This is a genomic window from Lysinibacillus sp. FSL K6-4013 (assembly GCF_038630435.1).
GTDB lineage: Bacteria > Bacillota > Bacilli > Bacillales_A > Planococcaceae > Lysinibacillus > Lysinibacillus boronitolerans.
On record NZ_CP152031.1, the window covers coordinates 4,610,223 to 4,667,893 of the forward strand.

The following is a 57,671-nucleotide window of genomic DNA, read 5'->3' on the forward strand; positions in this document are numbered from 1 at the left end:
CAAGGAATAATAGAAAACACACCGTTCTGTTCATATAAATAATAGTTATGTTTCATATTCCCTTGATAACTATCTAAATTCACAAGTGCTGTGTTGACGGCAAAATAACGTAACATTTCATCCACATCGATATACTTTTCTATGTCTCCCCCATTATTAATTGCGTCTAGCATTTCAACTAATTTGGATTGATTAATATTACCTTCATTTGTTTTTAATCCGATACCTGTATAGTCTTCGATATCGTCGCTTATATATTTTAAATCGCTGCCTGTCCCATCTGGCTTAAATAAAAAACCATCATTAGAGCCGTAATTATTAGCCAGGAATGTCTCATCCACAGCTTCTACCCCTAAGAACAAACCCCGCTCCTCACCATTCACTGTGACATACATATAGGAGTGTGCTGGTGTTGGTAAACCCATTTGCTCCATCAGTTCATAGGAGATATACTCTCTCATTAATGTAGAGTCACTATAATTATTGTTTAAATTTAATTTTTTTAAGCCATACAAGCTTTTTGTATCATCATAATAATCAAAATCGATTTTTAAGCTATAGCGATCTGAGTCACTATTGACAACCGATCGTAATGATAGATTGCCCTTTGTACGAATAGCAACATTCTCAACTTTCTTGCCGTTTACTGTAATATCTGCTTGTTTTAATTCTTCAGCAGAAGCATTTTCGAGCATGTCAGTCCAATCTTCCTCAGCAATTTCAATATCAACTGTTGTTACTTTATTGCTATTAAATACTATATTCTCATAGGAGAACTCAGAATTTTTCGTTTCAATGCCTACATTTGGAAGTACAGCATATATCACGACAAAGAGAAGGAGTAAAATCACCATGCATAGATAGACAATTCGTGTTTTAATCATAGCCGTCACCTCTCATCGTAGTTCTATTTGTTAATGAGGTCATTACGCTGTGAAATTCCCATCATAGCTCAGCATAATGGCTGATTTTACACCAGCTACCTTTGTTAGTTCATCCATCAATTTTGCATCATTTTGTTTTACACGAATTTCATAAGTTGTTTCGATTTCATTCTGTTGCATAATGGATTTCGATTTGAGAGCGAATTTTTTTGTTTGCGCAGCAATAATTCGCTCAATTTCAGCATTAGCCAATTCCTCTTCAAACTTTACAATTAGTAAATACGGATTTTCTACCGTTATTTTATTAACGAATATTAGCAATACAAGTCCGATTAATATAGCACCAATAATCACTAATGGAATAAAGCCAGCACCACATAAAATACCTGAAACAATTGCCCAGAAAATATAGACTAAATCCATGGGATCCTTAATAGGTGTACGGAAACGTACAATAGATAAAGCACCAACCATACCAAGTGACAGCAGAACATTTGAACTGATTCCCATAATCACTAGTGCTGTTGCCATTGTCATTATAAGTAGTGAGATATTGAAGGAATGTGAGTAAATGACTCCATTAAAGGTCTTCTTATAAACAGCATAAATGAAAAGCCCAATAAAAAACGCTACTACTAAACCAATAATTGAATCGATTAATGAAAATGAGGTTGTTTTTTCTAAAAAGTTGGATTTAAAAATATCACTAAATTTAATTGTATCCATTGTTCATTCTCCTTTATTATTAGCCGTACATACGACTAAGTTGATATTTTGAATAGGCCTCAGCACGAGTATCCACTGACTGTAGTAAATATTTGATGATGTCTGGTAGATATTCATCGTACTTTACCTCTAAAATTACAAGATTCGGCTCCAGCACATCGACCATAGGCAAGTTTTTATTAAACATATCCGTGTTGCGTAGACTCGATTGCACCTTACTATCAAATGTCACACGCACATTGCCAAACGGATAGATATAGGCTTCTCTCTCGTAATCAACTACCGTAGTAGGTCGCAACTGGTTGTAATTCATCTCATGATATAAATCTCGAATTAGCGCTCGGTCATCATTCTCCATCCAGGCTATCTCGCCAATACGTAGTTTTTCATACTCAGCTTGAGATATTGAACATTTTGTTTTAAAGGTCACATTGTTACGCTTACTCTTCCGCTCAAGATTAATAACATTATTAGACTTGCCGTATATGCGTACTCGATATTTATCTCGATTAATAAAGCCTTCTTTTTTCTCATTTAACACTTTATTGGCAAAATTATCGAAGTACGTACTACGAATTAAATATTTACCGTCTAAGCCAGCATGATGATCACGCTGCATAACATGCTGAAGCTTGGCTTTTAATAATGCATAATCTGGATAAGAGATCGCTTGCTTTATTTCTTGGCGACCATTTGGATTAAATGAAGTAACTATTGGCATTTCATCACTCTCCCTACTTGTATTAGTGTCAGACTGACTAACCTTTAATGCTGCTCGTCCCTTTGTTCATTTCCCGTCTACATCGTTTACTATAAAGGGCTTTTGTGTCAGGCAGATGTCAGCTTTACAAATTCTTCAACTCTCTTTTACAAAACAAAGCAGATTTCTGGGAGACGGATTAAACCAACACTAAGAAGGCTACTACGCTCTTATAGCGTAGTAGCCTTTTGCAATACTAATTCAAAATGTGTTCCAGAGGGATTGCTTTCAATTAATCGCAAATCGCCCCCAACAGATTGGGCCATCATTTTACTAAGTGGTAATCCTAAACCCAAGCCGCGAACAGTATATTTTTTATTTTCCCCTCTATAAAAGCGCTCAAAAATAAATGACTGATCCTCTAGAGGGATTCCATGTCCTGTGTCCTTCACCATCACTGACAGAGCCTCGCCATGATCTATCAACCTCAAGGTTATTGTTCCTTTGTCCATCGCCTGTTTAGCATTGGTTAATAGGTTTGTAATGATCTGTTGGATACGAACAATATCTATCTGTACAAGCACAGGTTTTTCCAACAAATGTAAATGAACTTTTACATGTTCATCTTCCTGCATGACCTCCCACTGTGCCACCGCCTCTCGCAGTAGCTGATTAACATCTACTGACTCTATCTGCACAGGAATAGCATCGACAGCAAAATGGTTAAAGGCAAGTAAGTCACCAACCATTGTTTTCATTTTTGTCGTTTCGACCATAGCCATTTCAATGAATTCCATAGCATCCTGTCCCGTTACAACACCATCTCTTACAGCCTGTAATAAACCACTTATAGAGGTGACAGGTGTTTTCAATTCATGGGTGACACCTGCTAGTAATTCTGTTCGAGTTTTCTCCAGCTGTTCTAATTTATTTGCCATATTTTTAAAGGAGGAAACAAGCTCATAAATTTCCTTTTCCTTACTATATTGAGGCAAATCAATTGCATAATTGCCTTCCTGTACATGCTTGGCAGCCTCAGCTACTTGTTTAATGGGATGGGCCAAACGCTTTGACAGAAAGTAAATAGCGATCCAGCCTAATAATGCTAATGCTCCAATTAATATGGCAAGCTGTCCATATGCTTGGTTAACTCTTGTTAAATTCTCCTTCTTCTCCATCACCAGGGCCCAGCCCAATAACTCATGATTATTTTCTATCTTTCTTTTCACTACATATTCAGGTTCAAGTCCATCCTTTATTTCCTTAGTACCTTCTTTTCCATCTAACAAGCCAGCTACATTTTTAGCACTACCAGGTGGTACAGGACGGTTGCTAGTCAGTATATTTCCCTCTGTATCTACAACATACAAAATCGGATCGATCTCTTTCATATTAAAACGCTGACGATCCCCTATGAAACCTGGAATACCATTTATAGGTCCATTATTAGGATTTGTTGTATCCGTTAAACGATAGACCGTTTCGTCTGCTAAAAACTCCATTAATTCTAATCGATTTTCAAATGTTGTATGTCGAATCCACGCTGCTGAGATTAAAGATATAATAGCTAAGCCTATAAAAAGTGTCAGTAAATATCGGCTCGTCCAATATTGAAGTAAGGATATTCGCTTATTTTTTTTGAACACTTAGCTGATACCCCAATCCACGTAGTGTCTTTATTTCTCCTTCCGCTTCATCCCATTCTTTTAAAGCCTTCCTAAGCCTCTTTATAGCTAAATCTACAGCACGATCACTACCCTCATACTCCCATCCCCAAACTTGATCTATAAGCTGATCCCGGGTAAATGTTTGATTAGGGTGGTCAGCTAAAAACATGAGCACTGATAAATCTCTTGGCGTTAATACAATCTCTTCTCCACCCAAAAGCACTTTATGCGCTTTACAATCAATCACTAGAGACCCATACTGCTTACTAGTAGCTGAATCAGAACTACCTACAGCACGTCTTAAAACAGCCCTCACTCTTGCAACAACTTCATCTGCGATAAAAGGCTTGGCAATATAATCATCTGCCCCATGATCAAACCCCTCTAGACGGTAATTAACCTCACCTAATGCTGTTAACATGATAACTGGGCAAGTACTTCGTTCTCTTATTTCTTTTAAAATGGACCAACCATTTTTTTCTGGTAACATAATATCTAGCAACACTAGATCTGGCTTTGTTTCACGAAACATGACCAAGGCTTGACCACCATTAAAACATTGTGTCACACTATAACCCACTTTTTGTAAATACACCTTTAAAACCTGGCTTATTGGATATTCGTCCTCTATTACTAGAATGTTTGCCAAAGTCAATCACCTCGCTACTAGTTCACTCTTATATTCATTATAGCACTGGATTATGTCAGTTAAATGTCAGCCTATCCATTACCCATAAACTACTAGCACAGATTATATAGAGGACATCTATTGACAATGTCTTCCTCAGCCACTTATCATTGAGTGCGAATGATAATCAATGATAATTCATTCAAAAACCTAGTAAATGAAATTAAGGGGGGTAAAAGCATGATTATTGTAACTAATCGTATTCAAGTAAAACCCGGTTTTGCTGCGAGAATGGCACCAAATTTTACAAAGCCAGGTCCTCTGCAACAGTTTGAAGGCTTTCATAAAGTAGAGGTATTAATTTCAACTGATGATCCTACTTATGATGAAATGAGTGTTAATATGTATTGGGAATCTAAGGAGCATTTCCAAGCATGGCGTAATAGCGATGCATTTGCTGCAGCCCATCAACGCCCAAATTCGGGCTCTGAGGGAGAAAAGGCTGACAGTCCAATTATCGGCAGCAAAATAGTGGTGGCGGAATTAGCTTCTTCTATTGAAGCCTTAAATTAATAAACGACGATTAAATTACTTATACATTATCTTCTGATTCTATCTAAAAAGCCCTGCATGGTTGAACGATCATGCAGGGTCTTTTTTCTTGGTATAAGAAACATTGATTAAATCAATATAAAAGAATGACTAGTATATAGCCCAGCACGGATAGACAGACCGAGCCAATTAAACCTGCAATAAATGCCTTTACACCTAGCTCCTTAAATGTTTTCATTTCAACATTTAGCCCTAGACCAGCCATTGCCATCGCAATTAAGATATAAGCAGTATCTACTAATGCTTGCGATACATTCGCCGGTATAATCCCTAAAGAGTTGATAGCACTCATCGCTAAAAATCCTAAAATAAACCACGGTATGATGGATAAAGAAAAGGCTTTTTTCTCTTCACTTTTGTCCATTCTTCGATAGAAAATACCAATAACAATTGCTACAGGTACGAGTAGGGCCACTCGTGTTAATTTCACGATGACGGCTATATCAATTGCTTCATTTCCACCAGCAGATGCAGCTGCAATTACATGCGCAATTTCATGTAATGTCCCCCCTGCGAAAATCCCATACGCAGTAGGTGTTAAATCGATGATGGAATAAAGTACCGTATAAATAAGTGTGAAAATAGTCCCCAATAACGCAACAATCGCTGCCCCTACCGCCGTTTCCTTTTCATTTGCTTTAATTTGAGGTGCAATTGCCACTACTGCAGCAGCTCCGCAAATGGCAGTCCCGCAAGCCGTTAATATCCCTAGCTTTTGATCGACTTTAAATATTTTTGTTAGGCCGTACACAACAATTAAGGCAAATAGCAGATTAATGACTGCAATTAAAAAAACGTTAGCACCCGCATGATAAATATCTGCCAAATTTAAGCGCATACCCAATAAAATAATACCAAAGCGTAATAGCTTCTTGCTGGAAAATGAAATACCTACTTGCCAAGAATCTTGTACTTTAAATGTTGCTCGCCAGGTCATCCCTAATATAATGGCAATAACCAACTGTCCCAATATTGAAAGGAAAGGAAATGTGGCAATATATTTCGCTACTAAAGCAATAAGAAGCGTTAACAATATCCCCTTCAAGAAATTTGGATTAAGAGTAGATTTTAATTTAAGCTGTCTATTAACCATGATGTTCACTTCTTTCTCCCTTGTTGATTATTACTTTAATAAAGAGTGCACTATTAGTAAAATACATATATATAATTATTATTATTAATATTTCTAATAATAGGGGTGAAAATATGCAATTGGATGCTTTAAAAACATTTATCACACTGGTTGAGGTCAATAATTTTACAAAGACCTCTGAAATACTTCATATTTCACAACCAAGTGTTAGCTTACACATTAAGAATCTAGAGCAAGAATTACAAACAACCTTATTTATTCGTTCCCCAAAATCGGTGCAAATTACACCAACTGGTGAAATTCTTTATAAACGAGCAAAGCAAATCATGGCGATAGCTGAAGCTGCAAAAGAAGATATCGCTGCCTATCATCAAGAGGTACAAGGTACGCTAGTCATTGGGGCAAGCTTTACAATTGGCGAATATATATTACCTCCAATTATTGCAAGCTTACAGCAACAATTCCCACAACTTGAACTTCAAATTATTATTGGCAATACAAAAGAAATCATTCAATATACAAAATTACTGCAAGTCGATATAGGTCTAATTGAAGGACAGGCTCATGATAATGAACTAGTCATTAAGCCATTTATGCAAGATGAGTTATTTATTGTTAGCGACAGTAAACATCCTCTTACAAAGCAACAACCTCTGACTGCTGATAAACTCCAGCAGCAAAGCTGGGTTGCGCGTGAAGAAGGCTCTGGAACACGTTATTATCTGGATCATTTATTCAGAGCAAATGGTTTACAGATTCATTCGCTTTTGACTATTAGCAGTAATCAGGGCGTGAAGGAGAGTGTAATGCAGGGACTTGGTCTTTCTTTATTGTCTGCCTGTGTGATAGAACGTGAATTAAAAAATGGAGATATGACTATTCTGCGCCTTGAAGGACAGCACTTTATGCGAACATTTTCTTATCTTTGCTCACCTACCATGAAAAATAAGCGCAATGTCGACATACTGATTGATATCTTAATAAAAAAAGCATAGCGATTCTTTTCTCTAAACTGTACCCTTTGTAAAGGACATTTTAAAAAAAGCTAGGTAACTTGTTGAAGCTGCTGTCTGTATTTTGCAGGCGGCAGCTTTTTCAAATGCCATTGCCCTCGATAATGGTTGTAATACATCATATAACTCTTAATTTCTCGTTTGACTTCTTCTAATGTTTCACATTTCTCGATAGTTGTTTCATCTTTAAAATGTCCAAAAAATGATTCTTGTGGCGCATTGTCCCAACAGTTTCCACGGCGAGACATGGATTGTCCTAACCCCATTTTCTTCACAAGTTTTTGGAATTGTGGATTGGTATAATGGAATCCTTGATCCGAATGAATAAAGGCATCTTCCGTTAAATGACGGTGTTTCTTCAATTGATGAAGCGTATTGAGGGCAATATCAATACTTAATGAAGACGACACTTCATACGCTAAAATTTCATTCGTTTCAGCGTCTTTAATCGTTGATAAATAAGCGCGTTTACTGCTTCCATACGTTAAATAGGTGATATCTGTCAGTAACACTTTTCCGGCCATACCCTGTTTAAAGTTGCGTTGTAATTCATTTGGGCACGTACGATGTTCTTTCGTTGCTTTTGCCATACGTCGAGTTGGATTCGCTTTTCGAATCGGGCAGATAATCTGATATTTTTTCATCACACGGCGAATACGTTTCAGATTGTACGTAATTCCATATTGATTTTCTAACGTCATTTTAATTTGACGTGCTCCTTTTTTTCGCCCTCTGAAATGATACGCTTTTAAAATGATTTCCTTTACCACTTCATCTGCTTGTTCTTGCTCCACACGCTTCTGAGCTGATTTTTCTAAAAAATAATTGTAATAGCCAGACCGAGATATACCCATCACATCACATAAATAGCTGACTAAACGCTTTAATTTATACTTTTTCATCGTGTGATGGATGAGTTCAAATTTTAGTGTCGTAGCGATTTTTATTTCTTCTTCAACATCTGCCTTTCGAGTAGATCGAGCTTTTTTAACAATTCATTCTCTGCTTCAAGTAACCGATTTTTCGCCTCTAAACGCTTCAATTTTTCTTCTAATGTCAATTCGCGTTCGGAAGGTCTACCTGAATTTGTTTTACGTGTATCTTGTAAACCTCCGACACCTGCTTTACGATAAGAAGCTCGCCAGCGTTTGCCTGAAGATTCGATTCGTTTTATACCGATTAATTCAACATCTAAACCCGCATTTTCAAAAATTTCTCTTGGGAATTTACCTTTTTCATTTTCCGCAATAAAATGACGTTTAAATTCGTCAGTATATGTGATCGCTTTCTCGCTAACTGCTTGCACATTTGGATTACATTTTAGTTGTTCTTGTTCCATTTTCGTAAAATATCTTTTGGTCATTTCACTCTACCCCAACATCTTTTTTCTCATTATAAACAAAAGTACCCTATAGGATAGACTTTTTTCAAAGTGTCTATCTTATAGGGTACAGTTTACTCGTCGCTAAGCTCTTTTTATGGTTCTTCTCGTATTAAAATGTTTACTTTCAATGATTTCAACAAATTTCATTGCTGCTCTAGAAAGAGGTACTGACTTCAAATAACACATACCAATACTTCTCGTAGGAATACTTTCCCTTAAAGTTAATTCATAAAGAAGTCCACGTTGAAGATAGTCCTTTGAAAATTCCTTTGTTACACATGCAATGCCAAGGTTACTACGCGCAAATTCGAGTACTAAATCATGTGAGCCTAGCTCAAACTCTGGCTCTATGTGAACGCCTCTTGCAAAAAGATAATCTTCCACATACTTCCTTGAATTCGATTTTTTCTCTAGAAAGATAAGTGGAAATTTTAAAAGGTCCTCATAGTTTAAACTTTTAGATGAAAGTGTTTTATATTTTTCCCCACAGACAAAAATATCCTGAATATCTGTACATACCGTTAACTGTAATGTTGAATCTTCAATTGGAAAATTACAAAACCCTATATCTACTTCACCCGATTTAATAAAATTACAAATTTCAGAGGTTGTGCCATTTAGCATTTGCAATTTAATATTCGGATACATTGTATGGAATGCTTCTAAATAAGGCATTAAAAAGAAGCGTGAGATCGTATCACCTACACCTATTTTTAATTGCCCTGTTGTTAAATTTTTGAATTCAAGTAACTTTTTTTCACCAGCATCTAAAAGCCCTAAAGCAGAATTAGTATATTCAAAAAGTAGGCTACCCTCTGTTGTTAATGTCACACCTTTAGGAGTTCGATTAAAAAGACGTGTGCCAAGTTCATTTTCTAATTGCATCATTGCCTGACTTACAGCTGGCTGTGTCATATATAAATCTTTTGCCGCACTAGAAAAGCTATTATTTTTTGCTACAACACTAAAAACACGATATAAATCTAATTTCCCTATCATATAAGCACCTCTTATAGCTATTATATGAACTATTAATTTTACTTATATCATTAACGAGCCTTATAGTAAAATCATATGGTTTTTATATCACTTTACGCTAGATAGAATGAGGAGAGATTAAATTGGAACGTGTAATCGGTACAGTTGTAAGAGGTCTTCGTGGTCCTATTATTAATGAAGGCGATAATATTGAACAAATTGTTGTAGATACAGTGTTAAATGCTGCACAAATTGAAGGATATGCAATCGAGGATCGTGATATTGTGACAGTAACTGAATCTGTTGTGGCACGTGCTCAAGGTAACTATGCAACAATTGATGATATCGCTGTAGATGTGGCAGCAAAATTTGGTGACGATACAGTGGGTGTGATTTTCCCAATTTTAAGTCGAAATCGCTTCGCAAACTGTTTACGTGGTATTGCTAAGGGTGTTAAAAAGGTTGTTTTAATGCTAAGCTACCCATCTGATGAGGTTGGCAATCATCTTGTAGATATTGACGAGCTAGATGTAAAAGGCATTAACCCTTGGACAGATACCTTAAATGAGGTTGAATTTCGTGAGCACTTTGGCTATAAAAAGCATACCTTTACAGGTGTAGATTATATTGAATACTATAAAGAGCTCATTGAAGCAGAGGGCGCTACATGTGAGGTTATCTTCTCGAATAACCCTAAAACTATTTTAGATTATACCAAGAGTGTGTTAACATGTGATATTCATACACGCTTCCGCACAAAACGTATTTTAACGGCGAACGGTGCTGAAAAAGTTTATAGCCTTGATAATATTTTAGCTGAATCTATTAATGGCTCTGGCTTCAACGCTGAGTACGGTTTACTTGGCTCCAATAAAGCAACGGAGGATAGTATCAAGCTATTCCCACATACATGTCAGCCAATCGTTGATGGTATCCAAGCAAAAGTTAAAGAAGCTACTGGAAAAACTATCGAAGTTATGATTTATGGTGATGGCGCATTTAAAGATCCTGTCGGAAAAATTTGGGAGCTTGCGGACCCAGTGGTCTCCCCAGCTTTTACAGCAGGATTAAATGGGACACCTAATGAGGTTAAATTAAAATACCTAGCGGATAACGATTTTGCAGACCTGCGAGGAGAAGAACTAAAAGCAGCCATTTCTGATTATATCCAGAATAAAGATGAGGATTTAACAGGTCAAATGGCTGCCCAAGGGACAACACCTCGTCGCCTAACAGACCTTATCGGCTCCCTATCTGACCTAACATCAGGCTCAGGCGATAAAGGAACACCAATGATTTATATTCAAGGCTATTTTGATAACTATACAAAATAATAAAAAAGTGGATTTGGCAAATGCATTATTGTCCAAATCCGCTTTTTATAGTGCTTTAAAATAATTAAAACCGAGGCATTTTCACGTGTGAAGTACCATTCATAAGGAAACAAGATGGCATGTAATCGCAGTTATGTACAAGTAGGATTTTAAAAAATTAGGCTACTTAGCGCCCCTAAAATTTAGAGGGCAAGCAACCTAATATGTTTCTTAAAAGAATATAAACCAATTAATTAGGAAAGTGTTTTGTTAGCATAGGGCAATAATATTTGTATGAAACTCTCAAAAACTCAATCAGACTAGTTATTATTCCACACTACTAACTTCATCTCTGTCATTTCCTGAATCGTGTATTTAATGCCTTCTCGTGCATTTCCACTTTGCTTAACTCCTCCATAAGGCATCTGATCTACCCTATAGGTTGGAATATCATTTACTATAACTCCACCTACTTTTAGTGCAGAAATAGCTTTAAAAGCCTCTTTAATATTCTCTGTGAAAATGCCTGCTTGTAAACCATATTTAGAATTATTAATTGCTTCTATTCCCTCATCAACAGAATTTATTGAGGAAATTGTCACTACTGGACCAAATATTTCTTCACACGATAATTTTGCATCCACTGGCACATTACTTAATATTGTCGGTTTTAAAATACCATTCATTACTTCCCCACCCGTTAACAATGTTGCTCCACGTGATAAGGCTTCATCAATCCACGTCAATATTCTCTCATTCTCTTTTTGATGGATCAAAGAGGAAATATCTGTATGAGCTTCTAAAGGGTCTCCTAAATTAAGTTTTTCTGTAGCTTTTTTAAATAATTCAATAAACTCTTCCATCAATTCCTGCATAACATAAATTCTTTGTAAGGATATACATACTTGTCCCTGATTTGAAAAAGCCCCCACTACACATGGCTCTATAATTTTTTGTAAGGTAACATTCTTATCAATGATTAATCCCGCATTTGAACCTAATTCTAAAGCAACTTTTTTCAACCCTGCTTTATTACGTATACCTATTCCAACTTCAGGGCTTCCTGTAAAAGTGACCATGTCAATTTCATCGTGTTGAACTAGGTAATCTCCAATTAATCCGCCTTTTCCGGTTATTACATTAAATGCACCTTTAGGTAAATCCGTTTGATCTAATAACTCTGCAATAAAATAAGCAGAAAGAGGCGTTTGAGATGCTGGCTTTAAAACTATAGTATTTCCACTAGCAATGGCTGGACCGATTTTATGTGCTACTAAATTAAATGGAAAGTTAAATGGTGTAATCGCTGCAATAGCACCTAAAGGTTCTCTCTGCGTGTAAGCCACTCTCCCTTTACCGTTTTTAGCGGCATCCATTTGAATGGTTTCTCCCGAAATTCTTTTAGCCTCTTCTGCAGAAAATCTATAAGTTTCAACCGTTCTATCAATTTCTGCTAATGAATATTTTAAAGGTTTTGCAGACTCGAGAGAGATTATTTGAGCTGCTTCCAATCTTCTTTGTTCTAGTATATTCGCTAAGTCTGTTAAAATTTTCGATTTTTCGAGACTTGTTAAGTTTGCCATTTCTTTTTTTGCTTGACTAGCGCTTTGAATAGCTTCCTCTACTGTATCAATATCCGCAACAGGAATTTGTGCTATTGCTTCATTTGTAAAAGGCGAGTACAAGATTGTGTAAGTAGTCGATTCCTTCCATTGCCCATTAATATAGAGTTTTTTCAACATATTATTCTACCTCCCTAATACTCCACCATCGACAGGGATTATTGTGCCTGTTACATAATCCGATAATTCAGATGATAGGAATAACACTACTTTCGCAACATCTTCCGCAGTCCCCCATCTTTGGGCAGGAATTCTTGCCACTACTTGAGGTGCTCGAACAGGATCATTCATTAAATCATTATTCATTTGTGTTTGCATATAGCCTGGTGCCACCGCATTTACTTGTATACCATATTGAGCCCATTCATTTGAAAGCGATTTTGTTAATTGAGTAATAGCACCTTTACTTGTGGAATAGGCAGCCGCATTAAAACCACCAAAATTAGATAAAATAGAACCAAAGTTAATTATTTTCCCGCCACCATTATCTTTCATAAGATTAGCAGCTAATTGAGACAGAGCAAAAACAGAAACAACATTAAGTTGCAAAGTATTGTGCCAATTTTCATTTGTTAATTCGAATGCTGGACCACGTTTAATAATGCCCGCTGAGTTAATTAAGACATCAATTTTGTCATCTAATAATTCAATCGCTTGATTAAATCCAGTAATTAACTCTTGTTCTGCCAATAAATTAGCTTTTACATATAGTAGATCCTTTGCCGTATCTGAATAAGCTAGTTCGTCTACAATATCAATGATGACAATTTTCGCACCATATTTTAATAGTAATTCAGCAGTGGCTCTTCCAATTCCTTGCGCACCACCAGTAATAATAATTCTTTTATTAGATACATCAACCATAATTTACTGCTCCCTTCTCTATTTTATCCGTGTAATGTTTTACCAATAGCCTGATTAGCAACCTCAAAAAATGTTTCTGATAAAGTTGGATGCGGCTGTATCATCGTTGCTAACTCATCAATTGTCCCCTCTAAATGCATATAGCTTGTCATTTGACCAAGCATTTCTGTTACATTTTGTCCGACAAGCACGGCTCCTAAAATTTCTCCATACTGTGTATCAACAAATAATTTTGTAAAACCAATTCTATCTCCGTTCGTTAAAGCTTTACCATTTACGCTATGTGAACTATATTGGACTGAATATTTAATATTCATATTCTGTAACATACTTTCCGAATGTCCTATACTCGCAATTTGTGGCATCGTGTATACACAACGTGGAACAAGATCGTATGATATTTTATTCTTTAATTCCAAGAGATTTGAAACGGCTGTTAACCCCTCAAAACTTGCAACATGGGCTAGTTGATAGTTTCCAATGACATCTCCAATAGCAAATATATTTTTGATCGACGTTTGTAAATAATCATCAACTTTTATAAACCCTTTATCCATAGCTAAATCCAAAAATTCTACAGCAGATAAATTAGCTTTTCTACCTGTACATATCAAAACCTTTTCACTCTTCAAAACTTTATTTTCGCCATTTTTTTTATCGAGATTTACTGCAATTTCCGTACCACTGTTAGAAACTTGCACAACACTATGCTCTAATAAAACATTTACATCTTTAGTTTGAAGGGTTTTCAAAAGCACGTGTGATGCCTCAGGATCTTCAGAGGGAATTAATCTATCGCTAAACTCTACAATATTTACATTTACTCCCAAACCAGAAAATATAGTAGCAATTTCAACGCCAATGACACCGCCACCAATAATCGTCAGTGTTTTAGGTAACTTCTCCATATCAAAAATGGTATCACTCGTTTCATAGCTGATTGTCTCTAATCCTTTAATAGGAGGAATAGCAGGACTGCTACCAGTTGCAATAATAATTTTTTCAGCGACAATCTCACTTTCTTCATTATTAATAGCAATTTTTTTAGTGTCTTTTATTTTTCCTATCCCTTTTACTACATCAATCTTTCCTTTATCTAAAAGATAACGAATCCCATTTCTTAATTCTGTGAGAATAGAATCTTTTTGCTGCTTCATTTTATCTAAAGAAATTGAATAACCAAACAGCTCAACCCCGAATGAGTCGGACTTTTTTATAGTTTCTATCACCTCAGCATATTTTAAAAATGTTTTTGAAGGGATACAGCCTCTGTTTAAACATGTTCCCCCTAAAAAATCTTGCTCAATTAATACCGTTTTCATTCCATCACTCGCAGCACGAATTGCTGCAATATAGCCACCTGGACCTCCGCCAATAATTGCAACGTCATAAGTTTTCATTCAACTCACCTCACAATAGAGCTTCTAACGGATGTTCAAGAATATATTTTAAATCCGTTAAAAAGGCTGCTGCTGGTGCTCCATCAATCACTCGATGGTCAAACGATAAACTAATGTTTTGTGTCGTTCCGATAGAAATTTCATCATCTATTACTACTGGCTTTTTAGTCATTCTACCAATCCCTAGTATTGCTGTATTAGGTTGATTAATAATCGGTGTAAAGCCATCTACCTCATACATTCCTAAATTACTAATAGTAAATGTACTACCTTGATAATAATCTGGTGATAGCTTTCCTTCTCTCGCGGATTTAGCTATTTTTTTCACTGTTTTCGTTAATTCTTTCACTGTAAGATTATTGACCTTATGAATTACAGGTACTACTAATCCATCATCTAGGGCAACAGCTAAACCGATAGAAATATCTTTATGAGCAAGAATTTCATCATTTACGATTGTTTGGTTTAATGTTGGATGCTTTATTAAAGCCTTCTCTGTTGCTTTAATAAACAATTCTGTATAGGAAATTCTCAGTGACAAATCTTGCTCAATTATTGGCAGTAATTGATTTCTTAAATTTATTAAAGGATCAACATTTACCTCAACATGCATCGTAACATGCGGTGCACTATAGAAGCTTTGTGAAATATTATCAGCGATAACTTTTCGCATACCCTCAAGTTTTTTGCCAATATATTCTTCAGCATAAGCAGGTGTTTCATCATGAATGAGATTTAACACATCTGCTTTTCTTATCTTTCCAGTCGTTGAATTTTCCAACTCTGACATATCTATTTTTTTTGCATCAATTATTTTTTGTGCCAAAGGTGTAACATTAAGCTGTTTAGCAAGTTGGGCTTCAACATCTTTTTTTACGATTAAACCATTTCTACCAGTACCATTCACCTTATTCAGATCAACAGCATTATCTTGTGCAAGCCTTCTTGCAGCAGGTGTTCTTTTAATTTTTTGATTTAACACAGCTTGTGGTTGATTTGTCGATTCATGAAGAGCTACCTGTTCATTTTTTGCCCCTAAGTGAGCGATAGGTGTAAATACAGGAATTTCCTCTCCCTCATTAATTAATTGAGAAAGAAGATACCCATCCGAATCAACCTCTATTTCTTGAACTATTTTCTCTGTTTGTACTTCTGCAATAGGGTCACCGTTTTCTACAAAATCACCCACATTAACTAGCCATTTGATTAAAGTGCCTTTTTCCATAGTAGCCCCAAGCTTAGGCATTTCAATTATTTTTGCCATTTAATTTTCACCTCAATAATTCATTAATTTACGACATTCTTCAACAATATTATTTACTTGAGGTACAGCCGCTTTTTCTAATGTAGGGTTATAAGGCATAGGCGTTTCAATTCCTCCCAGCCTTGAAATAGGTGCATCTAAATAGCCAAATGTATCATTCTCAACAATTTGAGAAACGATTTCTGCACCATATCCGCCTCTTTTTACAGCTTCATAGACAACTAATACTCGACTAGTTTTTTCTACAGATTTTAAAATGGTATCAATATCTAATGGTACAAGCGTACGTGGATCAATAATCTCAACGTCTATATGTTCTTTCTGTAATATTTCAGCAGCCTCTAAAGCGCGGTTTACCATAACACCAGTAGCAACAATTGTAATATCTTTCCCTGTTTTTTTAATATCTGCAACACCTAGAGGCACTTCGTATTCTTCCTCAGGAACACGGCATTTTGTTTGATATAATAATTTATGCTCATAAAATAAAACCGTATTATCGTCATTCAATGCCGCCCGCATTAACCCCTTCGCATCATAGGCATTCGATGGCTGTACAACTTTTAAACCTGGCACATGAGCCATCCATGCCTCTAAACTTTGAGAATGCTGTGCGGCAAATCCTGCTCCTGAACCACCCGGTAATCGAATAACAAGTGGTACCTTTCCTTTTCCACCAAACATATATCTTGTTTTAGCAGCTTGGTTCACAATATTATCCAAGGCAATCATAATGAAATCTGAAAATTGAATTTCCAAAATGGGCTTCATTCCTGTTAAAGCAGCTCCAACAGCCGCTCCACTAATAGCCGCTTCAGAAATAGGTGTATTTCTAACTCGTTCAGGACCAAAGATTTCAATCATTCCGTTTGTAACACCAAATGCACCGCCATATATTCCTATATCTTCGCCTAAAATAAAGACATCCTCGTCTTTATTCATCGCTTGAATCATAGCTTCACGAATTGCTTCAGAATAAGTTATTTCTCTCATTTCTTTTCCCCCTAAGCAAAAATATCCGTAGTTAAAGTTTCAATTCCCGGTTCTGGACTCTCTTCAGCAAATTGAATTGCCTGCTTTAACTCATCTTCTAATTTTTCTTCTAGTATTTTTAATTCAATATCCGTTAGTAAATTTTCAGCTATTAATTGTTCAACGAATAAAGCAATAGGATCACATTCTTTGCGCCACGTTTTTTCTTCCTCCCGTGTTCGATATTTCCGCGCATCACTTTTGGAATGCCCTCTCCAACGATAGGTTTGTGCTTCAATTAACGTAGGACCTTCTCCATTTTTTGCTTTTATTACCGCTTTAGTAGTTGTATCAATAATTTCCAGCACATTATTTCCATTAATCGTAATCCCCTCAAACCCATATGCAATCGCTCTCGTTGAAATATTGTCCACTTTGGCCATTTCCTTAATGGAAGAGCTCATAGCATATAGATTATTTTCACAGAAGAAAACAATAGGTAAATTCCAAACAGCCGCTAAATTCAGCGCTTCATGAAAAGCACCTTCATTCGTTGCACCATCGCCAAAGAAGCATAGTACAACATAGCCCAAATTTTTCATTTTAGATGTTAAAGCAGCCCCAACTCCTAAAGGTAATCCTGCTGCGACAATGCCATTTGCACCTAAATTGCCAACATTTAGATCTGCAATATGCATGGAGCCGCCTTTACCCTTGCAATAACCTGTTTCTTTACCTAAAAGCTCTGCTAACATGCCCTTCATTTCCATGCCTTTTGCTAAACTATGTCCATGTCCTCGATGATTACTTGTGATTTTGTCCATATCAGTGAGTGGAAAACACGCTCCAACAGCGGTAGCTTCTTGACCTATGCAAAGATGCATCGTACCATGTACCTTTCCTTGCTGGAATAATTGTTCTACCGTTTCCTCAAAGCGTCGAATTTCCATCATATCGTAGAGAATTTTATGTAATTCATCTTTTGATAGATTAAGATCCTGAATTAAATTCTTCATTAAGATTCCCTCCTTTTGGTTTCTACTAGTAATAAAGCAATTTTCATGCCAAAAACTCAGTATGCCAAAAGAAAATCTATAATAATCCTAAAAAAGACCCTGTTATCCAATAAAATAGATGAAATAACATGTTTTAGCAGACTTAAGACGTTATTTGATTTTTTTATAGGCCGCGTTTAACATGTAGTTGTAAAGCAGAATTATGAATTATCGCATTTTTCATGAAAATTTACATTTTCGGAGGGATAAATATGCTCAACTCGATAACGTCAAAGTTATATATTTTAGATGTAATTGAAATAAAAAATGATAATCGAATAGTCTTCCATAATAATTCACATGAATATGAATATTATTTAGAAATAATAAAAAACGAAATACAACAAGATACAGACTTTTTTTGTTTAATCGAGCCTGCTTTAGAAATCCAAATCATTAAAACGACAGAATCTATATTAATTTTTATAAAGAACAGAACAGAATATATGAATTTAATTAATGAAATTGGCACATCCAATGCTTTAAGACATGAATTAAATGAATTGATAAATGGTTCATTCGATGGCATTGTTATTGCAGACAATAAAGGAAAAATACTATTTCAAAATCCCTCATACAAAGAAATTACAGGACTTTCTCCTGAACAATGCATTGGCAGAAAATTGAGCGATTTAGAAAAAGAGGGCGTCATAGATGTTTCAGCTTCTTTAAAAGCATTAAAGGAAAAACGCGCACAAACTGTACTACAAAAAATTTCGACAGGAAAAACAGTGCTTGTTTCAGCAGCTCTTATAAAGGATAAAAATAATAATATTTCGAAGGTTATTAATAATGTTCGAGATCTAACTTATCTCAATCAATTAGAAAATGATATTAAAAATTTAGAATTGAAAAATAAAAAAATAAATGAGGAATTAAATTTATTAAAAGAACAATCAAATGTATTTCACTCTATTATCAGTACATCAACTATAATGAACAATCTTGTTAACAAAGCTTTGAAAGTCTCTTCTATTGATTCAACAGTATTATTACAAGGGTCTTCAGGTGTTGGGAAGGAGAAATTTGTTGAATTAATACACAATAATAGTTATAGAAAGGATACCCCTTTAATAAAAATTAATTGTGGTGCTATCCCTGCTGAATTATTAGAATCAGAATTATTTGGGTATGAAGCAGGTGCCTTCACTGGCGCTAGCTCTAAAGGAAAAAAAGGATTATTCGAATTAGCAAATAATGGTACAATTTTCTTGGATGAAATTGGGGAAATGCCTTTGCATCTACAAGTAAAATTATTGAGAGTAATTCAAGAGCGCGAAATGATGCGTTTAGGCGGAACAAAAGCAATAACTATAAATGTACGAATAATTGCTGCGACTAATCGGGATTTACAAATGATGGTCGATAATGGAGAATTTCGAGAGGATTTGTATTATAGATTAAATGTCATACCGATATCAATACCTGACCTGAAAGATCGTCCAGATGATATTATGCCACTCATCTTACATTTTACATCCATTCTTAATACTAAATATGGCCTAAATAAATCCTTTAAAACAGAAGCACTTACTATGCTCCAAAAATATAAATGGCCTGGAAATGTACGGGAGCTACAAAATATAGTAGAAAGATTATTACTATTATCAGAGGGTAGTCAGGTGACCTCAGACGATATTCTGCGAGAATTCCCCTTGATCCAATCTAGTCATAGAAATCAACATTTTAATAAATCTAATGAGGATTTAAATAAATCGTTAAAAGAAATAGTGTCAGACTTTGAAAAAGAGCTGATTATACAAAATTTAAAAAAATATCGAAGTATTAAAGAAGCAGCCGAACATTTAAGCTTAGATCAATCCACATTAGTAAGGAAAATTCAACGTTATAATATAAATAAAAAGGAAATTCATTAATTAAAAATAGAGAAACCCGAAATGTAACCATGAACTTCGGATTTCTCTATTTTATTCTCTTCACCTTTTAAATTTATTTTCTTCAATAAACTCATATTTCTTAGAAGATTTGATAGCATGTATATCACTGTAATTAACGTTTATTAATACTTTATTTTTATAACATTGCTTATTTCGATTTCTAGGTACTATATGCATAGCCATACTCCGTTTGAAAGATAGAGAAATTCTAAGAGGATATCCAACCACCATCGACGTAGATGGTTTGACCTGTTACATAATTTGACGCTGGGGAGGATAAAAATACAGCAATGCCCTTTAAATCCTCTGGACAACCCGTTCGTTGTAAAGGAATCCTTGCTAAAGTTTTTCCCTTCCATTCCTTATTTTCAAATAGTTTTTTAGTTAGATTTGTTTCAAAATATCCTGGAGCAATTGCATTCACATTTACATTTGGTGCTAACTCCATTGCCATTGCTTTAGTCATTTGAGTAATACCGCCTTTTGATGCAACATATGGCATCATATTTGGTAAACCAATATAGCTACTTAATGAACCAATGTTAATGATCCTTCCAAATTCGTTTTCAACCATTTTTTCTCCAATGATTTTTGATAATAAAAAAGTCCCTTTTAAATTAATAGTTAGAACATCATCCCAATCCTTTTCAGACAAATCAAAAAAATGCCCACGTCTGTTTATACCCGCACAATTTACTAAAATATCAATCTTCTTATACTGGGCAACTACATTTTTTATCATTTCTAAATTTGTAATATCGAGAGTATGATAGTTATATATTTTTTTGTTCAAGTTTTCGTTTAGATTTACTTTGCTTTTAGAAATAATATCCGTTATTATCACCTTGGCATTTACATCTGCTAATGCCTCTGCAATACTCTTCCCAATATCACCTAAACCACCTGATATGAATGCTATTTTCCCTGTCAAATCAAACAAATTAACACCTTCTTGTCATCTTATATAGCTAAGAGAATCCTTCTTTAATGAGAAAGATTCTCTTAATAAACTAAAATGTTAAATTTTTCATTTCAATACCATTAGCAGCGCAAAAATCTTGATAACGTTTCATTCTATAAAAAATATCATCTTGTAACATAATATTTCCCTGTTCATCATAATATTCAATGACACCGCTTAAATAAAATAGTGTGATCATATCTTCCTCTCCTTCAACAACGAGTGTATGCACGTCTCCTGGAGGCTCATAAACAAATGTTCCCGGCTTTGCCACCCAATCACGCTCTAAATAACGCCACTTTCCTTGAATTGTATAAGCAAGCACTGTTCCTCCAGTATGTTTATGTTGCGCGTTACCTTTCCCTACCTTAAATTTAGATAAATGAATCCATTGTCCCGTTGTTAAATCAAATCGAATAGGTTTAAAAAATACTTCATCACTACCTTCAAAAGTTGGAACCCATGGAATCTCATCTATATCCACTACTTGATCAGGAAGATTTACTTTTTCAATATACACATTTATGTTCATACTTCTGCCTCCAAATGAATTATTTTTCCATCAATTCGATAATATAGCCATCAGGATCGTATATATACATAGCTTTTGCTCCTTTATTTACACCATGGGTAATTTCTACAACTTCTTTTGATCTGAATAATACACCGTGCGTAGATAATTCATTATATAATTGGTCTAAATCTGATACTTGCAAACATATATGCCCTGCACCAAAATCACAAGGTCGTGCACTCGCCGAATATCTTTCTATCCCTTGATACTCTAATAGTTCTAGAATGTTTCCATCAGGAAGTTCAAGAAAGGCAATATCTATCGCAGTAAGCCTTGGTACATCAACGATTTTTTTTGTATATTCATGATTAGCTAGTTGTCGAGAACGAAGCTTTAATTTAAGAATATCAATATAGAACTTTAAGGATAAATCTAAATCCTTTACCGTAATACCTGAATGCATAAATCCTTTCACTAAACTCATCAAAATCCCCCTTGTAATTATTTATTTTTTTCAATACCACAAGACTCGTAACTCACTAAAGCGAAATCTTTACCGCGTTTTTTCCCCACCGTTTCATGAGTAAATAATAGCGTCATTAAGAAAGCCAATGCCATAAATCCTGCTAATATATAAATTCCAACTTGATATCCAGAATGACTCTCCCAACCGCCACCTAGGTTAATAAAGTATCCAAGAAACATCGGTGAAAGACCACCTAAAAACAGCCCTGTTAATTGAATACCTAAAGCCGTACTCATATAGCCTTTTTTAGCAGAATCAGAAACATATGCATATAAAACTGGATATACTGCATTTGTCGATAAACCAATAAATAATTGGATTAAGACAAGCCATAGTAAACCATTAGCTGTGAAGGGGAGTAATAAAAAACCTACTGTTAACCAAGCAAAATTAAATAGTAAGCTAGCTTTTCGGCCAAATTTATCAGATAAACTTCCCCAAACAATTTGTCCAATACCACCTGTAATTGTAAAAATTACAGAATAAGTTGCAGCTTTCGCAATATCAAACTCTGCAACATATGTTAAATACGGCGTTAACCAGAAACCAATCCCTATATAGCCAGCCATTGCTAAAAATGAAATAAACGTTACAACCATAACATTTGGATTTTTTAAAATTGCTTTAAAAGCTCCTTTTTTATCCGCTTGTTGTATTTCTTCATATTCCTCGTTTACAGTTGGTGTAAGGCCCATTTCAATCGTTTTTCTTTCATAATTTCTAAAACGATTGGGTGTCGCAAAGAACCAATAGCCAATTAAAACTGGAATCACTAGAGGAGGAAGAATTAAAAAAATCATTCTCCAATCATTATTAGTAGCAAGTAGGATACCTGTTACCAAGAAGCCACTAAGTAATGTTCCCCATGGATATGCTGTATGGTGAACACCTAATGCAAATCCTCGGGATTCTGCTGGCCACCACTCTGCCATTGATGCTACTTCGATTGATTCACCTACACCACTAGCTGCATTTCGTAAAACATAAAACAAGACAAATAGCCCAATACTAACAGATATAAATGAAATACCAATAACTAGTAAGAAAATCGTATAACCTAAAATAACCCATATATTACTTTTCTTCCTTGCCCATCCTCGTCCAATTTTATCCGACCAAATACCTCCAATTATTGCTAAAAAACCTGTGGCGATAGCAATTAGAGAAGCAATATTTCCCCAAGTTGAAGCTGTAATTCCGTATTCTGAGACGATCAATGGTGAAACACGATTTAATAATTCACGACCCGCCCCATTAAAAGCAAAAATAACCCATAAAAACCCTAATGCTGCCCATGAAATTCCTGGTGCCTTTGGAAGCCATGTCGCTTTTCTATTAGAAATAGTAGTTTCTTTTACTTGTGTCATTGTTAAACACTTCCTTTTTCCGAATTTTCAAACTTTTAAGAAAGTCTTCAATATAAGTAAATTTATATTGAGGACTTTCTTATTGTGTTATTTTTGCCCTGTAAACCAATCAATGACATTATGTTTCATCATCAAATCAATATCCCCCTGTGAAACACCCTTCTCTAATAATGCGGGAATAAGTTTATCTGTAAGGTACGTAATTGACCATTCTGGACTATTTTTATAATGCTCATGATCCGCATCAAACCAATCAATACTACAGCAATAATCTTGAGATAAAAACATTTTATTTGAATAGCCTTGTTCAATTAATTTCATCAATGTAATATTTCTTTTTGGAATTGAAAGAGGGCCCTGACTATATCTATCCATACCGATAAATACACCTTTATTTAAAATTTCGTGTAAATAATCAAGATCTTCCGTATCTCCACAATGTCCAATCATCACTTTTGAAAAATCTACACCCTCTTCTTCAAAAATTCGAATTTGATTCAAGCCATTTTTTGAAGCCGGATGAGAATGAGTCATAATTGGTACACCCGTTGCCTTATGAGCTCTTGCAACTGCACGAAAAACTTTATCGAGATCTTCTGTAATCCCTTTTGCATCTGCAGCACATTTCAGAAAACTAGCTTTGATATCTGTTCCTTGTATTCCTTTTTCAATATCATGAATAAATGCTTGTGCGAGATAATCAATCTCTCTATTCGCAAAATGAGGGGGGATTTCATTAAAGGAATAAACCCCTGTTGCCGCAATCACTTGTACATTTGTTTCTTCAGAAACGCGTTTCATAAAATCTACATCTCGACCAATTCCCATTACAGTTGGGTCACAAATAGTATCAATACCACGTTGCTTCACTTCTTTTAAAGCTGTTACAGCCTTATCATATAAATCCGCTTCGTCATATAAATGTGGGAATTGAGCCGTTACTTCTTCCGAACGTAATAGTAAATGTTCATGAATTAATGTTGTACCTAAATCTGTTAACTGTAGTTCTCCTGTTACCGAATAAATTTTTGTCATAATTAAATCCTCCCTATTATAATTATCTGCCTAAAAATCCACCATCTATTGGAATCACTGCTCCACTAACATAGCTAGCTTTATTTGATGATAAGAATTGAATGATTCCTTTTAATTCTTCGGGATTTCCAAATCTGCCTTTTGGAATACGACTAACTAAGGAATCCAATCTTTCTGGATCATTTAAAATGTGATTATTCAATTCTGTTGTGAAATAGCCTGGAGCAATTGCATTGACATTAATCCCTTTACTAGCCCACTCATTTGACAAAGATTTCGTTAAAAGAGCTACTGCTCCTTTACTAGTGGAGTATGCAGAAGCATTAAATCCTCCCTGTGTAGCTAATACAGATGCAATATTAATAATTTTTCCTTCGCCATATTTAGACATTTCTTCCGCTGCATAACGTGCTAATTCAAAAACAACCGTTACATTAACATCAAGAATTTTACTAAACTCCTTAACCGGTAATTCAAGTGCAGGCATAGGTTTATGTATACCAGCATTATTAACTAAAATATCAATTTTTCCGTTCATCTTTTTTAAAGCGTTTTCAAAGGTAGTTTTAAGTTCTGATAAATTAGATAAATCCGCTTGCAAACCATGTACCTTAAAACCCTTTTGTCTTAAAGACTGTACAGCGTCTTCTAAATTTGAGGAGATATCTAAAATACATACCTCAACGCCCACCTCACACAATCCCTCTGCCATGGCATAACCTAATCCTCTTGCAGCACCTGTAACAATAGCCTTTTTTTCAGATAAATCAAACATTTTACATCCCCCTTCAATAAAATCCTTCTATTCACAAGAGTTATCAAAAATTAATTTTTGCAGATTTTTTAAACTCTCTATACTTTTATAAGCAAATTATATGCCAATCGTTTTTAGATAGATAAATCCCTATATCTCCCCTTAATTGAAAATAAAAATATGCAAAAAATCATTTTAACGTGAATTAATGCATAGTAAATTTTAGCTTTAAAGAGCAATTTAATGTTTATAAAAGAAAAAATATTTACTTAAATGAATTTATCACTTAAAATCATATCTTAAATTAAAATGTTCAATGAAAAGAGGGAAATAGAATGAAAATGGGGATAAATTTAACTAATAAAATGTTGACAAAATTAACTGTAGATCAAATTCAGTCTTTAGATTTATTACAATTATCTTCCCTAGAATTAAAAGATTTTTTATATGAAAAATCTTTATCTAATCCATTAATCGCATTCCCAGAACCTGCTCAAGATACTAATCAGCAAAAAAACATTCCACCTACCCTAAATATGCCTAGTTCAGCTTACAAAAATTCTATTAATGATCATCACTTTAATTTTGAACAAATAAATATCTATGAACAAAGGTTAAATAATTTATATGAGCAAATCCCTCTAAATCAAAAATTAACGACAGTTGATATTAAAATTTTAAAATATCTGATAGATAACCTAGATGAAAACTATTTCCTAGATATAGATTTAGACGTGATTTCAAATAAATTTAATGTAACTAAACAAAAAGTACATCATCTATTAAACATTTTAAAAACATTTGAACCTCTAGGAATTGGATGTAAAAATATTCAAGAGTTTTTATTATTACAGATGGAAAATGATAGTAATGCACCTTTTTTAGCTAAAAATATAGTAGAGAACGATTTTGAAATATTAAGTGACCCTTCTCTAACAAATCTTTCAAAAAAATATAGTGCTCCCAAAAGTGAAATAGAATACGCATTAAAGTATATTAAAAAATTAGCATTAAAACCCCAAGGCACTGGTTTTGCAAAGAAGCTTGAACATCAAATACCTGATATTTTTATAGAAACTATACACAATGAATTAATTATTACATTCAATAGTTTTTCAAAATTAAATATCGAAATGGATAATGAATATATAAAATTACTTAAAGAACATACTGAAGCAAAAGAATATTATCAAGAATATATGAAAGAATTTAAATCCTTAATGGCTGGTATCGAAAGACGGAATGTCACAATTTACAAAATAATGGAGGCTCTAATTGACCTTCAAAAAGATTTTTTTCATCATGGCGAAAATTATTTAAAACCATTAAAATTATCCGAATTGTCAGATATTTTAGGATTTCATGAATCTACAATAAGTAGAGCAATAAAACACAAATACTTCCAAGTCCATTTCGGTGTTTTTCCTTTAAAAAAATTATTTCCTAAACCAATCCCAAATATTACAAAACGATCAAATTCCGTGGTTTTATTAAAAATGAAAATTCAAGAAGCGATAGAAAATGAACCAAAAAATTCGCCCTATTCAGATCAAAAAATTGTTGATATTTTAAAAAATGAAGGAATCAAGATATCGAGGAGAACCGTAACAAAGTATCGAGAGGAGCTAAATATTTTAAATTCAAATAAACGACAAATACAGGCGTTATTAATGAGTAATCAGTGAAATTTTTATATAGATTAACCGACCTCTATAATTATCTCAAGATAACATCTATCTCCATATAAAAACCATGCACATTTCACCGTTCTGTGCATGGTTCCTAATTCATCATTATCAATTATTCTAAGCGATTCAACTTGAGCTGGTCCTAATCTAAAATTGATAAGAGAGGTAAATTGAATAGCAGGAGGTATAACCATCCACAATTAGATTTTGTCAAATGCTTCATTTTACAGTAACATGTGAATTCAACTTATATCTTCTACAGCCTTTAACTCTAAATTGGAAATACCATACTCTATTGATTTTTCTTGAAATTCGCTAAGATTAAAAGATCCTTCAACAGATTCCTCATTAACATTTAAAACCCAATAATAAAACTCACCTTTAGAATACAGTTGTTGCTTTGCAATGATGTAGTCTGCATTCCAATTAACTTCAATAACTTTAGCAGGAATCCTATTTTCTTCTCATATACCCTCTTGATCCTCGCTTTTTGGTGCGATTGTAATATTAGTAGGAGAGGTGAATATACTCCCGTTAAATCCATATTCTAATCCGCTAAGCCAGCACAGCCTCCTAAAAATAAAACACTACATAAAATTAAAAGCTTCTTTATGCTATCGCCCTCCTTCACTACTCCTTTCCAATACAACTTCAAATCAAATATATCTTTTATAATAAAGATAAGCGTTTATAAAGGATATTGGGTAATACTTATTAATAGCAAGCAACAAAAACAATCTCCTTATCATAATCTTATTAAAAACAGGAATACTATTGGAGCATTCTTCATAATAAAAAAGGACTGCTCCAACTATTTATGGAACAGCCTCTATCATTCAATTCACTCTTACTTTGTACCTTTATTATAACATAAATTTACAAAAATTATTAGTCTATATTTCTTTCGTAACTAGCAGTATGATAAATTTCTTAAATGATTATGGAGAGGAATGTGAGGAGACGTTGGAAAATCAAAAGGACTGGCTAGAGGAAAAACATTATCTTGCACATTGTTTAACGATCATTGACCATAAAATAAAGGAACTCCTGCATAAAGAAAAGGGCTTTAAAGAAAATGCTGGCACAATTAGGAAAACCTTTTGGGATGATGTTCGTGTCAATTTAGATACTGCTGAAGATGTGGATGAAACATTTATGGCAATTAAACAACAAGTAGAGCTGTTATCAGATTCTGAACTTGCACAACAGCGCGCAATCCGAAATATGAAGGTGTATGAACGTTTACAGCAATCTCCCTATTTTGCGCGTATTGATTTTTTACAGGATGGTCAGCAAGAGCCCTTAAAGATTTATATTGGTGTTGCTACATTATTGGATCAACAGGATGAAAATATCGTCATTTATGACTGGCGAGCGCCTATATCCAGTATGTATTATGATCACACCCCTGGCGATGCTTACTATACAACAAGTATGGAAGAAATTCATGGCAAGATGCTACTAAAACGACAGTTTATTATTAAAAATGGCGAGCTCCACTCAATGTTTAATACTGGTCTTACAATTGGTGATGATTTATTGCTTGATATTCTTGCACAAAATGCCAATGAGCATATTCGCAGTATCGTTGCCACAATTCAGGCTGAGCAAAATAAAATTATTCGCCACCTTCGTTCACGCTATCTAATTGTAGAGGGTGTTGCAGGTAGTGGTAAAACGGCTGTTGCCCTTCAACGAGTTGCCTATTTATTGTATCGTTATCGTCATGATATAACAGCCGATCAAATTCTACTGATCACACCTAACCAGCTATTTAATCAATATGTCCATACCGTTTTACCTGATTTGGGTGAGGATAATATGCAGCAGCTAACGTTTACAGAGTATATCGAAAAGCGTTTAGGCCGCCAGTTTCAGTTGGAATATCCTTATGAGCAGCTTGAACAGCTTTTAACGGAAAAGGATAGTACCTTTTATGAAATGAAGCTGAATAGTATTACTTTCAAAGCAAGCCTTGCTTACAAGCAATTAATGGATGAATATATCAGCTATTTGTCTAACAAAGGTTTATTATTTAAAAATATTGTTTTTCGTGGAGAACGAATTATTACGGCACAGGAAATTGCTGAATACTTTTATTCATTTCCTTCCTCTCTTTCCATACCAGATCGTCTACAGCTCGTAAAGAAATGGCTATTGCAAAGACTCACAAAATTTGAAAAGACGGAATGGACAAAGGAATGGGTAGAGGAGGCCACGGATTTATTAGATACGGAGGCTTACACTAAATCTTATAGCGAACTATTATACGAAGGGCATTTTACGGAAAATTCCTTCGATGACTTTGATCAAGAACAAAAGAAATTAGCCAAGCAAATTGTTAAAAAGCAGTTAAAGCCACTACGCAACTCCATTAAACACTTAAAATTTGTGCATGTATTAGGCATTTATCGTCAGCTCTTTGATTTGAATAATACTGTTTATCAAAAATTACAGCATCTTGTACCAGATCATTGGGAGGATATTTGTCAGCAAACGCTTCCCTATTTAGCCAAACGTACGATTACTTATGAAGATGCTACACCATTTTTATATTTACAGGACAAAATTGAAGGACAGCAAACCAATACAATGATTCATCATGTTTTGATTGATGAAGCACAAGACTATTCACCATTTCAATTCATATTATTACAACAACTATTTCCAAAGGCGCACATGACCATTTTAGGTGACGGGCATCAAACCATTCATCCCCATACTTTTGATAATCCTTCTCTGCTTAATTCCCAATTATATGGCGAGCAGGCAGAAAAAATGATTTTAACGAAAAGCTATCGTTCGACAAAGCAAATTATTCAGCTTACAGCTAAAATTTTAAATAATGGCAGCGAGGTAGAGGCATTAAATCGAAATGGGCCCGAGCCTTCAATTACAATTGTGCCAAATGAAGTAGAATTAACGGCACAAATTATTCAAAACATTCATGACCTATCACATAAATTCGACACGATCGCGGTTATTTGTAAAACTGCCGCTGAATGTGCCGCTGCCTATAAGCAATTAAATCGTCAAGTAGATATTCAGCTCATTACCCATAATACAAAGCAATTTAAAAAGGGTATTTTACTGCTACCAGCTTATATGGCAAAAGGAATCGAGTTTGATGCTGTGATTATCTATAATGCCTCTGCTGCTACTTATTCAAGGGAAACGGAGCGTTATTATTTTTATACAGCCTGCACACGAGCTATGCATGAGCTGTATATTTATTCTATCAATAAATTAACACCTTTCCTGCAATAACACTAAAAATCCACCTCGCTATCATACTGAGAGTGGATTTTTGCTGTTTATTAAATATAGAATGTATAATCCTCTGGAATGACGCGCTTTAAAAATTTTCTTGTACGCTCCTCTTTTGGGTTTACAAAAATATTATGGGGATTGCCTTCCTCAACGACAACACCGCCATCCATAAAAATAATACGATTGGCAACATCTTTGGCAAAGCTCATTTCATGTGTGACCACAAGCATCGTTGTACCCTCTGCTGCAATATTTTTCATAACCTGCAAAACCTCACCTACTAGCTCAGGGTCAAGCGCAGACGTTGGCTCATCAAATAAAATAATATCAGGATTTAATGCGACAGCACGTGCAATTCCTACTCGCTGCTGCTGACCGCCAGATAGCTGACTTGGATAGGCATCATATTTTTCAGATAATCCTACTTTATCAAGCGCCTTTTTTCCAATGTCAATTGCCTCTACTTTTGGCACTTTACGTCCAATAATCAGTCCCTCCGTCACATTCTCCAATGCTGTTTTATTGGTAAAAAGATTATAGTTTTGGAAGACAAATGCGACACGCTGACGAATGGCATGTATATCCTTTTTCTTAATATGTTGAAAATCAACTTCAATATCACCAAATGTCCCATGTCCTTGATCAGCCTTCTCTAAAAAATTAATACAGCGCAATAATGTTGTTTTCCCTGAGCCACTAGGACCTAAAATAACAACAACATCCCCTTTATCAATCACTAAATCGACACCTTTTAAAATTTCATTAGCCCCAAATGATTTATGGATATTTTTAATTTCTAACATGCTTATTCACCTCTTAGACATTCGCCGCTTTGTATTTGCTTAAATATTTTTCATAAAGCTTAAATAAGTATTCAACCGTACTACATAAAATTAAATATACAATAAAGATATCCAAATAAGCCTCTACATAATTGTAGCCAACGTTTGCCGCTACTTTTGCCTTCAGTGTAATTTCAGGAAGCGACATTGCGTAGCCTAGCGATGTAGCTTTAATAAGATTAACTGTAGCTGTGCAAATATTCGGCAATGCCACTACTAATGCCTGTGGAATGATGATGCGAGTATATGCTTGGAATGTTGACAAACCTACTGAGTGTGCAGCCTCTAGTTGCCCCTTTTCAATGGTACTTAACGCCGATCGAAAGACCTCAATCAAAATGGCTGTTGAGCTGAATGCAAATACAATAAACGCATACCAAATTGGATTGATTTTATAAATATCATACGCAATATGATATTTTTCAAAAATAATTTTTAACATTAAAGGTATACTGCTATAGATAATAAAAATTTGTATAATAATCGGCGTTCCTCGAACAAAAGAAACATAAATCTTCGCGAGGTGATGAATAACTGGAATTTTATTGATCCTAGTTAGTGCTAACAAAAAACCTAGTGGCAAAGCTATCACCAAAGCAACAACTGTGACTAGGAGCGCTATAGGAACACCAGACAAAGCTACGAAAAATGTTTCAAGTAAAAATTGATAATTCACCCTCACGCCTCCTTAAGTTGTTTCTAGGGTCTTCTTACCCTTACCAAATACCTTTTCTAATATAGTAAATATTTTTTCTATAATAATAGATAACACCCAATAGATAATAGCCAATGCAATATAAATTTCTAAGGCATGAGCATTGATGTTACTTGCAATAATTAGATTTGCCTTACCTACAATATCAATTAGACCAATTGTATAAGCGAGTGCACCTTCCTGTAATAAAGCAATCATGCCATTGCCAAAGTTCGGTAAAGCGACGACCAGCGCCTGCGGAAAAATAATTCGACGGTAGGCTTGGAATGGCGTTAGCCCGACACTAACGGCTGCTTCAAACTGCCCTTTTGGAATGGCTAAGTAGGCAGACCGTATCACCTCAGACATTATTGCCGTGAATTGTAAGGTGAATGTTACGACAACAAATATGGCCGTTTCAATTGAATGGAGATTAAGACCAACATTTTCCGCTAATGCTGGGACACCATAGTAGACAAGAAATAACAAAACAATGGAGGGTGTACAACGCATAATCGTTGTATACAGATTGGCGAATTTAGTTAGCCACTTGACTGAAGATAGCTTAGCAGCCGCCAGCAATAAGCCGAATAGGGTACCTAAGATAATGGAGGACCCTGCAACTAAGAACGTAATTTTTAAAAATGGCAATAACACTGGGATTGCGTTCCAAATGTAGGTTGCGTCAAAATATTTATCCATTTCCTCACCAACTTTTGTTTTTATGAATAAAGACTGCTGAGCATTACTGACTCAACAGCCTTACTATTCGTTCCGTTTTAAACTAACGATTTACGTTTTCCAGTACTTCAAATAAATCACGGCCATAGAATTTTGTACTTAATTCATTTGTTTTCTTTTGTTCTTTAACCTGTGCTATTGCTTTATCATAAGCGTCAGCAAATTCCTGCTCTTTTTTATTGAACAGTGGCCATGTTTTTATAACAGCAAATTCGTTATAGACAACGTCATCTTTTAGGTTATAATATGGTCCATCTTCTGCAAGTACTTGTTGTTTAAATGGGCCTTCAATCATGACACCGCCATCAACACGGCCTTCATTTACCCACTGCACTACATCGACAGTAAAGGCGTCACCGGCCTCAAGTTTTACTTTATTATCTGGATTTGCCGTATTATACTCATCGATAATTGTATATTGAGCATTATTTGCAGCAATCGGTGCTAAAGAATAGCCCTTTTTCGCAAAATCCGCTAATGTTTTCACGCCTTCATCCTCTTTACGCAAAACTAAACCTGCGCTACTTAAACCTAGGAATTCCTTTGGGAAAATAAATTTCTCTGTTCGTTCCTGAGTAAAGAATGCGTTTTTAACCCCTACTTGATATTTCCCTTGCTCCACACCAATTAATAAATCATCACTTGTTGTACCTACATACTCAAATTGATAGTCAGGTAGCAATTCATCTACTAATTTCATTACTTCTACATCATAACCAGTTGGATTTCCATTATCGTCGATGTAACTAATGGGTTTTGACGCTTGATCGTAAGCTACCTTTACTGTACGTACTTTTTCACCATCACTTGAATCTTTATCTGCAGAGTCTCCTGAATTACAACCTGCTAATAATGCTATAGATGCCAAACCAATTGCAGCAAATTGAAAAACCTTATTCTTCTTCATATGTCATTTCTCCTTATTTTTCACATAATTTATTCAGATAATTTCTGCTGTTCAATAGCGGCAGTCGCTAATTTAATAATCGTCATATCATCCATCGGTGGATTATGAAGTCCTGCGCGAACATTGCGATAATAGCGTTGTAATGGATTGGATAGCTGCAAGCTTTTTGCCCCCACCACACGCATCGCTTTATCGACTATATCTATTGCGATGTTTGTTACTGTATGTTTAGCAACAGCCATTTCATTTGTTATTAGTCCACGTCTAGCAGGATCATCGTAAGCCTCAGCCACTCCATATAAGACAAAACGTGCTTGATGGAGCTTTAATTCAATATCCCCTAAAAGCTGTTGTACATTTGGCAACGTACTAATTGGCGCATTCAGGCTATTCGGTTGATGGTGATTAGCAAAATGAATAGCATAATCACGAGCTGCTTGTGCAATGCCTAAGTAAGTTGCTGGGATATGGAGTATCCAGCCATTTATTTTGCCGCCACTCGGATGACTTGGTAACTCTACTAAATGCTCTGTTGCCACAAGGACATCCTTTAACACAAGATCGTGGCTGCTTGTGCCTCGCATTGCAGACATCTCCCAATTCTCCTCAATGGTTAGACCAGCTGAATCCTTATGAATGAGGAAGAAACCAACTTGCTGCTTTTCTTCAATCCAAGCAGAGGTAAGGAAATAATCGAGCACAGGAGAAGCAGTCGTAAAAATCTTGCGCCCATTTATCAGCCAACCCTCTTTAGTAGAAATGGCATTTGTCCCTGGCCGCCCTCCTCGCGTTGGGCTACCTGTTGCCGCCTCACTAACAGCTCTATTAATCATGGCACCTCTCTTTATTTCTTCAGCAAAAGCTATTAATAGATCATCCGTCCATAGTTTTGTTTCATATATTTCACCGACAACGCCTAATGTCCATCCAAGGGAAAGAGAAGCATTTTCGTCATAGCTTGCTAGCGTCTCTTGTACGAGGACCATATCATAGACAGATAAGCCTTCTCCGCCATATTGTTTCGGTAAAGTAAGTTGAGGATAGCCAATTTGTAAAAGTAATCGATGTGCTTCGAACGGAAAACGAGATTGCTCATCAACCTCAGCAGCCTGTGCTTTGATTGGCTCAGCAATAGCAGCTAGCTGATCTAACCAAAATCGTTGTCGCTCTGTTTTTACAAATAAATTCTTCAAATGAATCTCCTTCTTCCCAATATATATAAATCATATAAATTTACTAAGAATTGATAATGAAAAAAAATCTCTGGCTACATTCATGTAGTGAGATACTATTTGGTACTGAATTTTCTGATTCGTTGACACTTATAATACTTTTCGCATTAGAAAATGTCAATGGGTGAAATTCAAGTTTTTTTGTAAGTTTAATATGTATTACAAAGTTTCATTTTTTATCTTTGAATTATGCACCAAGCTTTTCTTACAACATATGCTAAAACTAATGAAAGAGGTGCATATATGACAAATAATTTAAATTCGCCACTAAACGGTGGAATCATAACCCATTCGGCTCCACAAGTTATTCAAACTAAGTTTGGAGATATTAACGGGGATGGTTTTTTTGAAACCATTTTTTTAATGGGCACTAAACAGCCTGATAGTCCTTTCTGGAGAAACCTAACACTGACTATTTTTTATGGGCAAACACGACAAATGGAGCATATTCCATTGAAACAAAATATGGGCTATAATCCGACTATTTTTTTGGGCGATTTTACTGGTAATCATGTTGAGGATATTCTTGTTGTGTCTGATACAGGAGGTAGCGGTGGAATTGTAAATGGTGAGATTTTTTCCTCCATCAACAATCAAGTTCGTTCCATCTTTGATGCAGAGTCTTTTAATAATAAACTTAAATATAAGGTCAATTATGTAGATCATTATAAGGCTGTTGTTCAGAGTTTTAATCCTGCTATTAAATACACAATTGATTTACAGTATAAAGGAACCGACTACTTAGCTGAAATTTATAACCCAGATGGTACCTTGAAGCAACCAATTGAAGGCTGGGTAGATCCTTTTGGAGGACTATATCCTGTTGATTACGACCGAGATGGAACATATGAAATTTTAGGTTATCAAGAAATTGCAGGTAGATATCATGCTGATGGATTAGGCTATGTAGAAAATATTTTAAAATGGAATGGCCATGAATTTGTAATAGATCGACAAACGGTTGGAATTTTTGGTGAGGATTTATCTTAGACGATAAATCTAGCTATTAAATAAGTTAAAACAGGAATCTGCTCATTTTTTTACATAACTAACAAAAAACAAGCAGATTCCGTTATTTACATTTTCTTTTCAACCAAGGCAAAGTAGTTATTTTCAGGGTCAGCAAAGTTAAAAACTCTACCCATTGGCATCATGACTAGATCTCCTACTTTAACGCCCTTTGCCTGAAAATCTTGGTACATCTCTTCAATTTTATCAGCATAAAACATTATGGAAGGTGTGCCTAAATTTAGGTCAGGTTGCATTTTAGCAATCATTTCTTTGTTGTGAAGCACAAAGGATGTTTGAGCTTCCTTCGTTGGTGCAATTTCAATCCAGCGCATGCCTGCCTCTTCCTGTTCAGAAATGACAACAAACCCCACTTTTTCTGTCCAAAACTTCACAATTGTATCTTGATCATTAACATATAACATTACTTGTCCAATTTGATGAATCATGACTTTTACCCTCCTCTTTTGAGCTTTAGTATACATCAAAAAGTGGCTTTATATAGCTTCTAACGCAATCAATTTAGGGAAATTTCAAATAATTGATAATGATATACATTACTAAGAAATAATTAATTCAAAGTACTTAACTTTTCTTTTATTTCTGATAGAATGAGTATTATTTACCTTTAAGGGAAAAGTATAGAATAAAATATTATGTGAGGATAATACAATTGAAACAACTAAGTTTAAGAAAAAAGCTTATTTTTTCGTTTTTAGCCATGCTTCTCATCCCAACACTATTGATTGGAATAGTATCTTACCAAAGTGCTGAACAGCAAATTTCAGAGGAACAACGCGCAAGTGCGACTGAAAGTGTGCGCATTCTAAATGCCAATATTACAAACATGATTGAACCTAAATTGAAAGATGTACAATATTTTTCACAAAAATTTAGTGAAACCTACTTTCAAGATGATAGCATTTTAAAACTGAAGTCATTATTAACGGAATATGTCAATATGCACCCTGAAGTAGACCTAATATATATTGGGACTGCTGATGGCAAACTATTTGATCAGCCTGTTCAAGAGTATCCTGATGGCTTCGACCCTCGGACAAGGCCTTGGTATAAGCAGGCTTTAGCTAATAATGGCAAGACCTCAATTACTGCACCTTATGTTACACAATCTACAGGTGACATTGTCATTACAATTACTCAGGCATTACCAGATGGTTCTGGCGTTTTAGGATTAGATCTAAATATTTCTACATTAAGTGACATTACGAATAATATACGTATTGGAGAAACGGGCTTCGCTTCTCTTTTAGATAACAATAAAATTTATATTGCCCAGCCAGAGAAAGAAAGTGGTACAGAGGCTACAGAAAGCTATATTCCAAAAATTTATGAGCAGGAAAGCGGTACAATTATTGAAAAAGACCGTCACTTACAATTTGTTACGAATGAGTTAACAGGTTGGAAGGTAATTGGCACCATGTTTACTGCGGAAGCTGCAAAAGCTGCGGCATCCACATTGAATATTAATTTAATTATCATTGCGGTTTCTATTCTCGTTGGCGTTATTTTTATGCTCTTCATGATAAAGTCTATTGTTAACCCAATTAATCAACTGAAGCAAAGTGCATTGAAAATTAGTGATGGTAATTTAACGGAGTTTATTGAAATCCATTCTAAAGATGAAATTGGGCAGCTTGGAGAAGCCTTTATCTCTATGAAGGTGAGCTTAAAAAAACTAATTCGTAATGTTGATCAAAGCTCACAGCATGTCCAAGCAGCCGCTCAAAATTTATCTGCTAATGCAGAACAAAACATCGCTGCCTCAGAGCAAGTTGCTGATGCTATGCAACAAATGGCAATTAGTACAGAAAAACAAACAACAGGTATAGACCAGAACGCCATTTCAGTTGAAGAAATTGCTAAAGGCGTTGTTGAAGTGGCAGACAGTTCCATGCAGGTTTCTGACCTATCTAGCCATGCTATCCAATTGGCAGAAGAAGGTGGACAATCGGTAAAACAAACTGTACAGCAAATGAATTCAATCCATAATTCTGTAACGCTATCAGATACAATGATTAAAGCACTCTATGATCGCACGAAAGAAATCGGCTCCATTTTAGAAATGATTAGTGCTATTTCAGATCAAACAAATTTACTAGCGCTTAATGCTGCTATAGAAGCTGCTAGAGCAGGAGAACATGGCAAGGGCTTTGCGGTAGTGGCTGATGAAGTACGCAAATTAGCAGAGCAATCTCATCAATCGGCAGAGCAAATTTCTGCGCTCATTACTACTATTCAACAGGATACGGCAAAATCTGTAGAGACAATGGTCAAAGCATCTACAGATGTTCAAGAGGGCTTACAATTGACAGAAGAAACAAGTAGAAAATTCGCGAGTATTATTGAAAGTTTACGAAACATCGCCCCGAAAATGGAGGATATTTCAGCATCTGCTCAAGAAATGTCTGCCGTTGTAGAAGAAGTATCAGCGACCGCTATTGAACTTTCCGATCACGCAAAATTAAATGCTGCTGCTACGGAAGAAGTTGCCGCTTCCACGGAACAAACTTTATCTTCTATGCAGGATATGGCTTCGTCTGCCAAAACCCTACTTGATATGGCGGATGAATTGCAGGGTTATGTCAATCATTTTAATTATTAATTATTTAACTGCTAGATCTGAGTTCAAGATAGTATTGAACTCAGATTTTTTCTATTCCAAAAAGATAGGAAATTACAAAATAAAATATTTTTCTACAAATAATAGCGTTGCATAACTTTATTTTCCGGATTTTTCAGAAAATTGTGTTGATTATTATTCATTTTCCTCTTAGAATCAGATTAAACATTTGAACGACTTAGGAGACTACTAGTGTAATAAAACCAATTACGTAGTTAGTTGTATGAAACTTCAATAACGTCGTTTAAGGAGGAATACTATATGAAACGAATTAGTTTAAGAAAGAAGCTCATCTTTGCATTTTTAGTCATACTTCTCATTCCCGCACTTTTAATCGGGTATACCTCCTTTAAAAGTACCAAAAATCAAATACTAGAAGAGCAGCAAGCAAGCGCCAAGGAAAGTGTGCGTATGCTTAATAGTAATATCACCAATACAATTGCTCCTAGAGTTCATGATATCGAATATTTTGCCAAGAAATTAAATCAGTCTTATTTAAAAGATGATAAAAAAGCTGAATTAAAAGGTCTTTTTCAGGAATATGTAAATACACACCCAGAAGTGGAACTAGTATATATTGGGACTGCTGATGGGCGAATCATTGATGAACCTGCCCATGACTATGCAAGTGATTATGATCCTCGGAAACGTCCTTGGTATATAGAAGCCATTGATAATAAAGGGCATGTATCCATCACTTCTCCATATATCTCAAAATCAACAAATAACATCGTTGTGACAGTTATGCAAGCTCTTCCTGATGATTCTGGCGTAATTGCCTTAGATTTAAATATCTCTCTTCTAAGTGCACTGACAGATCAAACACGTATCGGAGAAACGGGCTTTGCCTCTCTGTTAGATAATAATAAGTTATATATTGCTCAAAAAGATAAGGAAAGCGGCACAGAGGCAACAGAAGATTATGTTTCAAAAGTTTACGAAAAGCAGGAAGGTATTATTACTGAAGGTGACCGTCATTTACGCTTTGAAACAAATGAAATCACAGGCTGGAAGATAATCGGTACAATGTTCATTGCAGAGGCTACTAACGCTGCTACCTCAACCTTTACTATTACATTACTCATTATTGGTATTTCTATTATAGTAGGTATTATCTTTATGCTCTCAATGATTAAATCTATTGTTAACCCGATTAAACAACTACAGCAAAGTGCTCTGAAAATTAGTGAAGGTGATTTGACAGAGTATATTGATATTCATACGAAAGATGAAATAGGACAGCTTGCTGAAGCATTTGTCTCAATGAAAGTTAGCTTAAAAAGGCTGATCCGCAATGTCGATCAAAGCTCACAACATGTTCAAACCTCAGCACAAGGTCTTTCAGCAAATGCTGAGCAAAATATCGCTGCATCTGAGCAAGTGACAGAGGCTATGCAACAGGTAGCAATTAGTACGGAAAAACAAACAACAGGAATCGATCAAAATGCTGTTTCTATTGAGGAGATTGCAAAGGGTGTTGTAGAGGTAGCTGATAGTGCCCTACAAGTTTCAGACCTATCCAGCCAGGCCATCCAATTAGCGGAAGAAGGTAGTCAATCTGTTGAGCACACGGTTAATCAAATGGTATCCATTCATGATTCTGTGACTCAATCCGATACGATGATTAAATCGCTATTTGATCGTACAAAAGAAATTGGCTCCATTATAGAAATTATTAGCGCTATTTCAGACCAAACAAACCTTCTTGCTCTGAATGCTGCTATTGAAGCAGCACGAGCTGGTGAACACGGTAAAGGCTTTGCAGTTGTAGCCGATGAAGTCCGTAAACTAGCGGAGCAATCTCATCAATCAGCAGAGCAAATTTCTACTCTGATTACAGGTATACAACAAGATACAGCTAAATCTGTACAAACAATGACAAAAGCTTCTGCAGACGTTCAAGAAGGATTACAGCTATCTGAGGATACGAAAAAGAAATTTACAAGTATCGTTGGAAGTCTTCGAGAAATTGCTCCAAAAATGGAGGATATATCAGCTTCAGCACAGGAAATGTCTGCCGTTGTTGAGGAGGTATCCGCAACTGCTATTGAACTGTCAGACCATGCAAAACTAAACGCAGCTGCATCTGAAGAGGTTGCCGCTTCAACGGAACAAACATTATCTTCCATGCAGGAAATCGCAACCTCTGCTAAAACATTACTCGATATGGCAGATGAGTTACAAGGCTATGTAGATCGTTTTAATTACTAAATAAGAAAGCACGATGATACTTGGTTTAGTCCTATCATCGTGCTTTTATCATGCTATATTTTTATTCATTTACCTCATGGCTAAATTGCCATTCAACGCCAAATTTATCTGTAAGTGAGCCGTAACATTTGCTCCAAAATGTTTCTTGAAGCTCCATTCTCACGTTACCACCTTCTTTAAGCTTATCAAATGCTTGACGCATTTGCTCTTCATCATCGGATACAACAGCTAATGTGACATTGTTCCCTGTGGAAAATGGCATGCCTGGAAATGTATCTGAGAACATAATTCTACTACCGAATACTATAAGTCGTGTATGCATGACAAGATCTTTTGCTTCTTCTGGTAATGGGTAGTCTGGATTTTGTGGTGTCTCTCCAAACGTCATAATTTCAGCCTTGTCCGTATTAAAAACGTCTTCATAAAACGCAACTGCCTCTCGACAATTTCCATTAAAATTTAAATAAACCTCTACTGCCATTTTCAACACTCCTTTGTCATTTTTTGAAACAATTCTATTGTACATGGATTACAAATGATAACACAAATTATAACTAGAATATTTCATCTTCAAAGTAAGTTTGTTTGCTTTCTGTTTAAATTTTTTATTTATTTTCACAAATGCTTTGACATTTACTCAAAAATCATGTAAATTACCAAATGGCGAACAATTTAAATTAAATCTTAAAAAATATTCGTATTTTAGGAGTGTATATAATGGATAACGTATTTGACTATGAAGATATTCAACTAATTCCCGCAAAATGTATTGTAGAAAGTCGTTCAGAATGTGATACTTCTGTTACTTTAGGTGGACACACTTTTAAACTTCCAGTAGTACCTGCAAATATGCAAACAATTATCGATGAAAATCTAGCGAAGAAACTTGCTGAAAACGGTTACTTTTACATCATGCACCGTTTCCAACCAGAAACTCGTCGTAACTTTATTCTAGAAATGCAAGGAAATGGCTTAATTGCTTCTATTAGCGTTGGTGTAAAAGATGAAGAATATTCATTTATCGAAGAATTAGCAGCTGCTAATTTGGTACCTGATTTTATTACAATTGATATTGCACATGGGCATTCAAATGCTGTTATTCGTATGATTCAGCATATTAAAAAGCATTTACCAAACAGCTTTGTCATCGCAGGTAACGTAGGGACACCTGAAGCGGTACGTGAGCTTGAAAATGCTGGTGCAGATGCAACTAAAGTTGGGATTGGACCAGGTAAAGTATGTATTACTAAAATCAAAACAGGATTTGGTACTGGAGGCTGGCAACTAGCTGCACTACGTTGGTGTGCAAAGGCTGCTACAAAACCAATTATTGCTGATGGTGGTATTCGTACACATGGAGATATCGCTAAATCTGTACGTTTTGGTGCTTCAATGGTAATGATCGGTTCATTATTTGCTGGTCATGAAGAATCACCTGGTGAAACAATCGAAATCGAAGGTAGAACAGTGAAAGAATACTTCGGCTCTGCCTCTGAATTCCAAAAAGGCGAACGTAAAAACGTCGAAGGTAAGAAAATGTACGTTGAACATAAAGGTAGCATTAAAGATACATTAATCGAGATGCAACAAGATTTACAGTCATCTATTTCTTATGCTGGTGGCACAAAGCTAGAGGCTATTCGCAATGTTGATTATGTAATCGTGAAAAACTCTATTTTCAACGGAGACAAAGTATACTAATCGGTGTAAACCCACTAAATCAAGATTCAATATCACCCCAATTAAGAGCTGACTGTTACTGTTTACTCTTGATTGGGGCGATTTTTTTAGGAACTATTTCTCTTACTTATTCAAAAAATGCTCTAAAATACGGTATTTATTTTCAGAATTTTCTATTTTATTAAAAAACTATATATTATAATAGAACTATATTGAAGTAATGAAGGAACGGGGGTTGTATCCAATGAAATCAGTACGTAATAAACTTGTTAGTCTTGCCATTATAGTTATTCTACTATCAACAGGACTAGTTGGGGCAGTCAATTATATGGTGGTGAAAGGAGAACTCGATCAGGTAGGTCGAGATAGTCTTAAAAATGGCACACTTGGCATACTTGAACTAATTGCACAGTTAGATACTCAAGTTCAAAATGGGAAATTAACGCTAGAAGAAGCTCAGGAAAGTGCTAGAACACAGATCGTTGGTAATAAAATTGAAGATAACAAAAGATCCATTGATAATCCTGTTAAATATGGAGATAATTTTTATTTCTATGCTTTCCAAGATAGCGGTATGGTTGAAACCCATCCATCTCTTGAAGGAAAAAATATTTCAGACTTACAAACAGAGGATGGGCGCTATTTTGTACGAGAAATGATTGAAGCAGCAAATGCTGGAGGAGGATATGTACGTTATGATTGGGCCCTTCCCTCAAATCCTGATATCGTTGCGCCTAAGATTACTTATGTAGAAAAGGACAAGCATTGGGGCTGGATTATAGCAGCTGGTACATACGAAATGGACTTTAATGCAGGTACGAATAAGGTTTTATATTACACATTAGGCATGACCATCCTTGCAACGATTATTGGTGTATCACTCTTCTGGTTCTTCTCTGGACGAATGACAACCTATATACGGAAAATTATGGTCATTACATCTGATATTGCTAAAGGCAAGCTAACTGGTGATGACATACCTGTTACTACAGAAGATGAACTAGGTATACTAGCTAGTAATGTGAATAATATGAAACATAGCTTACATGAAATGGTCAACAATACAAAGGATAGTGCATCCCAAATGCGAGTTTCTTCAGAGATGCTGAGTGCCATTACTGAGGAGACGACTGCTTCTGCTGATGAAATTCATCAAGCCATCAATGATATATCTAAGGGTGCTGTAGTACAAGCTGAGGAAGCAGAAATGGCCATTAATAAAGTTGAAACACTGTCCTCGCTTATCTCAAATGCTACAAATAAATATAGTGAGATTACAGAAAATATGAATATTATTAATCAATCTCAAGAAAATGGTAGAGAAAAAGTAGATGTATTACTGCAAAATTCAAGTGCGTTTACGCAAGTAATTGAGGAACTACGAACAAATTTCTCAAGCTTAACGAGCCAAATGAAAGAAATTCATCAAGTCGTTCAAACGATTACATCCATTTCCGAACAAACAAATCTATTAGCACTAAATGCAAGTATTGAAGCAGCTCGTGCAGGTGAACATGGTAAAGGGTTTGCTGTCGTAGCTGAGGAAGTACGTCATTTATCAGAGGATACGAATGAAGCCACTAATCGTGTTAGAAATCTATTACAGCGTATTGAGGTGGATACCGCTAATTCAGATGCAAAAATGATACACACGCTTCAACTTTCGCAAAATCAGGCAATGTCGATTTCGGAAGTAAAGGGTGCCTTTACTTCCCTAGCAGACTCCATTCATGACATTACAAAGCACCTTGTTTCTCTAGACAAAGGAATGAATGACATGGCGGAAAATCGAATAATCGTGATGAACGCTATCAATGAAATTGCAAGTGTCGCTACACAATCTGCCGCAGCTACCGAACAAATTAACGCCTCTATTGACGAACAAAAGTCAGCAGTGACATCTATCATGCACTCCTCTATGGAGCTTCATACAGAGGCAGAGCGTATGCACGACTTAGTAGAACGCTTTACGTGACAAATACCATATAAAAAAGAATGCTACGCATACCCGTAGCATTCTTCTTAACATTATAGTTTGTTAATTACTGCGTGGATTGTTTCCTTAAGCTCTGCATCATGATCAGCAAGATCTACAAGATTTCCTAGACGTTCACGTAATACAGGGCGCTCAATTACTAATTTTTCATCAAGTACTTGTACCAGTAGCTCAATAATAAGACGATCACGAACATTCAACGCTTCTTCTAAACGTTCTGGTGTAATTTTCGCATCATTTTTTGCAGATTTTGCCATTTCAAAAACCCCTTTTATATTTTATATTCATGCACATCTATTTTAGCATACCACTAAATTATTTTGAAAACTTTCTTTCAGAAAAATATACCAAAACTTTACAAAATCAATAGAAAAGATTTACGGCAAATTGTTATATTTATATCATAATACACTACTACACGACCATATGATGATGTATTTACAAAAATTGATTGGAGGAATTGGGTGAATCAAAAAAATACGACTTATTTACAGCTCATTAAAGCTGTTCCGAAATCTCTACAGCTATTTCTCAATGTTTGCCTTGTACTATTAGCTCTAATCCTTTCTTTTTTGCTTATTAAGGAGCTAATTGAATTTCTTAAAATATTATTATTCGCTAAGGAAGATGGTGATTATAAATTATTCCTTGCCAATATACTTATTTTCTTTTTATATTTCGAATTCATCACAATGATAATTAAATATTTTAAGGAGGATTACCATTTTCCACTCCGTTACTTTATCTATATTGGCATAACAGCAATGATACGATTAATTATTGTGGAGCATGACCATCCTCTAAATACGTTAATTTATTCATTAATTATCCTAATACTAATTATAAGCTACTTTATTATTAATATCACGCCACTTGAAAGGCCAACACGTTCTTCCATTCTCATTAAAAAAGAGTAAAAGCCCTCAAGCCCATTCTAAAATGCCGATATACATGTGGGCTTTTCAAACACATAGAAGAATTGCTGTAAAGCCTGTAAATACTGAATATCGCTAATCTGTATTCGACTAAGCATAAATAGCTCTTGGACCGTTACTACGCCCATTATTAGTGATGAAAGCTCAGCCACATCTATCGTTACTTCAACATCATAGCTATCACTTTCTTTCATTTTAATTGTACCGTTAACAGCCTCAACAATAAGTTGCTGATTATTTTTTGCCAGTAACGAATCCATAACATTCAATTTAAATGTCAAAGTGACACCGTTAAAATTGCGTGTTATTAGCTCATCAAAAAAGCCCTTCACATTAATAATACGGTACATTAGTCCAACTCCTGACACGGCATTTGCATGGTAGACACTTGGTATTAAATGATTTGTGCCATTTCTTACATCCCCTAAAAAGAAATGGACATTTTCTTCTTGTGTATTCCATTCGATTCGGTTTACTTGGTCTGCCTGACTGTTTAAAAATGTACTAAGCTCTAGCAAAGCCTCAGGAGTTTCATAGATCCACTCTTTAATCACCAAATTATTTAGCATAAAATTACTCTCGCTTTGTTTATTAAAAGAAAAGACAATATAGCCCTGTACTGTACCTTCCTGTTCCATTGCAATCACATAGTGATCTGGATTATTAAAAATAAAGGATAGTTCTGATTGTGTTTTAAGAAACATCCCATGTTTTTTAGCTACTACCCTGTTGTAGCATTCTACTAACTGTTGTTGATCTTCCACTGTCAAATATTTAAGGTGCTTTTTGGTTGGTCCTTTAGGGAAGCTTGAAGGCTCTACCAAGTATTGATAGATTTTCGGTCCATAACCAAAACCCATTTTCTTATAAAAATCTGGTCTAAACGGATACAAAGCCACAAAGTGAATATTTTTATCTAAAAAAATGTTAAAGAAATGTTGGATTAATTCTTTTGCAACCTTCTCTTTTTTATGTAATAAATCAACGGCAACAAGTCCTACCCCACCAACTGGTAGCATTTTAGAGAACAGATTCATTTGAAAGTCATGTAGTCGCATACCACCAACGAGTTTGTCATTTTCCCAAAGTCCATAATAATGAAGAGATTCATCATTGTGCTGATTTTGCATAAATTGCTTTTTCAGCTGTTCTTTTGTTGTGTGTGCCCCATTCAATCTTCCTGGATACGCTCCTACAACGATATTCACAAAGGCTACAAAATCTTGCTCTTTTAATAATTTCTCTACAACCCTCATCATGTCCCCTCCATTTTCAAATTGTTGCATGTTGTTCACGAATTTTTCACATTAATTTTTATACCCCATAATAACATATATTACCACGACCAAATAATGAGTACTGAAAATGATTAAAGGAGGAAAATGTATGACTTTAATTGATTCGTATATTCACGAAGTGTCTAAAAGACTACATAAAAATAAACGTGACAAAATCAAGGTTGAACTAAAGGCTACGATTGAGGATATGCTGCCAGATCAATATTCAGAAACCGAGGTGAAGGAAGTACTCAGGAAACTTGGAAGCCCTGTAGAAGTTGCTGCAAGCTATCAGGATACTCCCCACTTTTTAATAGGTCCAGAGAATTTTGAGCAATATACAAGAACCATCAAGCTAATTATACCTTGGGCAGTTCTCATTACGGTTATTGTTCAAATAATAGAGAAAATTGTTCTCTATTCTGGAGAAGAAGCATTGCTCACAACCATTATTACAGCATTTGCAGGGATCGTTGTTGCCATTATTGCTGTTTTATTTCACATTTTATTTTGGGTTACGGTTATTTTTATCATCAAGGACCGTTCTGGGGCTGAAAAGATTTCGATCCCTTTTTTGAAAGATACCAAGCCATGGTCACCTGATGATTTAGTACAGATTAAAAGGATTCCCAAAGATAAAATCATTCCTGTAAGTGACACGATCTTTAGCCTTTTAGGAATACTTATTTTTTCTTTTGTTTATTGGAATGCCTATCGTCTTTTAGGTATTTATACAACAAATGACAACGGCAGCTTGAAATTTGTTATGCCTATCTTTAATCAAACTATTTTACAATCGTTTGTTCCCATGGTCTTACTATGTATTATTCTAAGTCTCACTTTAACCTTATTAAAATGGCGTGCAGGACAGTGGACAATGCTTATTGCTATCACTAATGCCATACTTCAAAGTGTTGGAACGATTGTGTTTATTTTAATAGTGATACACCCAGATTTTATTCATAGCGCCTCGATCCCTTATATTGCGGCTATTACAGAAACAACCTCAGCTAAAGTTGCCTTCACTATTGATAAAATCCTACTTGTCAGTATGATTATTGCTGTTTTAGCAAATGCATTTGATATCTATCAAGGGTTTAAAAAAGCTAAAATATAAATTCCTTCTAATTCATGTATTTAGTAAATCACACATTCAAATCGCCAAAATACCTTTATTCTTTGATGTTTTGTATAATGATAAAGTTGAAAGTATTTTATATACATGAAAAATAATCTGCACAATTCAATCAGAGTAAGGGGAAAGTACTATGACCATTCTTCTAGTTGATGACAATCAAGTCAATTTATTTGTCATTGAGAAAATACTAAAAAATGCAGGTTATGAAAACTGTGTTTCTCTTTCATCTGCTTATGAGCTATTTGATTATTTACAATTAGATGCACCCAATGCGACAGGAAATTCAGTAGATTTAATTTTGTTAGATATTATGATGCCGGAAGTAGATGGTATTGAGGCCTGCAAACGTATTAAGCAAAATGAGAGATTGAAAGATATTCAAATCATTTTTGTTACAGCACTCGAGGATAAAAACAAACTGGCAGAAGCCCTCGACATTGGTGGCGTAGATTATATTACTAAACCAATTAATAAAACAGAGTTGCTTGCCAGAATGCGTGTTGCCTTACGTTTAAAGGCGGAATTAGACTGGCACACACAGCATGAAAAGAAAATACAATATGAACTTGATTTAGCTACCCATGTACAAAGGAGTCTTCTTAGCCCACCGTTAAATGAGAAGGACATCCGTATTGAAGTTTCATATTTACCATCCTCTAATTTAGCAGGGGATATGTATTACTGGTACAAAATAGACGATCATCGTTATGCCATAATATTATTGGATATGATGGGTCACGGTATATCTGCAGCGCTGGTCTGTATGTTTATCTCCTCTGTTCTAAGAGAGGCGGTTAAGCAATTGGTCGAGCCTGAACTTGTCATTCAAGAACTGAACCGTTATATGACCCTATTGCAAGATGGGAAAGAGAATAATCTTTATTACTTTACAGCGATTTATTTAATCATTGACACAGAGCAAAAAACAGTCGAGTACATAAATGCTGGCCATCCTCCTGGATATGCACTAATCGATGAAAAAACATGTATTCCATTAGATCAAGGTAGCTGTGCAGTCGGCTTCTTTGATGAAATTAAAGTGAAAAAGCAATGTATTCAATATGAGCATGATATTCAAATTGTGTTATTTACTGACGGTGTATTAGAGGCGATGGGGCCTTGTGAACTAGAATCAGAAAAGCATTTGCAAACGCTAACATCCTCTAAGTGGGATTATTCGCAATGCCTAATCGATAACCTATTGCCTAAGGATAAACAAGAAAATCAGCCTGATGATATGTGTGTTTTAATGATTCAAGCTAGTTCTAATACTATATAAAAAAGCAGAGGCTATCAGTTAAAGATAGCCTCTTACTCGTTAATATATTTTCTGGTAAATTCTTTCGTTACCAGCAATTTCCCTATATTTTGAAATAACCTCTTCAAATCGTAATGTTTCTTTATCCCCTAAGCATAAAAAACCTTCGTCACTTAAACTTTCATAAAATAATTGATGTACCTGGCTCTGCAACTTAGGCGAAAAATAAATAAGGACATTTCTGCATAGGACAACATGAAATTCATTAAATGAATGATCTGTTACTAAATTATGTTGAGCAAAAATAATATTTTTCAATAATGTTGGATGGAAGTAAGCATATTGATAATCTGTTTGATAGTATTCTGAAAATGCATGGGCACCTCCAGCAAGCATATAGTTTTTTGTATATGCCTGCATCTTATGAATTGGAAAGGCTCCCTTCTTAGCTTTTTCTAATACTTGCTCGTTCATATCCGTTGCATAAATAACAGACCTCTCTATAAGCCCCTCTTCCTGAAGCAAGATGGCCATAGAATATACTTCTTCACCTGTGGCACACCCTGCATGCCAAATACGGATTTCCGGATATTCTCGTAAAACCGGGATGACTGTTTCACGAAAAGCCTTAAAAAAGCTAGGGTTACGGAACATCTCCGTTACATTTATCGAAAAATCATTTAATATCTGCTCTAAAAATTCTTTATCATGTATGACCTTTTCTTGTACACGTGAAATCGTTGGGATGTTATTTATTCCCATCCTATTGTAGATTCTACGCGAAATGGAAGAACGATTGTATTGGCGAAAATCATAGCCTGATAAACGATAAATAGCCTCAAGTAACAAATCTATTTCTAAATTTGTTTGCTTATTTAATTGTATATTTTGCTCCAAAGGCTGAAATTGTTCCATGTCATTAACTCCCCTTAGAAACCAACCATACTCTTAAAACGGATATTAATTGATCTAAATTCAATGGCTTACTAATATAATCAGATGCACCTGCCTGCAGTGATTTATCACGATCATTTTTCATCGCTTTAGCAGTCAATGCAATGATTGGCAAATCGATACGTTTCATTTGCTGACGAATAATAGTCATCGCTTCATAGCCATCCATATTAGGCATCATTATATCCATTAGAACAAGATCGATATCTGGATTAGCCTGCAAGACCTCTAAACATTCTAGCCCATCTTTGGCAACTAGAATGTGCATGCCTCTTTTTTCTAATGCCGTTTTCAACGCATAAATATTACGGTTATCATCATCAACTATTAAAATATTTTTCCCTTGAAACACCTCAACCTCATGTTGAAGGGCTTCTTCCGTTGCTAATGGCTGCTCTTTTATTTGTTCCTCTTCCACCGTCGTAACAGCCACTTCGTTCATGGCAAGCTTTTGGCAATGCTCCTCTTCAATTCCATTTGGTAGGCTTGGAAGCGTTAACGTAAAGCTACTACCTTGTCCTTCAGTACTTTGTAATGTAATCCAGCCACCAAGTAATTTTGCAAATTCCTTACAAATAGAAAGGCCAAGACCTGTTCCACCATATTTTCGGACCGTAGCTCCATCTGCTTGCTGGAATGATTCAAAAATCAGCTGGTGTTTGTCTTTTGGAATACCTATTCCTGTATCTGAAACAGTAATTTCTAACCAATCCGTACTTATATCCTGCATATTGTTTGTTAGTTGTTGTGGTGCAAGCTGGTTAATATCTAATGTGACAGATCCCTGCTCAGTAAATTTAAAGGCATTCGATAATAAATTCTTTAAGATTTGCTGGAATCTCTTCTCATCCGTATAGAATACATCCACAACATGATCCGCCTTTGAAATATGGAATGCTAAGTTTTTCTTCATCGCAACTGGTGCAAAGGTATGTTCAATTTGCACAGGTACTTCGCTCATATTTACTTCATTAAAAATAATATCAAGCTTCCCTGCCTCAACTTTAGATAAATCTAATATGTCATTGATTAGAGCAAGTAAGTCCTCTCCAGAAGAATGAATAACCTTAGCAAACTCTGCTTCCTCGTCAGTTAGGTTGTGTTGGCTATTCTCTGCTAGCATCTCCGATAGGATTAGTATGCTATTCAAAGGTGTTCTTAATTCATGTGACATATTCGCTAAAAATTCGGATTTGTAATTGGAGTTAAGGATAAGCTGCTCTGCACTTTCTTCTAATTCCTTCTTCGCTTTCTCTAGCTCTCTTGATTTTGACTCTGCCTCCTTCGTGCGCTCTTCAAGCTGCTCATTAATCATTGTCAGCTCTTCCGTCTGCATTTGTAATTCCTCAGATTGTGTCTGAAGCTCTTCTGATTGAACCTGTAATTCCTCAGTCATTGCTCTCGATTCATTCAATAGACGAACAATTTCCATACGCCCTAAAACGCTATTCACTGTTAGCCCAAAGGTTTCAGTGACCTGTCTCACTAATTCTTGCTGTAACTTACTGAACTTAGCCATTGTCGCTATTTCAACAACCGCTATGACTTCATTTTCAAAAATGACAGGAATCAATAAAATATTTTGTGGTCTAATTTCACCTAATCCAGTTTTGATTAAACGATAATCTCGCGGAATATTATCATAGAATAGTACTCTCTTTTCTAATGCACATTGACCGATTAACCCTTGTCCTATTTTGAAACTCTCCATACCAACACAATCATCCGTGTCAGCAAAAGCAGCCTTTTTCACAAACTGTACTTGGTTCTCTGTTACTTCCCGAACATAAAATGCGCCAAGGGATGCTTGGGTTTTCTGTGCGACTTCTGATAGGAAGGTCTCCGCCAATTTGGTAATGGCCGAAATACCTTGATAATTTGTCACGATTTCAGCAACATTGCTTTGTAGCCATTCTCTCTTTTCGACTGACTCTAAGAGTGTATTGGTTGCATTAGCAAGTTCATTCACTTCATCGTTTGTATTGACGTGGATTCTTCTCTTGAAATCACCTTTAGTAGCTGCTATTTCTTGAATTGTTTGTGTTACTTCCGTTATCGTTTTTACAATGGAACGGGATATGCCACTTGCAATGGCAATGGCTATTGTAGAAACTAAAATTAATATCCCAAATAAAGCACTTGTTAATCTACTATTTTGCTTGTCTAACTGTTTTGCCTTCTCCTGTGTATAAGCATTTTCAGTGGCGCGGAATGAATCAAATAATTTGCGCATTTTCTCCATATCCTGACGACCATTATCTACTCTAAAAAAATCATTTAATGCTTCTACATTATTATCCTTTTTAAGTTGAATAGTTGGTTCGCCTGAAGTTGCAATCCAATGTTCAATGGTTTCCTCTATCTCTTTTAATTTGTCCTGCTGAGTTGGTTTACCTTCCATTTGTTGATAGAGCTCATTAAAATCTATTTTCCAATTTTCAGCTGCATTATCATAGGGTTCAAGATAACTTTGCTTACCTGTAATGATGAAAGCACGCTGACTCGATTCCATATCCAATATATATTTTTCAATTTCATTTGTTAAAGTTAGAACATTAGAATCATACTTAATAATAAAATTTCTTTCCTTTTGCAAAGATGTAATTTGATTATTTAATATGACAACTGTCGCAAGTAAGCAAAGAATGATTACGATATAACCTAATGTAATCTTTGAGCGTATACCCATTTTTAATCTATTTAACATTTGGTTTTCCTACCCTTACCTTTCTTTTACTTTAATATTATTACTAGTATACATCTAAAAATAACTCATTTTATTGTCTTTTAGATTCTTAATAAAGAAATTTTGCTGATTTTGTATTAATAAGTCTATGCATTTTTCATATACATTTTATATTGAACCATTTCGAATTAAGGAGAGAAAACATGTGGATATTATCGTAAGGCCAGGAAATTCACTTTGGCATTTCAGTGAGGTATTTAAAATTCCTCTTCAACTCATTTTAGATTCTAATGAAAATATAAATCCCCAATTTTTAAGAGTTGGACAACGGGTCCGTATACCTGGTTTTGTGACCAACAACTATCAAATTAAACAAGGAGACTCTTTTTGGCAGATTGCCCAGAGCCGAAACCTTCCCCTAGTCGCCCTATTGCTTGTTAATCCTGATCTCAATCCAAATCGATTACAAATCGGTCAAATGATTCGCATACCCCAACGTATCACATGGCGTTTAGTTGAAGGTAAGCAAAATTACACGTATACCCATATGATGAACGATCTCAGAAAGCTCCTTGACGCATATCCTTTTCTTCATAGCTCTAACATTGGCAACTCCGTTTTAGGGAAAGAGCTACCTGAGCTGTCAATTGGCCATGGTGCAAAACGTGTACACTATAATGGCTCCTTCCATGCGAACGAATGGATTACTACACCTATTATTCTAACATTTTTAAATGACTATTTGCTCGCCCTCACCAATCAAAGTAGTATTCGTGGAATTTCTCCATTTTCTCTTTATCAGCAAACATTCCTTTCTATTGTACCTATGGTAAATCCTGATGGAGTAGATTTAGTAATACAAGGCCCACCAAATGATGAAGCATTAAGAAATCAACTAATTGCATGGAATAATGATAGCGCTGATTTTTCTGGCTGGAAAGCAAACATTCATGGAATTGATTTAAATGACCAATTCCCTGCCAAATGGGAGCTTGAAAGTGCCCGTAATCCAAAAACCCCAGGGCCAAGAGATTATGGTGGGGAAAGACCATTATCAGAACCTGAAGCCATTGCAATGGCTGATTTGACCAAGCAACGTGATTTTTCAAGAGTATTAGCCTTTCATACACAGGGACGCGTTATCTATTGGGGCTTTGAAAATCTAGAGCCCCCCGAATCAGAGGTTCTTGTAAATGAATTTAGTAGAGTAAGTGGCTATGAGCCCATTCAATCTGCTGGAAGCTATGCTGGTTATAAGGATTGGTTTATTCAGGATTGGCGTAGACCAGGCTTCACCGTTGAATTAGGAAGTGGTACAAATCCTTTGCCAATCAGTCAGTTCGATGACATTTACGAGGAGTCTTTAGGGATTTTCCTTGCTGCATTGTATATGTAAAAAGAATAGACGAACTCCATTCGCTAAGAAATTGTCCTTATGGGCTTTTTAGCGAATGGAGTTTTTTTTATAGGAAGGTCTCATCATCATTGTAAAAAAAGGGGAATAAATTACTTTGACAGGTAGAGTAATGTTTGCTATTATTACTCTGACAGATAGAGCAATAAAATAAAGTAGGTGACTTATGGTTCGCAGTGATATTATCCGAGGACATTTGGATTCGATTATTTTACGGTTAATTTCAGAAAAAGACCGTTATGGCTACGAAATTTCTCAGGAAATAAGTCTCCGTACAAACAATCGGTTTCAAATAAAGGAAGCAACTTTGTATGCTGTTTTTCAACGTCTCGAAAAAAAGGAAATTATTGAAGCCTATTATGGAGATGTCTCACATGGAGGCAAAAGAAAGTATTACCGTATTACCTCATTAGGTAAGGCCTATTTAAATGAGCTAGTGAAAGAATGGTCGGAAGTAAAGGAAATAATCGATTTATTTATGGAGGGCTTAGAATGAAAAGAATAAAAAACCATATTGATGAGCTTTTTAAAGACATTCCTCGAAATAACGAAACGGAAATGGTTAAACAAGAAATCATTGAAAATCTTGAAGAAAAGGTATTTTACTTGATGGACCAAGGTAAAGAACAAGAGGATGCCATTAATAAAGCCATCGTAGAATTCGGAGATATTGAAGACTTAAAGCACGAATTGGGTGTTAAAGAGCCAGCAAAGAAAAACATGGCCAAATTAAACTTAGAGTTCTCGATTTGGGGTAGTGCCTTAATCATTGCATTTTTTATTTTTATTAATCTTTATTACACACCACACACTATTTGGGCGATCTATCCGATTTTCGCAATACTTTGGTGGCCTTTATCAATGTACTTTGTGTGGTCCCGTAAGAAATGGGGTGAATGAACATGAGGAACTTTATTAACTTTTCTATAGCAGGGAGCTTGATGACAATGGTTTTTTTAGGAATTGTTAATTATACGACATCTCCTCAAACAATGTGGTTTGTATATCCATGCTTATTGCTACTACTTTGGCCCATTACTTTATTCTTTATGGCTAAAAAATTGTATAAACAATACTCCATTGTTTGTAGTGCCTTGATTATTGCGTTTCTAATAATTGAAAATTATATTTACGCACCCAATCATTTATGGTTTGTCTACGCTATTTATCCAATTATCTGGTGGCCCATCCTTATGTATTTAGATGAAAAGGCTAAAACGTTAAAAACAGCACTAATTGGGTGTGCTTCTACAATCATCTATTACACTATACTGAATATAATTGTATCTCCTCAATACCCTTGGGCAATCTATCCTGCCTTTTTAGTGATATGGTGGCCTCTAGCTTTATATCACGCGCAACGAAAAACCTTTGTAGCATTCTCCGTTACAGCTACGATACTAATTAGTATCTTTTTCATTACCGTAAATGTAGTTTCTTCACCAAGCGTTATATGGGCGATCTACCCTATTTTTATTACACTATGGTGGCCTCTAAGTATGTATTTTTATGTATATAAAAGAAGAATGTATCATGCTACCTTTGCGAAACGCATGTAAGAAGGTTTAGTATGTAAAACAATAAAAAATTCATTCAATAAAATAATTCTACACTTGGTACCATTCATTTAATTGCTATATAATTTAATTATTAAATATTTTAGCGGACGTGATTATATGGCAGAAAACCTAGACAATGTAGAAATTATTATGAAAGAAATGCTAGAAATACAGCAGAAATCGAAAATGTTTGTTGATCTTTTATCTGAAGGAGAAGCGTTATCACAAAACCAATTAATATTGCTTCTTCAGCTAAAAATAAATAATGGGATGAAGGCAACAGAAATTGCTGAATTCTTTAGTGTAACACCCGGAGCTGTAACTTCCATGTGTGATAAACTGGAAAAACTAGGACTCATACAACGAATTAGAGAAAATAATGATCGACGTGTGGTCAAAATGGCTTTAACCAATACTGGTGACATGAAGGTCCAAGAAATCTTTTTAAAGTTTTCTCAGGATAAACTCATAGACATGGCTAACATCTTACGCGAAGTAAATCAATTAATGAATAAAATTTTTTAGGATTTCAATTTGCTGAAATCCTTTTTTTATTGCTCATTTTTAGGCAATGTTTGTTCTTGACAAATAGAAGTCACATATAATTTAATTAATATATATTTTAATAATTAAATTATATATTAATTAAATTATAATGAGGTGACTTTTATGTTTCAAAAACTCCGAACCCTTACACTAACAAATGGCACGATTAAACATTTGGAAGCTGATTATGAACAATTAAACATTCGAGGAGCTGTATCGTTACATAAAGAATTACACTTAAAAAAAGTATCTACTCATGGCCATAGCTCCTTCTATTATCCAGTTACAGCACAAATATTTAATAGCTCTGGCTCGTGTAAATTAAAGGATGATTGCCAAATCGGAGAACTTACAAATGCCGGGAATATTAAAATACGTAATGGTTTTATCCAAAAAATCAATAGTTCTGGAAAGCTAATGGTTGAGGAGAAATTACAGAGCGAGCAAATTGATGCCATTGGGATAGTCAAGGCTGTGGAAATAACCGCTCATCACTTTCATTTGAAGTTATCGGGAGAGAGCAAAATTGACAGGTTAAGGGCTGAAAATGTGGTAATAGAAAAGGATAGGATAACCCTTCTTCCATTATTTAAGAAAATATTACGTTGTCACACTGTAAGTGGAAAACACCTACAATTATCTAATACAAATGCAGAGTTTGTGGAAGGAGAAGTTGTCCATGTTGGGGAAAATAGTGTGATCAGGTCACTTTACTATACGGATGATTATTCGATAGCTGCCAGTTCAAAGGTGCATCATATTATACGGAGGGAAAAAGAATGATACTTCTAAAAATGCTAAAGACCTTTTTTTGCTCATTAGCTTTAGTGGTATTATCTGTACTTTACGTTGGATTACTTTTAAGCGCTGGCTTATCCATACTCGCTGGCTTTTTACGAACATTTGGAGTCGATCAAATTAAAATGGGTATTTGGTATGGCGTAGACCTTCCTGTTATGTTTATCATCCCCTTTGCCCTGTTAGTAGCACTACTGTTGTTCTTTTGTGCCACATATATTAAACGTTCTATTGTTTTTTGTTTGTCAATTATTCGTATATAGAGCAATAAAAAGTAAGCATATTTTCTGGATAGAATATGCTTACTCTCATCGACTTTTAAATTGAATAGCAGGAAGGCTCATTTAATAAGCATCGCTAAAGCTCTCCTTCAAGAAAACGGATAAGGTATATTTCAGGTCTAGCAATAAATTCTTTAAAACTACATAAATTAGCATACTCCTCATGCTCCACATCATAGCACCCTATTTGGCCCTCTCCTTTTGGGTTCCAGGCTATATGCAAATCAGAGTAATTGTCGATATTTGCAGAAAGAAGGAGGAGCTTTCTATGACCTAGCTTCATCTCAATTGTATCGGTTAGTTGGAAAAAATCGATATAGTGAATGTCGTAATCATTTGGTGCAAGCTCTAGATGCAATCGATCTCCTGTCAGAAAATTAACCAATTCATCTGGTAACTTGTATTTTTTCAATCTCTCTTTTTTGTTTTCAATAGTATGAAGTTCTATAGGTTCTAGAGCCTTTAAATAATTTGCTAGTTCCCTATTTTTCATACGTACTGCAATTGTATAAGCTCTCTCACCATCTTTCTCCGCTAAAGTGACGTTTGCCCCTCGTTCAATCAAATACTTCACCATAGCTATATTACCCATTCGTGCTGCAACTGTTAATGGAGTTGCTCCATAGGGATAGACCATATCAGGCTTTTGGTAGTTAATATCTACTCCGTGATCAAGTAAAAAAGT

General features: G+C 35.2%; 53 protein-coding genes (2 of these 53 cut by a window edge). 21 read left to right on the top strand and 32 right to left on the bottom strand.

What is annotated here, in order from left to right; genetic code table 11:
• From MHB39_RS22950 to MHB39_RS22970, 5 genes are all read right to left on the bottom strand, one after another.
• A protein-coding gene (locus MHB39_RS22950; RefSeq protein WP_342545464.1) for a CotH kinase family protein crosses the window boundary here: on the bottom strand, positions 1-884 show its start. 886 nt of this gene lie to the left of the window's left edge; 884 of the gene's 1,770 nt are visible here — the first part of the coding sequence; it begins with the start codon at positions 882-884; its stop codon lies off the left edge, out of view.
• 42 nt (positions 885-926) lie between these two features.
• Positions 927-1,610 carry a DUF4956 domain-containing protein gene (locus tag MHB39_RS22955; protein WP_004233537.1) on the bottom strand — a complete coding sequence of 228 codons (684 nt, stop codon included), beginning with the start codon at positions 1,608-1,610 and terminating at the stop codon, positions 927-929.
• A 19-nt stretch (positions 1,611-1,629) separates the two neighbouring features.
• On the bottom strand, positions 1,630-2,331 hold the full coding sequence (locus tag MHB39_RS22960; RefSeq protein WP_312124200.1) for a polyphosphate polymerase domain-containing protein: 702 nt from the start codon (positions 2,329-2,331) through the stop codon (positions 1,630-1,632).
• Positions 2,332-2,540: 209 nt separating this feature from the next.
• Positions 2,541-3,956, bottom strand: a complete 1,416-nt coding sequence (locus tag MHB39_RS22965; protein ID WP_259950961.1) for a HAMP domain-containing sensor histidine kinase — start codon at positions 3,954-3,956, stop codon at positions 2,541-2,543.
• The gene (locus tag MHB39_RS22970) at positions 3,940-4,626 is read right to left on the bottom strand and encodes a response regulator transcription factor (protein ID WP_048395501.1); all 687 of its coding nucleotides are present in this window, start codon (positions 4,624-4,626) and stop codon (positions 3,940-3,942) included. Before MHB39_RS22970 ends, MHB39_RS22965 begins: the two co-directional genes overlap by 17 nt.
• A 219-nt stretch (positions 4,627-4,845) precedes the next feature.
• On the opposite strand from MHB39_RS22970, the gene MHB39_RS22975 reads away from it, so the two are divergent.
• On the top strand, positions 4,846-5,178 hold the full coding sequence (locus MHB39_RS22975) for a heme oxygenase (RefSeq protein ID WP_048395499.1): 333 nt from the start codon (positions 4,846-4,848) through the stop codon (positions 5,176-5,178).
• Between the two features lie 112 nt (positions 5,179-5,290).
• Here the strand turns inward: MHB39_RS22975 and MHB39_RS22980 are convergent, their stop codons facing one another.
• Complete coding sequence (locus tag MHB39_RS22980; RefSeq protein WP_066038321.1) at positions 5,291-6,310, bottom strand: YeiH family protein; 1,020 nt, start codon at positions 6,308-6,310, stop codon at positions 5,291-5,293.
• A gap of 113 nt (positions 6,311-6,423) precedes the next feature.
• Here MHB39_RS22980 and MHB39_RS22985 point away from each other — a divergent pair, with 113 nt between their 5' ends.
• Positions 6,424-7,305, top strand: coding sequence for a LysR family transcriptional regulator (locus MHB39_RS22985; protein WP_054548523.1), 882 nt, complete (start codon positions 6,424-6,426; stop codon positions 7,303-7,305).
• A gap of 50 nt (positions 7,306-7,355) precedes the next feature.
• On the opposite strand, the gene MHB39_RS22990 is transcribed toward MHB39_RS22985, so the two are convergent.
• Both MHB39_RS22990 and MHB39_RS22995 read right to left on the bottom strand, forming a co-directional pair.
• Positions 7,356-8,686 (bottom strand): IS3 family transposase gene (locus MHB39_RS22990; RefSeq protein ID WP_339280167.1). Its coding sequence is split into 2 segments (ribosomal slippage): positions 7,356-8,305 and positions 8,305-8,686, totalling 1,332 coding nucleotides; the frame shifts between segments, so codons are not numbered across the junction.
• A gap of 102 nt (positions 8,687-8,788) precedes the next feature.
• A complete protein-coding gene (locus MHB39_RS22995; protein WP_342545468.1) occupies positions 8,789-9,706 on the bottom strand; it encodes a LysR family transcriptional regulator in 918 nt (305 codons plus the stop codon).
• Between the two features lie 122 nt (positions 9,707-9,828).
• Between MHB39_RS22995 and MHB39_RS23000 the strand changes: the two genes are divergently transcribed.
• Positions 9,829-11,019: a coenzyme F420-0:L-glutamate ligase gene (locus tag MHB39_RS23000; protein ID WP_342545469.1), complete on the top strand. Its 1,191-nt coding sequence runs from the start codon at positions 9,829-9,831 to the stop codon at positions 11,017-11,019.
• Positions 11,020-11,318: 299 nt separating this feature from the next.
• Here MHB39_RS23000 and MHB39_RS23005 read toward each other — a convergent pair whose 3' ends face one another.
• Genes MHB39_RS23005 through MHB39_RS23030 form a run of 6 tightly spaced genes read right to left on the bottom strand, consistent with a single transcriptional unit; the run spans position 11,319 to position 18,136 of the window.
• Positions 11,319-12,740 carry an aldehyde dehydrogenase family protein gene (locus tag MHB39_RS23005; protein ID WP_342545470.1) on the bottom strand — a complete coding sequence of 474 codons (1,422 nt, stop codon included), beginning with the start codon at positions 12,738-12,740 and terminating at the stop codon, positions 11,319-11,321.
• A 6-nt stretch (positions 12,741-12,746) separates the two neighbouring features.
• The gene (locus MHB39_RS23010; protein WP_342545471.1) at positions 12,747-13,484 is read right to left on the bottom strand and encodes an SDR family oxidoreductase; all 738 of its coding nucleotides are present in this window, start codon (positions 13,482-13,484) and stop codon (positions 12,747-12,749) included.
• 23 nt (positions 13,485-13,507) lie between these two features.
• The gene (gene lpdA / locus MHB39_RS23015; protein ID WP_342545472.1) at positions 13,508-14,884 is read right to left on the bottom strand and encodes a dihydrolipoyl dehydrogenase; all 1,377 of its coding nucleotides are present in this window, start codon (positions 14,882-14,884) and stop codon (positions 13,508-13,510) included.
• Between the two features lie 10 nt (positions 14,885-14,894).
• Positions 14,895-16,148, bottom strand: a complete 1,254-nt coding sequence (locus tag MHB39_RS23020; protein WP_342545473.1) for a dihydrolipoamide acetyltransferase family protein — start codon at positions 16,146-16,148, stop codon at positions 14,895-14,897.
• A 12-nt stretch (positions 16,149-16,160) separates the two neighbouring features.
• Positions 16,161-17,141, bottom strand: a complete 981-nt coding sequence (locus MHB39_RS23025; protein ID WP_342545474.1) for an alpha-ketoacid dehydrogenase subunit beta — start codon at positions 17,139-17,141, stop codon at positions 16,161-16,163.
• Between the two features lie 11 nt (positions 17,142-17,152).
• The gene (locus tag MHB39_RS23030; RefSeq protein ID WP_342545477.1) at positions 17,153-18,136 is read right to left on the bottom strand and encodes a thiamine pyrophosphate-dependent dehydrogenase E1 component subunit alpha; all 984 of its coding nucleotides are present in this window, start codon (positions 18,134-18,136) and stop codon (positions 17,153-17,155) included.
• Positions 18,137-18,387: 251 nt separating this feature from the next.
• On the opposite strand from MHB39_RS23030, the gene MHB39_RS23035 reads away from it, so the two are divergent.
• The gene (locus tag MHB39_RS23035) at positions 18,388-20,052 is read left to right on the top strand and encodes a sigma 54-interacting transcriptional regulator (protein ID WP_342545478.1); all 1,665 of its coding nucleotides are present in this window, start codon (positions 18,388-18,390) and stop codon (positions 20,050-20,052) included.
• Between the two features lie 229 nt (positions 20,053-20,281).
• Here the strand turns inward: MHB39_RS23035 and MHB39_RS23040 are convergent, their stop codons facing one another.
• The 6 genes from MHB39_RS23040 to MHB39_RS23065 form a co-directional block, all read right to left on the bottom strand.
• Positions 20,282-21,013, bottom strand: a complete 732-nt coding sequence (locus MHB39_RS23040) for an SDR family oxidoreductase (RefSeq protein ID WP_342545479.1) — start codon at positions 21,011-21,013, stop codon at positions 20,282-20,284.
• A 70-nt stretch (positions 21,014-21,083) separates the two neighbouring features.
• Positions 21,084-21,566, bottom strand: coding sequence for a 2,4'-dihydroxyacetophenone dioxygenase family protein (locus tag MHB39_RS23045; RefSeq protein WP_342545480.1), 483 nt, complete (start codon positions 21,564-21,566; stop codon positions 21,084-21,086).
• A 19-nt stretch (positions 21,567-21,585) separates the two neighbouring features.
• A complete protein-coding gene (locus tag MHB39_RS23050) occupies positions 21,586-22,032 on the bottom strand; it encodes a VOC family protein (protein ID WP_342545481.1) in 447 nt (148 codons plus the stop codon).
• A 17-nt stretch (positions 22,033-22,049) separates the two neighbouring features.
• Positions 22,050-23,441, bottom strand: coding sequence for an MFS transporter (locus MHB39_RS23055; RefSeq protein ID WP_342545482.1), 1,392 nt, complete (start codon positions 23,439-23,441; stop codon positions 22,050-22,052).
• Positions 23,442-23,528: 87 nt separating this feature from the next.
• Positions 23,529-24,476: a phosphotriesterase gene (locus MHB39_RS23060; protein WP_342545483.1), complete on the bottom strand. Its 948-nt coding sequence runs from the start codon at positions 24,474-24,476 to the stop codon at positions 23,529-23,531.
• 22 nt (positions 24,477-24,498) lie between these two features.
• Entirely contained in the window at positions 24,499-25,251 is a 753-nt protein-coding gene (locus MHB39_RS23065; protein WP_342545484.1) for an SDR family oxidoreductase, read from the bottom strand.
• A 314-nt stretch (positions 25,252-25,565) separates the two neighbouring features.
• On the opposite strand from MHB39_RS23065, the gene rpoN reads away from it, so the two are divergent.
• Positions 25,566-26,915, top strand: coding sequence for an RNA polymerase factor sigma-54 (gene rpoN / locus MHB39_RS23070; RefSeq protein WP_342545485.1), 1,350 nt, complete (start codon positions 25,566-25,568; stop codon positions 26,913-26,915).
• Between the two features lie 966 nt (positions 26,916-27,881).
• A complete protein-coding gene (gene helD, locus MHB39_RS23075) occupies positions 27,882-30,185 on the top strand; it encodes an RNA polymerase recycling motor HelD (RefSeq protein WP_342545486.1) in 2,304 nt (767 codons plus the stop codon).
• A gap of 50 nt (positions 30,186-30,235) precedes the next feature.
• Here the strand turns inward: helD and MHB39_RS23080 are convergent, their stop codons facing one another.
• From MHB39_RS23080 to MHB39_RS23100, 5 genes are all read right to left on the bottom strand, one after another.
• Positions 30,236-30,991: an amino acid ABC transporter ATP-binding protein gene (locus MHB39_RS23080; RefSeq protein ID WP_342545487.1), complete on the bottom strand. Its 756-nt coding sequence runs from the start codon at positions 30,989-30,991 to the stop codon at positions 30,236-30,238.
• A gap of 13 nt (positions 30,992-31,004) precedes the next feature.
• Positions 31,005-31,706: an amino acid ABC transporter permease gene (locus MHB39_RS23085; RefSeq protein WP_342545489.1), complete on the bottom strand. Its 702-nt coding sequence runs from the start codon at positions 31,704-31,706 to the stop codon at positions 31,005-31,007.
• A 12-nt stretch (positions 31,707-31,718) separates the two neighbouring features.
• Positions 31,719-32,426, bottom strand: coding sequence for an amino acid ABC transporter permease (locus tag MHB39_RS23090; protein WP_048395479.1), 708 nt, complete (start codon positions 32,424-32,426; stop codon positions 31,719-31,721).
• 82 nt (positions 32,427-32,508) lie between these two features.
• Complete coding sequence (locus MHB39_RS23095; RefSeq protein ID WP_016992241.1) at positions 32,509-33,372, bottom strand: transporter substrate-binding domain-containing protein; 864 nt, start codon at positions 33,370-33,372, stop codon at positions 32,509-32,511.
• A 29-nt stretch (positions 33,373-33,401) separates the two neighbouring features.
• On the bottom strand, positions 33,402-34,565 hold the full coding sequence (locus tag MHB39_RS23100; RefSeq protein ID WP_342545490.1) for an acyl-CoA dehydrogenase family protein: 1,164 nt from the start codon (positions 34,563-34,565) through the stop codon (positions 33,402-33,404).
• A 282-nt stretch (positions 34,566-34,847) separates the two neighbouring features.
• Here MHB39_RS23100 and MHB39_RS23105 point away from each other — a divergent pair, with 282 nt between their 5' ends.
• Entirely contained in the window at positions 34,848-35,594 is a 747-nt protein-coding gene (locus tag MHB39_RS23105) for a hypothetical protein (protein WP_342545492.1), read from the top strand.
• 86 nt (positions 35,595-35,680) lie between these two features.
• On the opposite strand, the gene MHB39_RS23110 is transcribed toward MHB39_RS23105, so the two are convergent.
• A complete protein-coding gene (locus tag MHB39_RS23110) occupies positions 35,681-36,061 on the bottom strand; it encodes a VOC family protein (RefSeq protein ID WP_036077832.1) in 381 nt (126 codons plus the stop codon).
• 224 nt (positions 36,062-36,285) lie between these two features.
• Between MHB39_RS23110 and MHB39_RS23115 the strand changes: the two genes are divergently transcribed.
• Both MHB39_RS23115 and MHB39_RS23120 read left to right on the top strand, forming a co-directional pair.
• A complete protein-coding gene (locus MHB39_RS23115) occupies positions 36,286-38,235 on the top strand; it encodes a methyl-accepting chemotaxis protein (protein WP_342545493.1) in 1,950 nt (649 codons plus the stop codon).
• 279 nt (positions 38,236-38,514) lie between these two features.
• A complete protein-coding gene (locus MHB39_RS23120; RefSeq protein WP_342545494.1) occupies positions 38,515-40,464 on the top strand; it encodes a methyl-accepting chemotaxis protein in 1,950 nt (649 codons plus the stop codon).
• A gap of 61 nt (positions 40,465-40,525) precedes the next feature.
• Here the strand turns inward: MHB39_RS23120 and MHB39_RS23125 are convergent, their stop codons facing one another.
• Positions 40,526-40,945, bottom strand: coding sequence for a VOC family protein (locus MHB39_RS23125; protein ID WP_016992246.1), 420 nt, complete (start codon positions 40,943-40,945; stop codon positions 40,526-40,528).
• Between the two features lie 236 nt (positions 40,946-41,181).
• Here MHB39_RS23125 and guaC point away from each other — a divergent pair, with 236 nt between their 5' ends.
• Together guaC and MHB39_RS23135 are read left to right on the top strand one after the other, a co-directional pair.
• Positions 41,182-42,165 (top strand): GMP reductase, encoded by a 984-nt coding sequence (guaC, locus tag MHB39_RS23130; RefSeq protein WP_036077839.1) that lies wholly within the window; start codon positions 41,182-41,184, stop codon positions 42,163-42,165.
• 223 nt (positions 42,166-42,388) lie between these two features.
• On the top strand, positions 42,389-44,119 hold the full coding sequence (locus MHB39_RS23135; protein WP_342545495.1) for a cache domain-containing protein: 1,731 nt from the start codon (positions 42,389-42,391) through the stop codon (positions 44,117-44,119).
• 53 nt (positions 44,120-44,172) lie between these two features.
• Here the strand turns inward: MHB39_RS23135 and MHB39_RS23140 are convergent, their stop codons facing one another.
• The gene (locus tag MHB39_RS23140; protein ID WP_036077843.1) at positions 44,173-44,397 is read right to left on the bottom strand and encodes a hypothetical protein; all 225 of its coding nucleotides are present in this window, start codon (positions 44,395-44,397) and stop codon (positions 44,173-44,175) included.
• A gap of 207 nt (positions 44,398-44,604) precedes the next feature.
• On the opposite strand from MHB39_RS23140, the gene psiE reads away from it, so the two are divergent.
• Positions 44,605-45,057 (top strand): phosphate-starvation-inducible protein PsiE, encoded by a 453-nt coding sequence (gene psiE / locus MHB39_RS23145; protein WP_052125375.1) that lies wholly within the window; start codon positions 44,605-44,607, stop codon positions 45,055-45,057.
• Between the two features lie 17 nt (positions 45,058-45,074).
• Here the strand turns inward: psiE and MHB39_RS23150 are convergent, their stop codons facing one another.
• Positions 45,075-46,334, bottom strand: coding sequence for a GNAT family N-acetyltransferase (locus MHB39_RS23150; RefSeq protein ID WP_342545496.1), 1,260 nt, complete (start codon positions 46,332-46,334; stop codon positions 45,075-45,077).
• A gap of 127 nt (positions 46,335-46,461) precedes the next feature.
• On the opposite strand from MHB39_RS23150, the gene MHB39_RS23155 reads away from it, so the two are divergent.
• Positions 46,462-47,469 (top strand): hypothetical protein, encoded by a 1,008-nt coding sequence (locus MHB39_RS23155; protein WP_342545497.1) that lies wholly within the window; start codon positions 46,462-46,464, stop codon positions 47,467-47,469.
• 151 nt (positions 47,470-47,620) lie between these two features.
• Complete coding sequence (locus MHB39_RS23160; protein ID WP_036077849.1) at positions 47,621-48,769, top strand: fused response regulator/phosphatase; 1,149 nt, start codon at positions 47,621-47,623, stop codon at positions 48,767-48,769.
• A 39-nt stretch (positions 48,770-48,808) separates the two neighbouring features.
• Here MHB39_RS23160 and MHB39_RS23165 read toward each other — a convergent pair whose 3' ends face one another.
• Both MHB39_RS23165 and MHB39_RS23170 read right to left on the bottom strand, forming a co-directional pair.
• Positions 48,809-49,663, bottom strand: coding sequence for a protein-glutamate O-methyltransferase CheR (locus tag MHB39_RS23165; RefSeq protein ID WP_036077852.1), 855 nt, complete (start codon positions 49,661-49,663; stop codon positions 48,809-48,811).
• Between the two features lie 4 nt (positions 49,664-49,667).
• Positions 49,668-52,409 (bottom strand): ATP-binding protein, encoded by a 2,742-nt coding sequence (locus MHB39_RS23170; protein WP_342545499.1) that lies wholly within the window; start codon positions 52,407-52,409, stop codon positions 49,668-49,670.
• Positions 52,410-52,593: 184 nt separating this feature from the next.
• Here MHB39_RS23170 and MHB39_RS23175 point away from each other — a divergent pair, with 184 nt between their 5' ends.
• The 7 genes from MHB39_RS23175 to MHB39_RS23205 all read left to right on the top strand — a co-directional run bounded on the left by MHB39_RS23175 (position 52,594) and on the right by MHB39_RS23205 (position 56,968).
• Complete coding sequence (locus MHB39_RS23175) at positions 52,594-53,784, top strand: M14 family metallopeptidase (protein WP_342545500.1); 1,191 nt, start codon at positions 52,594-52,596, stop codon at positions 53,782-53,784.
• A 184-nt stretch (positions 53,785-53,968) separates the two neighbouring features.
• Positions 53,969-54,298, top strand: a complete 330-nt coding sequence (locus MHB39_RS23180; protein WP_004233468.1) for a PadR family transcriptional regulator — start codon at positions 53,969-53,971, stop codon at positions 54,296-54,298.
• Positions 54,295-54,702, top strand: a complete 408-nt coding sequence (locus MHB39_RS23185; RefSeq protein WP_036077859.1) for a permease prefix domain 1-containing protein — start codon at positions 54,295-54,297, stop codon at positions 54,700-54,702. The genes MHB39_RS23180 and MHB39_RS23185 overlap by 4 nt, the downstream gene beginning before the upstream one ends.
• A gap of 41 nt (positions 54,703-54,743) precedes the next feature.
• Positions 54,744-55,361 (top strand): hypothetical protein, encoded by a 618-nt coding sequence (locus MHB39_RS23190; protein ID WP_339280506.1) that lies wholly within the window; start codon positions 54,744-54,746, stop codon positions 55,359-55,361.
• A 117-nt stretch (positions 55,362-55,478) separates the two neighbouring features.
• Positions 55,479-55,886, top strand: a complete 408-nt coding sequence (locus MHB39_RS23195; protein WP_036077865.1) for a MarR family transcriptional regulator — start codon at positions 55,479-55,481, stop codon at positions 55,884-55,886.
• A gap of 144 nt (positions 55,887-56,030) precedes the next feature.
• A complete protein-coding gene (locus MHB39_RS23200; RefSeq protein WP_342545501.1) occupies positions 56,031-56,690 on the top strand; it encodes a hypothetical protein in 660 nt (219 codons plus the stop codon).
• Complete coding sequence (locus tag MHB39_RS23205; RefSeq protein WP_342545503.1) at positions 56,687-56,968, top strand: hypothetical protein; 282 nt, start codon at positions 56,687-56,689, stop codon at positions 56,966-56,968. Before MHB39_RS23200 ends, MHB39_RS23205 begins: the two co-directional genes overlap by 4 nt.
• 94 nt (positions 56,969-57,062) lie before the next feature.
• Here the strand turns inward: MHB39_RS23205 and MHB39_RS23210 are convergent, their stop codons facing one another.
• On the bottom strand, positions 57,063-57,671 hold the 3' portion of the coding sequence (locus tag MHB39_RS23210; RefSeq protein ID WP_342545504.1) for an ankyrin repeat domain-containing protein. It continues 471 nt past the right edge of the window; 609 of the gene's 1,080 nt are visible here — the last part of the coding sequence; the start codon falls outside the window, past its right edge; the stop codon is at positions 57,063-57,065.

Excerpts from the sequence above, each read along its gene's own strand:
- MHB39_RS23195 (WP_036077865.1), top strand. The coding sequence starts at position 55,479 with ATGGCAGAAAACCTAGACAATGTAGAAATTATTATGAAAGAAATGCTA.
- lpdA (WP_342545472.1), bottom strand. The coding sequence starts at position 14,884 with ATGAAAACTTATGACGTTGCAATTATTGGCGGAGGTCCAGGTGGCTAT.
- MHB39_RS22985 (WP_054548523.1), top strand. The coding sequence starts at position 6,424 with ATGCAATTGGATGCTTTAAAAACATTTATCACACTGGTTGAGGTCAAT.
- MHB39_RS23180 (WP_004233468.1), top strand. The coding sequence starts at position 53,969 with ATGGTTCGCAGTGATATTATCCGAGGACATTTGGATTCGATTATTTTA.
- MHB39_RS23025 (WP_342545474.1), bottom strand. The coding sequence starts at position 17,141 with ATGAGAGAAATAACTTATTCTGAAGCAATTCGTGAAGCTATGATTCAA.
- MHB39_RS23035 (WP_342545478.1), top strand. The coding sequence starts at position 18,388 with ATGCTCAACTCGATAACGTCAAAGTTATATATTTTAGATGTAATTGAA.
- MHB39_RS23170 (WP_342545499.1), bottom strand. The coding sequence starts at position 52,409 with ATGTTAAATAGATTAAAAATGGGTATACGCTCAAAGATTACATTAGGT.
- MHB39_RS23055 (WP_342545482.1), bottom strand. The coding sequence starts at position 23,441 with ATGACACAAGTAAAAGAAACTACTATTTCTAATAGAAAAGCGACATGG.
- MHB39_RS23095 (WP_016992241.1), bottom strand. The coding sequence starts at position 33,372 with ATGAAGAAGAATAAGGTTTTTCAATTTGCTGCAATTGGTTTGGCATCT.
- MHB39_RS23140 (WP_036077843.1), bottom strand. The coding sequence starts at position 44,397 with ATGGCAAAATCTGCAAAAAATGATGCGAAAATTACACCAGAACGTTTA.
- guaC (WP_036077839.1), top strand. The coding sequence starts at position 41,182 with ATGGATAACGTATTTGACTATGAAGATATTCAACTAATTCCCGCAAAA.
- MHB39_RS23165 (WP_036077852.1), bottom strand. The coding sequence starts at position 49,663 with ATGGAACAATTTCAGCCTTTGGAGCAAAATATACAATTAAATAAGCAA.
- rpoN (WP_342545485.1), top strand. The coding sequence starts at position 25,566 with ATGAAAATGGGGATAAATTTAACTAATAAAATGTTGACAAAATTAACT.
- MHB39_RS23200 (WP_342545501.1), top strand. The coding sequence starts at position 56,031 with ATGTTTCAAAAACTCCGAACCCTTACACTAACAAATGGCACGATTAAA.
- MHB39_RS23120 (WP_342545494.1), top strand. The coding sequence starts at position 38,515 with ATGAAACGAATTAGTTTAAGAAAGAAGCTCATCTTTGCATTTTTAGTC.
- MHB39_RS22995 (WP_342545468.1), bottom strand. The coding sequence starts at position 9,706 with ATGATAGGGAAATTAGATTTATATCGTGTTTTTAGTGTTGTAGCAAAA.
- MHB39_RS22955 (WP_004233537.1), bottom strand. The coding sequence starts at position 1,610 with ATGGATACAATTAAATTTAGTGATATTTTTAAATCCAACTTTTTAGAA.
- MHB39_RS23065 (WP_342545484.1), bottom strand. The coding sequence starts at position 25,251 with ATGTTTGATTTATCTGAAAAAAAGGCTATTGTTACAGGTGCTGCAAGA.
- MHB39_RS23045 (WP_342545480.1), bottom strand. The coding sequence starts at position 21,566 with ATGAACATAAATGTGTATATTGAAAAAGTAAATCTTCCTGATCAAGTA.
- MHB39_RS23160 (WP_036077849.1), top strand. The coding sequence starts at position 47,621 with ATGACCATTCTTCTAGTTGATGACAATCAAGTCAATTTATTTGTCATT.
- MHB39_RS22960 (WP_312124200.1), bottom strand. The coding sequence starts at position 2,331 with ATGCCAATAGTTACTTCATTTAATCCAAATGGTCGCCAAGAAATAAAG.
- MHB39_RS23105 (WP_342545492.1), top strand. The coding sequence starts at position 34,848 with ATGACAAATAATTTAAATTCGCCACTAAACGGTGGAATCATAACCCAT.
- MHB39_RS23080 (WP_342545487.1), bottom strand. The coding sequence starts at position 30,991 with ATGTTAGAAATTAAAAATATCCATAAATCATTTGGGGCTAATGAAATT.
- MHB39_RS22975 (WP_048395499.1), top strand. The coding sequence starts at position 4,846 with ATGATTATTGTAACTAATCGTATTCAAGTAAAACCCGGTTTTGCTGCG.
- MHB39_RS23205 (WP_342545503.1), top strand. The coding sequence starts at position 56,687 with ATGATACTTCTAAAAATGCTAAAGACCTTTTTTTGCTCATTAGCTTTA.
- MHB39_RS23090 (WP_048395479.1), bottom strand. The coding sequence starts at position 32,426 with ATGGATAAATATTTTGACGCAACCTACATTTGGAACGCAATCCCAGTG.
- MHB39_RS23060 (WP_342545483.1), bottom strand. The coding sequence starts at position 24,476 with ATGACAAAAATTTATTCGGTAACAGGAGAACTACAGTTAACAGATTTA.
- MHB39_RS23185 (WP_036077859.1), top strand. The coding sequence starts at position 54,295 with ATGAAAAGAATAAAAAACCATATTGATGAGCTTTTTAAAGACATTCCT.
- MHB39_RS23030 (WP_342545477.1), bottom strand. The coding sequence starts at position 18,136 with ATGAAGAATTTAATTCAGGATCTTAATCTATCAAAAGATGAATTACAT.
- MHB39_RS23050 (WP_342545481.1), bottom strand. The coding sequence starts at position 22,032 with ATGAGTTTAGTGAAAGGATTTATGCATTCAGGTATTACGGTAAAGGAT.
- MHB39_RS23005 (WP_342545470.1), bottom strand. The coding sequence starts at position 12,740 with ATGTTGAAAAAACTCTATATTAATGGGCAATGGAAGGAATCGACTACT.
- MHB39_RS23150 (WP_342545496.1), bottom strand. The coding sequence starts at position 46,334 with ATGATGAGGGTTGTAGAGAAATTATTAAAAGAGCAAGATTTTGTAGCC.
- MHB39_RS23125 (WP_016992246.1), bottom strand. The coding sequence starts at position 40,945 with ATGGCAGTAGAGGTTTATTTAAATTTTAATGGAAATTGTCGAGAGGCA.
- MHB39_RS23010 (WP_342545471.1), bottom strand. The coding sequence starts at position 13,484 with ATGGTTGATGTATCTAATAAAAGAATTATTATTACTGGTGGTGCGCAA.
- MHB39_RS23110 (WP_036077832.1), bottom strand. The coding sequence starts at position 36,061 with ATGATTCATCAAATTGGACAAGTAATGTTATATGTTAATGATCAAGAT.
- MHB39_RS23020 (WP_342545473.1), bottom strand. The coding sequence starts at position 16,148 with ATGGCAAAAATAATTGAAATGCCTAAGCTTGGGGCTACTATGGAAAAA.
- MHB39_RS23155 (WP_342545497.1), top strand. The coding sequence starts at position 46,462 with ATGACTTTAATTGATTCGTATATTCACGAAGTGTCTAAAAGACTACAT.
- MHB39_RS22980 (WP_066038321.1), bottom strand. The coding sequence starts at position 6,310 with ATGGTTAATAGACAGCTTAAATTAAAATCTACTCTTAATCCAAATTTC.
- MHB39_RS23190 (WP_339280506.1), top strand. The coding sequence starts at position 54,744 with ATGACAATGGTTTTTTTAGGAATTGTTAATTATACGACATCTCCTCAA.
- MHB39_RS23135 (WP_342545495.1), top strand. The coding sequence starts at position 42,389 with ATGAAATCAGTACGTAATAAACTTGTTAGTCTTGCCATTATAGTTATT.